The organism is Salibacterium lacus, from assembly GCF_042684865.1.
GTDB lineage: Bacteria > Bacillota > Bacilli > Bacillales > Marinococcaceae > Salibacterium > Salibacterium lacus.
In genome coordinates, this window is sequence record NZ_JBHUML010000002.1 from 1276010 (window position 1) to 1333680 (window position 57671).

Sequence of the window (57671 nt, forward strand, 5' to 3'; positions counted from 1 at the left end):
TGTTCAATTTCCGGAACATCCACCCCCGCGTTTTCGTCTGCTCCTTCTGCTGTTTCCGCAAGGACCGTGCCGTCATTTCTTATGATTGTAACCCTGACATCCAGACGGTCCTGTATGTTTTCTGAAAATTGCTGTGCATTCTTGGTTTCCATATTTTCCATTGCAAGAGCTGCTAAAGAGGCTTCTTTTCCAAGCCTCTCTTCCAGCTGGTCCACGTAAGATCCTTTTAAAAGCTGTCCTACCAGCACCCCTAAAGCTGCCAGAACAAATAAAATGACAATTAGAATACCGAATATCAACCTTGTCCGAAACTTCATCATAGGTGGGCAGGCTCCTCGAACTTATAGCCGAGACCCCTCACTGTTTTGATATAAACAGGTTTCTTCGTGTTCGGTTCTATTTTCTCCCTCAGGTGGCTGATATGAACATCCACGATTCTCGTATCCCCTACAAATTCATAATGCCAAACAGCATTCAGCAGCTGATCTCTTGTCATCACCCGGCCTTTGTTATTTGATAGATATAATAGCAGTTCAAATTCTTTCGGCGTCAGTTCAAGCTGGTCTTCATTAACAAACACTTCATAATTATCCGGATAAATCGTCAGGTGGCCGATTACCATTTTGGAGTCATCATGAGCATCGTTTTCTTCACCAGGTCCGTAATGAATCCTTCGTAAAATAGCTTTCACCCGGGCCACCAGTTCTCTTGGACTGAAAGGCTTGGTCATATAATCGTCTGCTCCAAGCTCCAGACCGAGCACTTTATCAAATTCTTCATCTTTTGCTGTGAGCATTAAAATGGGTACTTTTATTTTTTCCTGGCGTATCTCCCTGCAGACTTCCAGGCCATCCATCTCCGGAAGCATGAGGTCCAGGACAATCAAATCATAGGTGTTCGTTTTTATTTTCTCCATAGCCGACTGCCCATCCATAGCTGTATCCACTTCATATCCGGACTGTCCAAGATTGTAAGAAATCAATGTGATGATCGATTCTTCATCATCTACAACCAGCAGTTTATGAGACATATTCTCCCCCATCCGGCCGAATTCCCCCCTTATGAATACGGCCATAAAAATTAAGCTTTTTTTGGTCGTCTGTGCTTACAGCATGCCGCTGCAATATGTTCTTATTTTTTCTAAAAAAGTCAGCTGTTTCCAGAAACAGCTGACTTTTCATTTATTCTTCTGGAAGAGCTTCCATGACACTGCGGACCGAAGCCACAGATTTGGATAAAGAATCCTGCTCTTCTTCTGTCAAATCCAGTTCGATAATCCGTTCCATTCCATTACCGCCGATAATGGTCGGAACACCAAGGTAAAGATCTGATTCTCCGTACTCTCCTTCCAGGTAAGCAATGGAAGGGAGAACGCGTTTTTTATCTTTCACGATGGCTTCCACCATTTTCGTGAGAGATGCGGCAGGGGCGTAATACGCACTTCCGCTTCCGAGAAGGCCGACAATTTCGCCGCCTCCTTTGCGGGTCCGTTCAACTATGGCGTCAATACGTTCCTGCGAAAGAAGTTTGGTAAGCGGAACCCCGCCTGCATTGGAATAACGGATAAGAGGCACCATGTCATCACCGTGACCGCCCAGGACAAACCCTTGAATATCTTCAACGGAAATACCGAGTTCCTGAGACACAAAGGTCTGGAAACGGGCAGTGTCCAGTACCCCGGACTGGCCGATAACCCGGTTCTTTGGAAAACCGGATTCTTTATACACGGTATAAGTCATAGCATCGGCCGGATTTGTCAGAACGATAATGCAGCACTCCGGCGAATGGGCAGTAACCTCCCGGGTCACCGACTTCATGATATTGGCATTTGTATTCACGAGATCATCCCGGCTCATTCCAGGCTTCCGTGCTATACCCGCTGTAATAACCACCACATCGGAGCCTGCCGTGTCCTCGTAATTGGATGTACCGGTAACATTCACATCGGAGCCTTCCACCGGTGTCGCTTCAAGCATGTCCAATGCTTTCCCTCTTGTCGGATCTTCCATATCCGGAACATCCACTAAAACGACATCTCCAAGTTCTTTCTGGGCCGTCATCAATGCGGTTGTTGCACCGGTGAAACCGGCGCCGATCACGGAAATCTTTCTGCGGTTCATTCCCATATGCCGGACCTCCTATTACTGCATGTTTTTGATTAATTCGTCACCGAACTCGGAGCATTTCACTTCTTTTGCTCCGTCCATCAAACGTGCGAAGTCGTAAGTAACCACTTTGCTACCGATTGTCTTATCCATGGATGAAAGGACAAGATCAGCCGCTTCGTTCCATCCAAGATGACGCAGCATCAGTTCACCGGAAAGAATAAGGGAGGAAGGATTGACTTTGTCCATCCCTGCATACTTCGGCGCAGTACCGTGTGTCGCTTCAAAAATAGCATGACCGGTTTCGTAGTTAATATTCGCACCAGGTGCGATACCGATGCCGCCCACCTGTGCAGCGAGTGCGTCGGATACATAGTCACCGTTCAGGTTCATAGTCGCCACTACATCAAATTCTTTCGGACGGGTCAGAATCTGCTGGAGGAAGATGTCGGCAATAGCATCTTTGACAATGATTTTACCGTCTGCTTTTGCCTTGTCTTCTGCGGCGTTTGCAGCTTCTTTGCCTTCTTTTTCGACAATCTCATCGTATTCCTGCCAAGTGAAGACCTTATCGCCGTATTCGCGTTCAGCCAGCTCATATCCCCACGCTTTAAACGAACCTTCCGTGAACTTCATGATGTTACCTTTATGAACAAGTGTAACACTTTCAAGATTTTCTTCGAGCGCATAATCAATAGCGGCACGGATCAGGCGTTCACTGCCTTCTTTGGATACCGGCTTGATACCGATGCCGGAAGTTTCCGGAAAGCGGATATTTTCTGTACCCATTTCATCCTGAAGAAAATCAATGACTTTCTTTACTTCAGGGCTTCCTTCTTTATATTCAATGCCGGCATAAATGTCTTCTGTATTTTCACGGAAAATAGCCATGTTTACATCTTCCGGTTTTTTGACCGGGGAAGGTACACCGGTGAAATGACGGACCGGACGAAGGCATGTAAAGAGATCGAGCTTCTGACGGAGTGCTACGTTCAGAGAACGGATGCCGCCGCCGATTGGCGTACTGAGCGGTCCTTTGATGGCAATCAGGTATTCACGGATGGTTTCAAGTGACTCATCCGGAAGCCATTCGCCCGTATTGTTATAGGCTTTTTCACCGACGAGAGTCTCTTTCCAGTGAATCTTTTTCTTTCCGTTATAGGCTTTTTCCACTGCCGCATCAAGGACCCGGCTTGCTGCCGCCCAGATGTCGGGGCCGGTTCCGTCTCCTTCAATATAAGGAACAACCGGCTCATCCGGTACATTCAATACTCCATTTGTTGTTGTGATTTTTTCTCCTTCAGCCATAACAAAAACCTCCTGTATTTATAATTCAAAGGATTGGGAAGAGAATATTACTACCGTCTTTCCACTGGAATGTATTCCTGCTTTTGCGGTCCTGTATATTCTGCACGCGGGCGGATAAGCCGGTTATCGGCGTACTGTTCAAGGATATGTGCGAGCCACCCGGAAACCCGGCTTGTCGCAAAAATCGGGGTGAACAGATCATGGTCGATACCAAGGCTGTGATACACCGAAGCAGAATAGAAATCCACGTTCGGCAGCAGCCCCTTTTCTTTTGTAACAATATCTTCGATTTCAAGGGACATGTCATACCACTTGGATTCGCCTGTGATTTCTGTCAGCCGGCGCGACATGTCACGAAGGTGTTTGGCGCGCGGGTCCCCTTCCTTGTAGACACGGTGTCCAAAGCCCATGATTTTTTCTTTATTATCAAACATTTTCTGGATGTAGTCCTCTACATTGTCCGTGTCCCCAATGTCGGAAAGCATGGCCATTACTCTTTCATTGGCCCCGCCGTGAAGCGGCCCTTTCAAAGCACCAATAGCGGAGGTGACGCCGGAATAAATATCGGACAGTGTTGCCACGCAGACACGGGCGGTGAATGTGGAAGCATTCAACTCATGGTCGGCATGCAGCACCAGTGCTTTATTAAAGGCGGTTACCGAAGTTTCATCCGGTTCCTCTCCCTTCAGCATATAAAGAAAGTTTGCTGCGAAACTCAAGGAATCTTTTGGTGCGACCGGCTCTTTTCCGTCCCGGATCCTGCTGAATCCGGTAACAATAGCGGGTATCTTAGCCTGCAGACGCACAGCCTTCCGCTTGTTGGCTTCTTCTGTCATTTCATCGGCTTCGTCGTCATAAAGACCAAGCTGGGACACTGCTGTACGCAGTGCTGCCATTGGGTGAACCTCGGTTGTCTTATAGGCCTTCATGTACTGAAGCACCTCATCCGGGATCTCCATATTATCAGCCAGATCTTTTGTCAGTTCATCCAGTTCACTTTTCTTGGGAAGACGGCCGTTCCACAGCAGAAAAATAACTTCTTCAAAGGAAGCATTCTCAGCCAGGTCGTCGATATTGTAACCTTGATACGTTAACACATCATCAATAATGGAGCTCACGCTTGATGATGTTGCGACTATACCTTCAAGACCACGGGTTGCGCTCATACCTACCTCTCCTTTACTTGAAAATAAAAGACCAGCGTCTGTTGAAAAGAAAATGCTTACATTTCACACTTCCCACCCATCTGCAGGGCCCGGCGGATTCATTAGAATACTCAGTCTGTTTTGGATATAAACAGCTGCAGCAGTCTTCCGCCCGTACTGCATCAAGTGTTCCGGGCATTACCATCTATGTAAGAAGGACGGTGCATCCATTTCATTATAAACATTTTTGAAAAAGTTGTGAATGTAAACAGGCTTATTTTGTTCAACCGCCGGCTGATGAGAAAAATTCTACAGCTTTCATCGCCGCATAAGCTATGCCTGCACCGATTAACGGTCCGACTGCTACACCATTAAACAGAGCTACCGCCAGTATGGTTCCAATCACCAGTGCAGCGGTGATATGAGGGTCATTCTGCAGTAGTTCTACGCCGCCTTTTGCAATCAACGCTACAAATATACCGGAGGCCAGTGCTATCCAGGCATAATACGATTTCACTGCTTCACCAAGCTGTTTAAAACCAATTTCACCAGTTACAATCGGCACTAAAACAGAGACGGTAAGAATTGTAACAGCAATAGGAATTCCTTTTGCCTGTAAAAATGGGAACGCTTTGTCCCCCATACCGGTCCATTTCAAAAGAAGCAGAATACCGACTGCTGCTATCAGTGTCTGATTTTTCCCAAGTATTCCGACCGCAAGCAGAATAAGCATAAATATAGTTGCCTGCGATATCAACGCTTTGTACATCCTTCCACATAGACTTCGTAATTATCCTACCACATAACTATCATTTCTGTCATGCTTCAACAGACTGCCCGGTTTATTTTCTGTGCAGAAACACAACGCTTCCGCTGTTCATTATTTTTTTGAATAATTTCTGCAGCAAAGCTTTTACAACCCCTCTTGTGTAAGGGATGAGTAAAAAGAAACCTGCAGCATCCGTGATAAAACCAGGGGTAAGAAGCACTGCACCGCCTACAAGTATGCAGATACCGTCCAGCACAAGCGATCCGGGCACTTCATTGTTCTGCATCTGAAGACGGGCGGTGCGTATCGTTTCCATCCCTTCTTTTCTGGCGAGCCAGGCGCCCAGGAGGCCTGTCAGGATAATCAGCAAAATGGTCGGCCACACCCCTATAATGCTGCCGGACAGAATCAGTACCCCTACCTCAAAAGCCGGTACAATGATCAAAAGAAGCAGAAGCCATTTTCCCATCGTTTACAGACCTCCTCCTTATTAATTACGATTCTTTACAAACACCGGCTTTTTAGAGAACACTTGCATGGCCGCGGTAAAGATCTCCACGGGCGCTGTCCACCGTAATCTCTTCTCCGTCTTCAAAGAGATTCATGGCTCCTTCCACCCCTACAACGACCGGTGTTCCAAGGTTTAAGCCAACTACTGCAGCATGCGATGTCAGTCCACCTTCTTCTGTGACGACAGCTGCTGCTTTTTCAAATGCCGGTACCATATCCTTGTCCGTATTGTACGTAACAAGAATGCTTCCGGCCTGCACCTTTTCATTTGCTTCTTCGGCGCTGCGGGCGGTCACTACATGGCCTGAGGCTGTCCTGCGTCCGATTCCCTGTCCTTTGCCGATCACTTCACCGATCACATGAACTTTCATGATATTGGTGGTTCCTGTTTCACCAACCGGTACGCCGGCTGTTATGACGACTAAATCGCCGTGGCTGACAAGGCCTGCTCTAAGTGTCTCATATACAGTGCTGTCCAGCATTTCATCTGTTGTTTCAGCTTTTTGCCCGAGAAGCGGTGTGACTCCCCAGACAAGTGAAAGACGCCGGTATACTTTTTCATTGCTTGTTACCGCAACAATTGGAGATTCTGGTCTGTACTTGGAGACAATTTTAGCTGTATATCCGCTTTCTGTCGCCGTCAGAATGGCTGCTGCATCCAGATCATGCGCCGTATGGGATACCGATTGACTGATCGAATTGGTAATGGAGCGGTGGCTCTCTTTTTTACGCTGGTCCAAAATCGTCTCATACTTCAAAGCGGATTCGGCTTTCACAGCGATATTTCTCATCGTCTGCACCGCTTCCAACGGATAGTCCCCGGCAGCTGTCTCGCCGGAAAGCATAATCGCATCCGTGCCGTCAAAAATGGCATTGGCTACGTCACTTGCCTCCGCGCGTGTCGGGCGGGGATTCCACTGCATCGAATCAAGCATCTGCGTCGCAGTGATAACAGGTTTAGCCGCTGTATTGCAGTCTTTGATCAAGTCTTTTTGAACAAGCGGGACATCCTCGGCCGGAATTTCCACTCCGAGATCTCCGCGTGCAACCATTAAGCCGTCCGACACTTCCAGGATATCATCAATATTTTCGATGCCTTCCTGGTTTTCAATCTTTGGAATGATCTGGATGTCTTCTGCGCCTTTGTCTTCCAGTATTTCTCTGATATCAAGGACATCAGATGGACGGCGTACAAAGGATGCGGCGATAAAGTCGACACTCTGTTCCACGCCGAATTTGATATCTTCGGCATCCTTTTCGGTGATACCCGGAAGATTGACTTTTACGTTAGGAAGGTTAACGCCTTTTTTATTTTTCAGCTGGGCGTTATTCAATACTTTGGTTTTTACGTCACTGCCCATAATCTCTGTGACTTCCAGTTCAATCAAGCCGTCATCAAGAAGTATCTTTTTGCCCGGCTCGAGATCTTCTGCTATGCCGGGGTATGTAACAGATATTTTGTCATTTGTGCCTGTCACTTCTTCCGGCGTAACGATGAGGTCGTGACCTTCCTGAAGATCAATTGCTCCGTCTTCCATCGTATGCGTACGTACTTCAGGTCCTTTCGTATCAAGCAGGATGCCTACGTTTTTCCCGGTTTCAGCCGCAATTTCACGGATAGTATCAATGCGTGCTTTGTGCTCTTCAAAATCTCCGTGGGAGAAATTCAGCCGAGCCACATTCATTCCTGCTTCGATAAGCTTTCTTATCATCTCCGGCGATTCACTCGCCGGCCCTATGGTACATACAATTTTTGTTTTTCTCATCATTGTCCTCCTCTTCTCTCCAGGGCCGATTATATCACAATTCCCTTTTTCAGCGTTTGTTAGATGGATAGTTCCTGAGACAGCCGGTACATCTCTTTGTCAACCTGATGCTTTTCGCTGAGCACTTCGCTGATGCCGCGGTGGACTACTTTATTGTTAACGATACCAACCATGCAGCCTGCTACACCATCAAGCAGCAGTTCCACGGCGTTTGAACCCAGCCTGCTGGCGAGCACACGATCATAACCTGTCGGGGAGCCCCCGCGCTGAATATGACCGAGCACGGTTACACGGGTTTCAAGTTCCGTTGCATCTTTTATCTTCTGGCCGACATCCGGACCGCTTCCTACACCCTCGGCTACGATAATAATACTGTGTTTTTTACCTCGTTCGTGACCGCGGCGGAGTCTTTTTATAATATCGTCCATGCTGTATTCTTCTTCCGGGATCAGAATCGTTTCAGCTCCATCCGCCAGTCCGGACCATAACGCAAGATCCCCTGCGTTTCGTCCCATCACTTCAATGACATACGTTCTTTCATGGGAAGTGGCTGTGTCGCGGATCTTATCAATCGCATTAATGACGGTATTCAAAGCGGTATCAAATCCAATGGTGTAATCCGTTCCGGGGATGTCGTTATCGATCGTTCCAGGGACACCAATGGTTGGAAAACCAATTTCGGTTAACTTTTCTGCACCACGGAACGACCCGTCGCCACCGATGACAATTAAGCCTTCAATCCCTACAGCATTCAGGTTTTCCACTGCTGTTTGTCTTCCTTCCGGCGTCTTGAATTCTTCACAGCGGGCCGTATAAAGTTTCGTGCCGCCGCGGTGGATAATATCCCCGACATCGCCGATTTCCATCTTTTCAATATCATTGCTCAGAAGTCCGGCAAAACCGTACTGTACACCGTACACTTCCACTTCATGATAAATGGCTTTTCTCACGACGGCGCGGATTGCCGCATTCATTCCCGGAGAATCGCCTCCACTTGTCAGTACTGCGATTTTTTTCAAATTGCTCACACCCTTGCTTTAAAGTAGTTACTGTCCTTTTAGAAAATTATAACACGAGACGTTCTTATCAAGAAAAAATGCTTCCCGATGAATTCAGAAAGCATTGGTGTTAATCACCGGAAGATACAGCGCTTTCACCGGTCGTTTGTCCAATTTGTTTATATTTTTCCCAGCGCTGCTGGACAAGTTGTTCCGCCGTCTGATTCCGTAAAGTATGTAACGAACGTTCCAGTACTTCATCCATATAGACAACCTGCTGTTTCAGGTCTTTATGCGCCCCGCCTCTTACTTCCAGAACCATCTCGTCGATAACCCCCAGTTCTTTCAGGTCAGGAGCGGTAATACGCATGGTCTCTGATGCCTGCTGTGCAAACGATCCGTCTTTCCATAGTATGGATGACGCGCCTTCCGGGGATATCACGGAGTACGTGGAGTTTTCGAGCATATGAATGTAGTTTCCTACACCAAGACCAAGAGCTCCGCCGCTTCCTCCTTCCCCTATTACAAGACACACGACAGGTACTTTCAGTCCAGCCATTTCCGCTAGATTACGCGCTATCGCTTCGCTTTGTCCGCGTTCTTCAGCGGCTTTACCCGGAAACGCTCCTTTTGTATCAATAAAGGTGATCACCGGCCGGGAAAATTTCTCCGCCTGTTTCATCAGTCTGAGTGATTTGCGGTATCCTTCCGGATGCGGCATGCCGAAGTTGCGCCTGAGATTTTCTTTTGTATCTTTTCCACGTTGGTGGCCTATGACTGTCACCGGTATTCCTTTATATTTGGCAATACCCCCTACGACAGCTTCGTCATCCCCGTACAGCCGGTCTCCATGCATTTCCAGAAAATCTGTAAACAGTTCGCCGATATAATCAAGAGTTGTCGGACGTTCACTGTGTCTTGCAATCTGTACCCGCTGCCATGGCTGAAGATTACCGTAAATATCATTTTCAAGCTGCTCGAGACGTTCTTCCAGCTTGATGATTTCTGTCGACAGGTCGATGTCTTTTTCCTCGGTAAACGATTTAAGTTCTGTAATCTTTTCCTTCAGTTCAATAACCGGTTTCTCAAACGGAAGATAGCTGTGCACGTTTATTCTCCCCCCTCTGCTGTTTCTTTACAACGATGAAGATCAAGTATCGTCGACAGTTCCTGTTTTAACTGATCTCTCGGGATGACCCGGTCCAAATGACCGTGGTGCAGCAGAAATTCTGCTGTCTGAAAATCTTCCGGGAGTTCTTCTCGGATTGTTTCTTCTATAACACGGCGTCCGGCAAACCCTATCATCGCCTTGGGCTCAGCGAAATTATAATCACCGAGGGAGGCAAAACTGGCTGATACACCGCCGGTGGTAGGATCTGTCATCATCGAAATGTAGAGCAGACCGGCTTCATCCATCCGCTTCAACGCAGCACTTGTCTTCGCCATCTGCATAAGACTCAAGACGCCTTCCTGCATACGTGCTCCGCCTGAGGCCGAGAACATAATAAAGGGACGTTGTTTCTCCAGTGCACGTTCAATAGCACGGGTGATTTTTTCCCCCGCACCCGATCCCATACTCCCCATCCGGAATCTTTTATCCATGACAGCCAGGACCACAGGAAAACCACTCATATATCCTTCACCGGTCACAACGGCTTCATTCAATCCTGTTTTCTGCCGGTCCTTTTCCAGTTTTTCCTGGTACTCCGGAAAACCAAGCGGATCAGAGGAAGACAATTCCGGATCATATTCTTTGAATGTCTCTTCATCCAGCAGAAAATGAATACGGTCATGTGCATTCATTGGCAGGTGATGACCACAGCTGATACAGACCATATGGTGTTTTTTCAGTTCTTTTGTATAGATGATGGACCGGCACTGCGGACATTTGGTCATGACACCACTGTTCATCTGAGCGGGCTGTTCACGATCGGATGGAATCGTCGCGTATTTTCTTTTTTTATTGAAAAAGTCTTTTAATGACACGAGGACACCTTCTTTTATCGTCTATGTGTGAAAACACGGAAGCCGCCTTTTTTTCCCTGGCAGCTTCCCGGCTGTTCTCTCCTCCGGTTGTCTTTCCTGTTACTGTTTATCAATAATGGAAAGCCGGGTTGTTTTTTCTGCTACGTCGTCTGGATCCACCTCTTTACGTGCAACACCGGTCTCCATTGCTGTCCTGGCAACTGCCGAAGCTACAGCAGGGGCTACACGCGGATCAAAAGGGGCGGGAATAACATAGTCCGAATTCAGTTCGCTCTCTTCAAGCAGATCTGCAATCGCATAAACCGCTGCCTTTTTCATTTCTTCGTTGATATGTGTGGCATTGACATCCAGTGCACCGCGGAAAATGCCTGGAAACGCAAGGACATTGTTGATTTGGTTTGGAAAATCCGATCTGCCGGTTCCAATGACAGAAGCTCCGGCCTCTTTTGCTTCTTCCGGCATAATTTCCGGATCCGGGTTTGCCATGGCAAATACAACCGGGTCTTCATTCATGCTCTGCAGCATTTCTTTTGTAAGTGCTCCGGCAACAGATACACCGATAAACACATCCGTACCGGCAACCACATCGGACAGTTCCCCTGCAACTTTATCTTTATTGGTTACTTTGGCAATCTCTACCTTCTGATCATTCATTCCGGTTGTTCTGCCTTCGTAAATGGCACCTCTGGAATCGCACAGAATCACATCGCGGACTCCCATGCTCAGAAGAAGTTTAATAATGGCAATTCCGGCCGATCCGGCACCATTGACAATAATTTTAAGTTCGGACAGGGACTTCCCGCTCAGCTTCAACGCGTTGATCAGGCCGGCAGCCGTTACAATGGCGGTCCCGTGCTGATCGTCGTGAAAGACAGGAATGTTGACTTCTTTTTTCAACCGTTCTTCAATGATAAAGCAGTTCGGCGCCGCAATATCTTCGAGGTTCACACCGCCGAATGTCGGCTGAAGCAGCTTGACTGTTTCTACAATTCTGTCCACCTCTGATGTATCAAGACAGATCGGAAAGGCATCCACCCCGGCGAAAGATTTGAATAATACCGCTTTGCCTTCCATAACGGGAAGAGCAGCTTCAGGGCCGATGTTGCCCAGTCCCAGAACAGCTGATCCATCTGAGACAACAGCTACCATATTGCCTTTCATCGTGTAGTCGAATACCTTCTGCTTATCTTCAAAAATTGCTTTACAAGGTTCGGCCACTCCCGGGGAGTAAGCAAGACTTAAATCTCTTGTGTTACGAACAGGAACCTTCGATTTTGATTCGAGTTTCCCCTGGTTTTCCCGATGGATCTGCAATGCTTCTTCTCTCGTCGTTGGCAAATTCTCCACTCTCCTTCTTCCTGGTCCGCATACTGATGATTCCTCTGCAGGTTTTCAGCCACTGCAAAACTTATCTTATTATAACAGATGAGAATAACTTGTTCACCCTCTGTGTTTTTTCAACACTACAAATTCTTCAGGAAGAACAGTCTTCAAATCTTTCAGCAGAGCGTCTTTCTCAGAGACCCGGTATTTGTCCGAAAGCCGGACAGCTGTTTCCTCATTTTCATAATACAGGCAGACAATTGTCCCCCCGGGATGCCGTTTTACAATATCCTTGATTTTTTTTGCTTTCTGCACATCGCCCTCACGGCTTTTGAGTTTCAAATAAAGAACATCATCCGCTGTTTGATACAGTTCTTCAAGATCCAGCACTTCATCGACGAGAAGTTTGTTTTCCTCCGCTTTCTGATCCGGGCGGCCGCGGATTAAAATTGGCCGCTGTTCCTCCAGCAGGCTGCGTGAGTTCCGGTATACATCAGGGAAAAATACAGTTTCCATCGACCCTGTGCCATCGGTCAAACCGGCAAAGGCCATCGACTGCCCCTGTCTTGTACGGATGTTTTTGACTTCCTCCACGATTCCTGCTGCCCAGACGTCCCTTTTCTTTCCGGGAAGTCCTTTATGAAAAGGAACCGGTTCAAAGGGTGCAAGAACTTGTTCGTATTTATGAAGCGGATGGCCGGTCAGGTAAAAGCCGGCTGCTTCTTTTTCAGCTTCATAGTTCTCCAGTTCCGTGAAGGGCGGGATGTCTACAAATCGGAAATCCATTTCACCTTCCGGCAGAAGAGCCCCTATATCTTTTTGAAAGGCTGCATATTCCATTGCTCTGTCCAGCGAAGCAAGCAGCACGGCCCGGTCCATGCCAAAATCATCAAAAGCACCGGCTTTGATCAGCATTTCAAGCGGACGGCGCCTCAACACTTCCGGGTCCATTCTCATTAAAAAGTCGATAAAGCCTCTGTATTTTCCGTGTCTGCGCTCCTCTGTGAGCCTTCGTGCCATGTCTGCGTTCATATTCTTAACCGGCAGAAGTCCAAAGCGGATGGAACGGGAAAACGCCTGAAAGACAGCTGTGCTTTCATTGACAGATGGAGGGAGAACGGCTATATCTTTTTGCACAGCCTCCCTGATGTATTCCCCCATTTTGTCCGGATTTCCAGCGTGAAGAGTGAGAAGGGAAGCAAAAAAATGAGCGGGATAGTGAGCTTTCAGATACGCAAGCTGATAGGCAATGAAACTATAGGCCGCTGCGTGAGATCGGTTAAACCCGTAATCAGCGAACTTCACAATCAGATCGTATACCGCTGCTGCGATTTGTTCGTCATACCCGCAATTTTGTGCACCTGCGAGAAACCTTGTTCTTTCCTGTTCGAGTACACCGCGGTCTTTTTTGCTCACCGCCCTCCGCAGAAGATCCGATTCACCAAACGTATATCCTGCCATGGTGGAGGCAATCTGCATAATCTGCTCCTGATATACAATCACCCCGTACGTAGGCGCCAGAATATGTTTCAGATCTTCATGAGGGTAATCCGGCTCTGTCTGGTTATTTTTTCTTTCAGCATAGACCGGTATGCTTTCCATTGGTCCCGGACGGTACAGGGCATTGACTGCAGCGATGTCTTCAAACCGGTCCGGCCGGATCTGACGAAGAGCCCGGCGCATACCGACGGATTCAAGCTGGAAAATGCCGGTGGTATCCCCATCTGCCAGCATTGTATACACAGCTTTGTCATCCAGCGGAAGCCGGCGCAGGTCAATGATTTCGTTCTCTTTATAGCGGATGGAGGCTGTCATTCGTTCGAGCAGGCTTAAATTTTTCAAACCAAGAAAATCCATTTTCAAAAGGCCCAGTTCTTCGAGATTATCCATCGCATACTGAGTCAGGAGAATATTTCCGTCTTTTTTCATGAGCGGCACATGATCAAACAATCGGCTGCCGCTCATGACAACTCCCGCGGCATGAACAGAAGTATGCCTCGGCAGCCCCTCAAGCTGTACAGCAAGACGGAATATCGAATAAGCGGTCGATTCTTTTTCCAGCAGGTCGCGCATCATTTGATTTTCATTGTATGTTTTCCTTAGGGAGGTCCCGGGACCTTGCGGGATAAACGAAGCGAGTCTGTCCACAAGAGCCTGCGGTGCCTCGAGAATCCGGCCGGTATCGCGAAGAGCGGCACGTGCGCCGAATGTTCCAAACGTGACGATCTGCGCGACATGCTCCCGCCCGTACGTCCGGGCTGCATAATCTATGACTTCATCGCGGCGGTAATCAGGAAAATCAATATCAATATCCGGCATATTCAAGCGCTCCGGATTCAAAAAACGCTCAAACAGAAGGTTATGGCGGACCGGGTCGACATCGGTGATTTCGAGCACGTAGGAGACAAGACTCCCCGCCGCCGATCCTCTCCCGGGACCAACGAGCATACCCTGTCGTCTTGCAAAATCAACAAAGTCGGCCACAATCAGAAAATAATCCTCAAACCCCATATCATGAATAATCCCTAATTCATGTTCGAGGCGCTCCCGGACATCCTGCTCCGGTTCATTGTAGCGGAGGCGGATTCCTTCATAGCAATGTTCTCTCAACAGAGACTCCGCCGTGTAACCGTCAGGAAGCGGAAAAGAAGGGAGTAGAGACTGGTTAAATTCGATGGTGACGCTGCACCTCTGTGCAATCCGGCTCGTTTCCCGGATGACCTCCGGTTCCTTCTCCAAAAGGCGGCGGATCCCTTCTTCATCGTTCATCCATCCCTGGTGTTTTATCTGCTGTTCTGATACTTCCGGGAGCCTCCGCCCGGTTTCCACCGCCTTGAGAGCAAGAAGCGCTTCCTGTTCTTCAGGCGACGTCATATGTACGTTAAAACCGGCAGCAAGAAGAAGATCTTGTTCTCCGGCCAGCTCTTTCCAGGCCTGTTCCATATCATCTTCCCCCTGTACCGGCTGTCTCTCCATATACATAGGGAGAGTTCCGGCGCGGTCCTTCCATGCCTGGAGAACATCTGCTGCACACGGTTTATCTGCATCCCGGAGAAGAACGGCCGGCTCACTTTCAGCGTAAGGAAACACAACAACAGCGTTTTCGAGAACAGCGGTCATTCTATCGAGTGTGACCGTCTCCTCCGTCTGTTTTACGGTCGACAGGCGCATCAGCTCGCGGTACCCGCTGTTATTCTCTGCGAGGAGCAGCACCGGGTAACTTCCGCTGCGTTTTATCCCTTCCACCCACAGTTCCATTCCGATAATTGGTTTAATACCGGCTTTTACGCACTTTTTATAAAAAGGAACCACGCCATGCATCGCATTTTTGTCCGTTATGGCGAGTGCGTGCATCCCTGCTTCTGAAGCCTGCTCGATAAGCGTGTCCATCCGGGCTGTACTCTCCAGGAGACTGTATTCGGTATGAATATGTAAATGTACAAACTCCATATCCACCAGCTCCTTTTTATTCCTTCTCCTATTAAGTATGAACAGCTTTTCCAAGGAAAACAAGCATATCCTCTTCGTTCATTTCTTATATTTATACTATAGACGATGCGGCGCTTGTCAACAGAAAGGAGATGCACAGAAAATGGGCAGGGATTTTGCAGGGACACTTGTTATGGATTTTTTTGTCGCTTTCGGTGTTATTATCGGCGGTTCTCTGATAGGAGGGATGGGAGCGCTTCTTATAGGAAAACCACCGCTTTCCACGATTCATGATCTCGCTTCGGGACTGAAAATCTGGGCTCTGGTTGCGGCCATCGGCGGCACGTTTGATGCCATCACATCGCTTGAAAGAGGCCTTTTTGCCGGCACCCACGCCGACATGTATAAAACCATTGCCATGATATGCGCAGCACTGGGCGGTGCCAACACCGGCACCTTGATTATTCAATGGATTACCCAGGAACAGATCTCTTCATGAGGATTCCTCCCTATTACAGGAGACCGGGATGGCAGCGTTTTTTTGCCGGCGCCGTAATCGGCGGCCTCGGAGGATGGGCTTTTTTCCTATTTCAGTTCGGGGCCGTTCATGAAGAACTGGTCATTGAAATAAATAAGCAGCGGCTTCAAATCGAAGAGCAGGAGGAGCAGATTGAAGTCCTTCGAAGCGAGGAACGCCGCCGCAATCAGGAAAATGAACAGAAGCTTACCATTCAGGACATTGAGCTTCTTTTCACGAATGAAAAAAGCACGGAATTGAATGAACTGGCTCTCTATGAGTTAAAGCAGCAGGCGGAAAACGAAGTGAAATTTTTAGACGGAAAAAACATTGAAAGTGTTGTCGAAGGGAAAGAATTAATAAAAAAAGCGGTGGAAAACAAGCGGTACGAAACCGGGGACAACGAATTCCGGCTCACCATCCGTGAAATGCACATTTACACTACTCTGGAACTTCATTTAAAAATTCTTCCCCCGGAACAGGAAACGTCATCATTGCGCCTTGAAATGGAACATGGGCTGTCCCGGTCTTCAAGTGACTTTCCATCCGGAGGAATCTATACATGACATTAAGCCTCGTAATTCCGGCACGCCTCTTTCAGCTCCTGAATGACCGCCTGCACTTCCTGTTCATCCACAGCTTTTGCTCCGGAGGCCATTGGATGTCCTCCACCATCATGAGCTGCTGCGATATGGTGAATGGCAGGACCTTTGGAACGGAGCCGGACACGGTAATTCTCATCCTGTTCAACAAAAAAGACCCATGCTTTCAGTCCTTTTGTTTCCGAGAACGAATTGACAAGCGCGGAGGACTCATTAATCGATATATCATATCGTTCCAGCATTTCTTTTGTCAAGCGGGCGACACCGACCCCTTCCGGTGACAATTCAAACTGCTGAAGGACTTCTCCTTTCAGGCGGACCAGCTTTTCATCACTTTCATAGAAGCGGGTGAATAACTCTGTTGGATCAAAAGAAAAACGAAGCGCCTCTGCTGCCAGTTCAAGCGTTTGAGGAGTTGTATTGGAAAATTGAAAACGGCCGGTGTCTCCGACAATTCCCGCATACAAAAGGCGGGCCGCTTCTGTTGTCATGTCCCAGCCTTTTTCCTCCCGGGCGCTGAGAAACAGATCGATGATCATCTCGGAGGTGGAACTTGCATTGGTGTTCACCCAGCTGTCCTGTCCGTAGATTTCCACTTCAGGATGGTGGTCAATCTTCACGACGTGATCTGCATCCTTCCACCTTTGCCCATCAATGCGATCCGTGTTCGCCGTATCGCATATAACCGCGAGAAAGGAATCCGATGCGGTCAGCGTCTCTTCTTCTCCCTGCATCTCTGCAAGAAAGGAAAGAGAAGGTTCATCTTCACCGACGGTACATACTGTTTTTTCCGGACAGTTATGCTGAATTAATGCCGCCATCCCGCCCTGGGACCCCAGTGCGTCCGGATCCGGCTTTTCGTGCCGGTAAATGCCGATAACAGAATACCTCTCGATGGTTTGCAATATTGTCTGTTTCATGCTATCTTCCTTTCTGTCAGCTTTCATGTTAAATCGATGTTGTATTTCCTTATAAGAACAACTGACATCAGTCATAGGAGGGAAAAAAGTGACCCCGGTTTTTATCATTATTCTTACGGCAGCCATTGCCATGTATGTCTATTACAAAGTAAAAGCCGTCCGGACAAAAACCCACGCCTACAAAAGATGGGTGCAGGCCAAGGCTAACATCAGTCTCGGGCTCTTTATGGCCGCTTTTGGAGCAAACCTGCTGCAGCTGGTCCGCGGACCTGTGGATATTATTGTAGGTGTCGTTTTTCTTCTCGTCGGCGCCGCCAACATCGTGTTTGGCTGGAGAGCCTTTCGTATACACGGCCCTTATGCCGCAGAAGAGGCTCAAAACCAACGACCGGGCAACCAAAAACAGGGACGTTCTTAAAGGATGCGGGATACCGCACCCTTTTTTTTGCCACGTACGACCTTTACTTTACCGGTCCAGCATTTGTGCCATCATAAGGGCCTTACCGACGATGCCGCCTTCATGATACAATTCCACATCCACTTTACCATGTCTTCTCCCCACTTCAAGCAGTTTCCCTTTCATATCAACCGTGCTTTCAATCTGAACAGGTTTGATAAAATACAGGGTAATATTCTCCACGACAATATCCCCCCGCTTGTACTGACGGAGCAGACGGCTTCCGGTTTCTGTGACAAGTGTCGAAAGAACACCGTAGGATATCATACCGAGGTGATTGGTCATTTGAGGTGTGACGTCGCACTGATAGTGGTAATCGGAATCCGGCCCGGTTTCATGGAACCGGCCGGTGATTAAGTCATCAATAGTCTCCCCGACATGAGGCTGCCGCTGCGTCATCTGCAGTGCTTTGAGCACATCCTGACGGCTGATCACGCCCAGAAGCCGGTTCTGCTCATCTATTACCGGCAGCAGTTCAATACCTTCCCAGACCATCACATGCGCAACAGAGGCGACAGAGGTTCTCTCTTTGACAGTGATAGGATTTTTGGTCATAACCTGTTCAATCGGAACAGTCATATCTGCACCAAGAACGTCTTTGGCAGCTACCATTCCCCGTACTTTCATGTCCCCGTCAATAACAGGATAACGACTGTGGCTGGTACGGCTGTTTATTTCGTGCCACTTTTTCACATCGTTGTCGCTGGAAAGGAAAAGGGTGTCCTGCAGGGGAATCAATATATCGTCAACAAGTACAATTTCCTTCTTGATTAACTGATCATAGATAGCCCGGTTAATCATGGTTGCCACCGTAAATGTATCGTATGTAGTAGAAATCACAGGCATCCCAAGTTCATCGGCCAGCGCAATGACGTTCTCATTGGTATCAAATCCACCGGTTATCAACACTGCCGCCCCGGCTTCAAGCGCCAGCTTATGAACCTGATAGCGGTTGCCGACAATCAAAAGGTTTCCAGGCTCTACGTAACGCATCATAGCCTCAAGCTTCATAGCTCCTATCACAAAGCGGTTCAGCGTTTTATGAAGACCGTTCCTTCCTCCAAGCACCTGCCCGTCTACAATATTAACTACTTCCGCGTACGTCAGCTTTTCAATATTATCTTTTTGTTTCTTTTCAATACGGATGGTGCCGACCCGCTCGATCGTGCTGACAAGCCCCTGATTTTCCGCTTCTTTTATTGCCCGGTAGGCTGTCCCCTCACTGACATTCAGCGATTTGGCCACACGCCGCACCGATATTTTTTCTCCAACACCGAGCTCGGTAATATGCTGCAATATCTGTTCATGTTTTGTCGCCATTCTGTTGTTCACCTCTTCTCCGGCTGAAACTGTATCATTTTTCAGGTAACTCTGTATTACTTTTCATTATACGCAGGCCTTTCCGGGAAAGCAAGATGATTCAACAGCTGACGTTCACAACACAATAATGGAAGCGTTCTATTTATGTAAGAGAATATCTTTCAACATAAAAAAGCTGTTTCAATGGTAACTGCACTTACCTTGAAACAGCTCTTCATCCTTTCGTTACAAATCGATGGATCCGCCGGGCTTCAACGCCTGCCCTTTTACCGGTGAAATCGATTTAACAAAGGCGTCACCGTCCTGGTTTATCAATGGAAACGTGTTGTAATGAACCGGTACGACGTATTCTGGTTTTATCCATTCAACCGCCTTGGCTGCATCAACAGGTCCCATGGTGAAATTATCCCCGATCGGGATGAAAAGAAGATCGATATCATACCGTTCGCCGATCATCTTCATGTCCGAAAACAAACCGGTGTCTCCCATATGGTAGATGGTTTTTCCTTCCGCTTCAAAGATGATTCCGGTCGGCATGCCGGTATAGATCGTTTCTCCGCTTTCTCCCGTGAAGGAGGAACTGTGGAAAGCCTGTGTCATCGATACTCTGCCAAAGTCAAACGTACAGCCTCCGCCAATATTGAGAGGATGCGTCTCAAGACCTTTCGTCCCCAGGTAGGAAGCCAGCTCAACCGGCGCTACAACAAACGCATTGGTTCGTTTTGCTATATCTATTGTATCCCCGACATGATCATCGTGTCCGTGTGTCAGCAGAATAACATCCGGATTCACTTCATCTGCATTTAAATCCGTATTGCCATTACCGGTAATGAAAGGATCAATTAAAATACTTTTTCCATTTGCTTCAAGATGAACCACGGAGTGGCCGTGATATGTTACATTCATCATTCATGCCTCCTTTACTTGATACCGGTAATGGTGTTCCCCTTTTCTTTCGATACTTAAACATCTTTTCGGGAAAGTTTCCGCCCTATTCTTCTTTTTTCCAAAGCCAGGTGTGAAGCTCTCCTTCTTCATCCTGCCATCGCACATCCAGGCGTTCGAGTGGAGGAAGCTCCGTACCGCGGAGCGCTTCAGCCAGCTCTTCTTTCGTCGATTCCGGGGAGATGCCCGTCTGTTCGTACAGTTTCTCGACATGAGGCCGGGCCTTTCTTCCATGCCACGCTCTGCCCTGGGCATGGTATTCGTACGAATCAGGGCTGTTGTATTCCCAGTGAAAATAGGTTCCATCCTCTGTCTCGGCGGTGGCTTGAAAAAGAAACACTTCCTGGAGAGAAGCTGCAGCTGCACTGCTGCTTTCTGCTGCCAGTATGAGAAAGACGGCGGCAGCCGCCCGCAAGCTTTTCATATTCATCACCTCTGCCGGATAGGATGCACAGCAGCTTTCCCTTTTATACCCGGAACTCAACGCCATTTGTGCAGCACATCCACCCCGCCTGTTACTTCCAGTACCGTTCCGGTAATCATATCGGAGTGTTCCTCACATAAAAAAGTAATAGCACGGGCAATATCTCCGCCCGCTGCCGGTCTTCCCACCGGTGTTTTAGGATCCTGCACGCGGCGGGCTTCCGGAATGGAAGCTTCTTTGTAATCTGAGGTGACGACACCCGGACACACCATATTTACCGTGATTCCATTTTCCGCTTCTTCAATCGATACCGTTTTCGTAAGGGAGACAAGTCCGGATTTCGCCGCAGCATAAGCCGAACGATAAATCCACGCCGGGGCATCACCGGCTCCCTGAAATCCATACGTCACAATACGTCCGTACTGCTGATTTCTCATCGTGGGAATAACTTCCCGGAAAAGGTGGAACACCGCAGATAAATTCCCCTGAATCATTTCGTTCCACTCTTCTGTGGAGTAGTCCATTAATTTTTTTCGTTCAAATACATAAGGACCGGCGTTGCATACGAGTACGTCCAGTCTGCCGAACTGTTCAACAGCGGAAGCAGCGAGCTTTTTTATATCTGCCTCTGCTGTCATATCAGCCTGAACAACATGAAGGCGGTCCCGGCAGGACACCCACTCCTGCTGCATCATTTCGGCAGCTTCTACGTCCCGGAAATAACTGACTGTCACCGCGTACCCATCTTGAAGAAACTGCTCAGCTGCTTTCTTTCCAAGTCCTTTCGTTCCCGCTGTAATCAGTACGTGCCTCATCCTGTAAACCTCCTTCAACCTACAGAACTATTATACATGATTCAAAAACACGTGGAAAAAATATCGACGTTTATTTCCAGCAGAGAGAGGGAATGTTATTATAAAATTCAGAATTATCAAGAGTTCTGAATCACAGGAGGGATAGCATGACAACATACAAAAATATCCTCGTTGCTGTAGACGGTTCCAAAGAGTCGAATACTGCGCTGAATAAAGCAGTTAATATGGCTGTCGATCAGCAGGCCGCTCTCATCATTGTTCATATTATCGACACCCGTACCTTCGCGACGATTGAACAGTACGACAGAACAATCGTTTCCCGTGCGGAACAATACGGACAGGAGCTTGTGCAGCAGTACCAGGAAGAAGCAGAAAAAGCTGGAGTGGAAAAGGTGCATACTGTTGTCGATTTTGGCTCACCGCGGGTGAAAATTCCTAAAGATATTGCCAAACAATACGAGGTCGATTTGATTTTGACAGGAGCAACCGGCTTAAATACGGTGGAACGTATTCTAATAGGGAGTGTATCAGAAGCGGTTGCCAGACAGGCATCCTGTGATGTGCTGATTGTCCGCTCCTGATGATTTCTCCGTAACGAAAATCAGCCGCATGGATCTCCATGACGGCTGGTTTGAATGAAACGGAACATACTCCTTTATTTTTCCTGCACTTTGTCCTGCGCCTTTTCTATAGCATGGCGGACCTGGTCGAATCCGGTTCCGCCGGCGCTGTTTCGTCTTGCCACAACGGTGGAGGGCTTCAGCACTTCATAAATATCTTCTTCAAACAGTGTACTGGCTGTTTTGTATTCTTCCATGGAAAGGTCCAGCAGATACATTCCTTTTTCAATACACTTCAGTACAAGTTTCCCGACAACCTCGTGAGCTTCCCGGAATGGAAGACCTTTTGCTGCGAGGTAATCGGCAAGTTCGGTTGCATTGGAAAAGTCCGAGTGAGTCTCTTTTTCCATCACACCGGTATTTACGTTCATCGTTTCAATCATGCCGCTGAAAATCTTCAGTGATCCTTCAAGCGTCGTGACGGTATCAAACATGCCCTCTTTGTCTTCCTGCATATCCTTGTTATAGGCAAGAGGAAGTCCTTTTAAGAGCGTCAGAAGGGACACAAAATTACCGTACACCCGGCCGGTTTTGCCGCGCACGAGCTCTGCCATATCCGGATTTTTCTTCTGCGGCATAATGCTGCTTCCGGTAGCAAACGTATCATCGAGCTCCACAAAGTTGAATTCCTGGCTCGACCATAGAATCAATTCCTCGGAGAAACGGGATAAGTGCATCATAATCATGGACGCCGCGCTCATGAATTCCAGGATAAAATCCCGGTCGCTTACTGCATCCAGGCTGTTCTCGTATACCGCGTCAAAGCCGAGCAGTTCCGCTGCGTATTCCCGGTCAATGGGAAATGTCGTTCCGGCAAGCGCACCGGCTCCGAGCGGAGAAGTGTTCAATCGTTTCAGGCTGTCTTCCAGTCTGGTGTAATCCCGTTCCAGCATCCAGAAATAAGCCATGAGATGATGGGCAAACGATACCGGCTGCGCCCGCTGCAGATGAGTATAACCCGGAATAATTGTTTCGACATGCTGTCCGGCCTGTCCAAGAAGCGCCTGCTGCAGCTGTTTGATATTATCCATGATTTCCTTGGTATGTTTTTTTAAGTAAAGATGCATGTCTGTTGCAATCTGGTCATTACGGCTCCGACCGGTGTGAAGCTTTCCGCCGACCGGACCAATTTCATCAGTGAGCAGCTTCTCCAGATTCAAATGAATATCCTCATTCTGCACGGAGTATTCCAGCTCATCTTTTTCTGCTTTTTCCATCAGCGTGTGAAGCCCCGTTTTTATTGTGGAAGCTTCTTCTTCCGTAAGGATATTACAGTATTCGAGCATCTGGACATGGGCAAGACTGCCTTCGATATCCTCCTGCACCAATTCTTTATCAAAAGGAATGGATGCCCCGAAGGCATCCACCCATTCTTCCGCACTTTTTGTAAATCTTCCGCCCCACAGCTTCATCAGACGTTGACACCGTTTCTCTTAACCATACTATGCACTTTCGTCGGAAGTCCCCATAGATTAATAAATCCAACAGCTGAATGATGGTCGAATTCATCATCGGGGGTATATGTGGCAAGTTTTTCATTGTAAAGAGACAATTCGGATTTTCTTCCTTCCACTATGGCATGCCCTTTAAACAGTTTTACTCTGACAAGACCTGTTACGTTCTGCTGTGTTTCTTTGAGAAATGCTTCCAGACCATCTCTGATTTGTGAGAACCATAGTCCGTCGTAGATAACCTCCGAAAGTTTTTTCTCCATCACCGGTTTGAAGTGCGCCACTTCTTTTGGAAGTGTCAGATCTTCCAGTTCTTTATGTGCCTGAATCAGGGTCATGGCACCCGGGCACTCATAAACTTCCCGCGACTTAATCCCAACCATTCTATTTTCCACATGGTCAATTCTTCCGACACCATGTTTTCCGGCAGTACGGTTCAATTCCTGAATCAAATCGTCCAGTTCATACGTCGTACCGTTCAGGGCAACAGGTTTACCCTGCTGGAATTCTATTTCCACCATATCCGGTTCATCGGGTGTTTTCTCAAGCGGATTGGTCAATTCATACGCGCCTTCCGGCGGAGTAGTCCACGGATCTTCAAGAATTCCACATTCATTGCTTCTTCCCCATAGATTCTGGTCCACAGAATATGGATTATCGAGATCAATCGGAATCGGAATCTCATGCTGCTTTGCATATTCGATTTCTTCATCTCTGGACCAGCCCCAGCTTCTTACCGGAGCAAGAACTTCCAAATCCGGGTTGAGTGCCTGGATGGAAACTTCAAATCTCACCTGGTCGTTACCTTTACCGGTACAGCCGTGAGCTACCGCATCCGCGTTCGTCTGTTCTGCAATTTCGACCAGTTTCTTTGAAATCAGCGGTCTTGAAAGAGCGGAAACGAGTGGATATTTCTGTTCGTATAATGCATGAGCCTGCATAGCCGGCAGTACGAATTCTTCGGCAAATTCTTTTGTTGCATCCACGGTATAGGATTGCACCGCTCCTACCTGCAGCGCCTTATCTTTTACAAACTCAAGATTATTTCCTTCTCCTACATCAAGGCCTACCGCCACTACATCATACCCCTGATCAGTGAGCCACCGGATCGCCACAGATGTGTCAAGTCCTCCGGAATACGCCAAAACAACCTTCTTGTTCGCCATGTTTATGATTCCCTCCATCTTCAGGTGAATATTAATACTGAAGTTATTATTTTTATACATCAATGAGCAAAAATAGGAGAGGCTCCTGCCTCACGATTCATTTATCTGTCATTCTTGTTTAACTGTTATTGATAACTTTAACAAGAGTTTTATGATTTTGCAATACTTATTCATAAAAAAGCATAAAAATTTATCACCCCTCTCTATTGAAAAAATTTCATACTCTATAAAAAAAGACCTTCACACCAGTACTATCCAAATCTTATTCCGTGTTTTTATACGGAATCGGATAAGTGGTGTGCAGGTCTTCAACAATCAGAGTAATACATTTTTATTCAACATCGCATGGTTCAGTCAAAACCAAGTCTCATCGTGTCTCTTGCAATCATTACTTCTTCATTGGTAGGTATAATCAATACTTTTACCGGCGATCCATCCTGGTTAATAAAGGTTTCTTCTCCGCGTTTTTCGTTTTTCGACTCATCCAGATGAATCCCCATAAATTCCAGTCCGCGGATAACGTCCCTGCGGATGGTACTGCTGTTCTCGCCGACGCCTGCCGTGAAAATAACAGCATCCAGCCCATTCATACTTGCAGCATAAGTGCCGATATATTTATGAATACGAGTTGTATAAATGTCGAGTGCTGTGCGGGCTTTCTCATCTCCTGCATTTCTTTTCTGTTCGACATCGCGCAGGTCGCTTGACGCTCCGCTCACACCGAGAAGGCCGCTCTTTTTATTCAGCATCGTAATGATATCTCCGGCGGACTGTCCGGTTTTATCCATCATATATGGAATAAGGGCCGGGTCAATATTTCCGGAACGGGTGCCCATCGTCACGCCGGCAAGAGGAGTGAATCCCATGGACGTATCCACCGAGCGGCCGCCGTCAATGGCGGTGATACTTACACCGTTGCCGATATGGCAGGAAACCAGCTTGAGGTCTTCCTGCGGCTGATCCAGAAGATCTGCCGCCCGCTGTCCCACGTATTTGTGTGACGTCCCGTGAAACCCGTACTTGCGGATGCCGTACTGCTCGTAGTACTCATACGGAACACTGTACATGTATCTTGATTTTGGCATCGTCTGATGAAAGGCAGTATCAAACACTGCCACATCCGGCACATTCGGGAGCATTTCCCGGAAAGCCCGGATTCCGGTCAAATTGGCCGGATTATGAAGCGGAGCCAGTTCACTGACTTCTTCGATGGCTTCCACCACCTCGTCCGTAATTTTGACGGAGTCCGCAAACTTCTCCCCGCCATGTACCACGCGGTGGCCGACTCCTTCTATTTCATCCAGCGATTCTATAATATGGTGATAGGTCAGGCTGTTAAGCAGCTTCTTGACCGCTTCTTCGTGATCGGAAAGAGCAAGTTCTTCCTTGACTTCTTCTTCCCCCCACTCGATTTTCATTTCTGCTCCATCGAGTCCTATTCTTTCCACCTGGCCTTTAGCCGCCAGTTCTTCTTCCGGCATGCGGAGAAGCTGAAACTTCAGCGACGAACTCCCCGCATTTACAGCCATGATCATTGACATGGAAAACGCTCCTTTTACACTTCATTCTCATTTTCACTTTTTTCATTTAAACACCCGGATTTTCAAATTGCAAGGCAGCGGGCGGGTTTGCGCCCATATTCAATACTTTCATCCAATTCAGACTTGTATGCGTTACAAAAGCAGCCGGGTTTCTACCCGGCTGCTTTTGTAACAATATTACGATGTGAAGCCTTCTTCTTTAAACCAGTTTTCCATCTGCTTCATCATGTCCAGAAGGGCGTCCTGGTTGTTGAACGATGGCAGTTCAGCAAGCAGGGCCTGACCGGGCTGCACGACATCGGGACCTTTTTTCTGAAGGAGCCAGATGCTTTTTGCGGCCTGTGTATTTTTGAACATGGACGATGGAAGCTGGAGCAGACCAAGAATGACCGCTTCATCTTTAATGTACGCATGCAGCGCATCCGCCTGATCGCTTTCAAACATATAGTTTGGAATCAACAGAACAAAGAACCCGCCTGGCTTCACCTGCGTCATGCATTTTTCAATAAGCAGGTGGTGAACGTACGAATGTCCTTCCTGCGCCTGCAGCCGGAATGCTGCGGCAACGTCATCTTTCGGATAATAACCGACAGGGAGATCAGATACAACAACATCCGCTTCCGGCGGAGCAAGCTGCTCAATACTGTCCTGGTGAAACAGCTCAACGTCGTGTTCCTGCAGGTTCGACAGGACATAGGCCACTTTCAGCAGCGTCTCATCGACTTCTGCCCCGTATGCCGCCGTGTCTTTGGATACTTGGTTCAACACCGCGCTTAAGAGATTCGCTGTGCCGGCCGCCGGGTCAAGCAAAGCGAGAGTTTCCCGTTTGGAGGTAAGCTTTTCTACGATATAACCCATAAACATCGCCACCGCATCCGGGGTCATCGCATGGTGCGGCTGGACAGCTTCTTTCATTCCTTTAATAACCGCCAGCTGAAAAGCTTTCCGGATTTCTTCCCGCTTCAATTCTTCGGGAAGTTCCTGATCCAGTTTTTCGCGAAGACGTTCTGCCTCTTCCTCAGGGAGTGATTGTACAATGCTGTGCTGAAATACGTTTTCGCCGGCTTCGGCAAGTGCTTCAAGATACGTCACATCGGTGTGCTGCTGAATCGACACTGCCATTTCATCTATTAGAACGTGTAGTTTTTCTACTCCTGTAGCTGCTTCCACTCTCGTACCGCCCTTTCTCGTTTCGTGCATGTCTTTGGAAAGTATAGCAGAAAAGCCGCTGCGGTTAAAACGAGACGCTGAAAAAAGACCTTCTCCTGCAGCAGGAGAAGGTCTTTGGTTTGTTTATTCCACTGCCTTGGCCGCAGCAATCACTGCATCGTAATCGGGATGGTTGGTCGCTTCCGGTACGTATTCTGCATACGTTACTTCACCTTGGCTGTTTACGACGAATACAGAACGGGCGAGCAGACGGAGTTCTTCCATCGCTGTGCCGAAATTCCGTCCGAAAGAAAGATCGCGGTGGTCGGAGAGTACCTGAATGTTGTCGATACCTGCGGCTCCGCACCATCTTTTCTGGGCAAACGGGAGGTCGCAGCTGATAGTGAGGACTTCCACCCCGTCCAGATTTGCTGCTTCTTCATTAAAACGACGTGTCTGTTGATCGCATACGCCGGTGTCAAGCGATGGTACGACACTAATCAGCCGTACGTTTCCTTTGGAATCACTCAGTGACACTTCTGACAAGTCGTTTGCCAGCACTGTGAAATCCGGTGCCTGGTCTCCCGGTTTCACTTCTTCTCCCATCAGTGTCATCGGGGTCCCTTTAAATGTTACTTCCGCCATTGTATATTCCTCCTCTTCCAATTATATGTACCCTTTCATCGTACGCTTTCGCAGTGATTTTATCAATCATGACGGGACCGCGGTTCTCAGGAGGACCAGATACAAGCCAAACATTGTCATTTACCTGCCGAATGACGTCCATTACATGCCAAATGAATCCCCTTACCAGCCAAATCTTTTGTTACCAGCGAAGTGCACTCTTTTACCAGCGGAATAGAGAAAATTACATGCCAAATACACACCATTACATGCCAATAGATCAAAAGGGACCACGATTCCGGACTGCACTCAATAAAAAAAGACAGAGCGGGATCCTATTCCCAGCCTCTGTCTTTTCAAATATTGCGGGGTTTTCCTTTGTTAAATGGGTGGCTCTTGTTTGTTTTGATCCGATGATACGTGCGGCTCTGCATCCGTCCCTTTCAGCATATCCTGGATTTTTTCCACGACCTGGGGAGCGAATTCCAGCAGTTTTTCGTATAGATGTGTATTTTCATCCAGATGGACCATATTAACACCTTTGCTGCCTACAATCAGAAAAGCGATCGGTGTGATGGAGACACCGCCGCCGCTCCCTCCACCAAACGGATGTTCAAGAGCTGTTTCTGATGAATCTTTTCCATAAAATTCACTGCCGCCCGCGGCAAACCCGAAACCGACTTTTGTTACAGGTATAATGACACTTCCGTCCGGCGTTTCCACAGGGTCGCCGACGATTGTATTAACATCCACCATTTCTTTCAAATTTTCCATAGCTGTTCTCATTAATCCTTGGATGGGATGATCCGTCATCAGGATGCTTCCTCCCTTCTTCTTTCTTCTCGCGTTTTTTTCCAGAGGGCGAACACGTCCCCCCTGACATGTTTCACCACACGGATGCCGGTAATGATAGCATGTCCCGCGCGAACGGTGACCATACATAAAAACTCGCTTTCAAACATACGGCGCTGAAATTCCGGAGACACGGATACTTCCGGACTGCAATCCAGCTTCATTACCGCCGACAGCAGGCCGCCTGCGGTTTGTTTGACCGACCATGCCATTCCGGAAATGAGCCCTGTCCAAGCCGCGTCTCCCGTTCCAAACCGGGTCATCCAGCGGAACTTATTGATTTTCCATGTATGCAGAAACCGGAAGAGAAGCGGGCGGATGTCGTTCATGTGACGCAGCCACAGCTGTATGGATTCCCACTGGCTTCTCATTTCCTCCGGTGTTTCTCTCACCTTTTTTTCCTGTTCCGTTCCCATGCTCGATTCTGTCTTTTCCCGGGCAATAATGGATCCGGTTTCTTCGTCCAGCGCAAGAAGCGGCAGGTGAATGGTTTTATAAAAAAGGTGCCAGAGTGCTATGGTGACCTGAATATCCTGTTTTTGCTGTTTGTACTTAACATGGAGCGTGAGCGTCACTGGTGTCGCTGCAGTGATCAGACACAAAACAAGCAGCACCGCAGCCGCTCCAATAGCCCAATTCATATCTCCCGCCGCCTTTATCATTTTCTTCCTATTATGACCAACTATTCCCTGTTTTAATCCTAAAGAAAGTTAGCTTCTGAAAACGCAGGCAGGAAAAATTCAGTTTTAAAAAAACGCTCCCGGTTATCGTTTTTGATAACCGGGAGCGTTTTTACTCTTCAGAGACGTTATTCTACATGAATCACGCGGGTGTCCGCGATAGAATCGTGAACCCCTTCTTTCTGCTCGGTAAAACCGATAATGATATACAATACATTCGTTATCCAGAGGCTTCGATGGATAAAGCGGCCGATAATCTCCCGGAATACAAGATCCATCCAGCGCAGTGGAAGATGGTCTCTGCGGATGACGCGCAGACCGAATACCATTTTACCAAGCGTCTGGGTACGCCATTTTGTCATCAGCAGGAAATAAAGATACGCGGTGGCAGCACTCAATATTCCCTGCAGCGTGAACCATCCAAACACCGACATCGTTTCCGCTCCGGAGAACCAAAGCGGGCTGATTAAGAGTCCGTTCACACTGAACACGATAAGAAGATCCAGAAGATACGCCCAAAATCTCATCCAGAAGCCGGCATACCTGACAGGCGTCGGTTCTTCCCGGCTTTCAGTCCGGGAAACATCCCCTTCTTCCACCTCGGACTGTTCCCATTTTTCCTCATGTTGATCGGAATAATTGTCCATTGGACTCCCTCCTATTCCGTATAGAGATACATCGCTCTTGGAGCATTAGTATCCATCAGCAGATCCTTAATGCCAAGCAGATCCGTATCTTCAAGAATGAAACTTCTCGCTGACGATCCGAGAAATTGGTTAAAACTGAATGCATTGGATTGGTACCGTACAACCGTTGGATTGTTCATTTCTTCTTCTTCTTTCATTAATGAAATGGTATCATCCAGACTTCCAAGTTCATCCACCAGATTAAGCTCCTTTGCCTGTTCGCCTGAATAGACACGGCCGTCTCCAATCTCACGCACTTCTTCTTCCGACATGCCGCGGCCGTTTGCGATGACAGAAACAAAGTCCTGATAGAAGTCATCTACAAGACGCTGCAGAATCTGCTCTTCATTTTCAGTCATATCTCTGCTTCCGGACATGATGTCTTTATACTGACCGCTCTTGATGGTTTGAAAGTCAATCCCGAGATCTTCTGCGAGACCAGAGTAATTAACACTCTGCATAATGACACCAATGGAGCCGGTGACGGTAGCAGGATGAGCGATAATGTTATCAGCAGGAGCAGCGATGTAATAACCGCCGGATGCTGCAGTATTGCCCATCGACACATAAACAGGTTTTCCTGTCTCTTCCTGAATGTCTACAATTTTATCATGAATCTCATCACTTTCCACCACACCGCCGCCCGGTGTATTTACTTCGAGGATAATCCCTTCTATCGAGGAATTTTCTCCGGCACTTTCCAACGTGCGGAGAAACTGGCGGTGATTATAGGTTCCTGCACTCATGAGGCCAGAGGTCTGACCTGTATCCTGAATGGTTCCCTGCAGTTCGATAACAGCGATTTTCCCGCTTCCTCCCTGCTCCATCACTTTTTGCTGTGCATTGTTTTCACTACCTGACACCACGTTGTCCATGTTCGTCGTTGCGAGCGATTCGGCAAACTGAAAGCTTATGGAAACAATAAACAATAGAGCTGCAATCCCTAAAGCGACCCAGCGTTTGGCTTTCAATATGATAACCTCCCTTTATGTAGTTAACGTCCCGTATTGTAACGTATCATCAACAACGACAGCTTTTACTGCCGTGGTGACGATCTCATCCAGCGGTACCTGGAAAATATCGTTCTCAAGTATCGTAAAATCCGCCCGGAATCCAGGAGCGATAATCCCGTACTCTTCTTCGGCCGATACAGCTTGGGCGCTTCCTCTTGTATACAACTGCACCGCTCCAAAACGGCTTAATTTCTCGTCCGGCAGCCAGCCATCATGGGAGGATCCGGCCTTGCGGCGCGCCACCGCTGCATGAATCCCTTCAAGCGGAGAAACAGGTTCGATTGGTGCATCGGAACTGCCCGCACAATGCAGTCCGGCGCCCAGAAGAGTCTTCCACGCAAAGGAACAGCGCAGGCGTTCCTCTCCAAGCCTTTCCTGCACCCACGGAAAATCAGACACGACAAAGCGGGGCTGCAGGTCAAGCACGACACTCATCTGCTGCAGACGCGCGATAAGATCCGGCGGTGTTACCTGTGCATGGATCAAGCGGTCTCTTGTGCCTTCGGGCGGCGGATTTTTCTCCAGTACTTCCACCGTATACTCCAGAGCAGCGTCACCGATGACATGGACAGCCGCCGGCATGCCTTTTTCCCGTGCCCGTTTCACAATGCTTTTCATATCTTCTTTTGACGTAACAGCTACGCCGCGGGTTTCCGGGGCATCGTTATACGGTCTTTGCAAAAGAGCTGTTCTTGCCCCAAGTGCCCCGTCCGCAAAAATTTTCACCGCACCAAAAGAGAGAGAGTCATTCACCGGCCCGAAACGAAAGCCATGATGATGCATGTCTTCCAGCACTTCGTGGTGTACGAGCAGATTGGTCCGGAACTTCAGACTTCTATGATTGATCAAATCTTTAAAGACCTGAAACGTTCTTTTGAATCCGCCGTAATAGTTTAGATCTTCGGTGTGTCCGCCTGTCAGGCCTTTTCTCAGCATCTCCTGTACGGCCGCCTGCAGTGCCTCCCGGAGCTCTTCATCACGCACCTCCGGCATCACCTGTTTTACGATGTCCACAGCGGTATCAAGAAGATATCCCGTCGGCCGGCCCTGTTCATCCCGCACAATGATACCGCCCGGCGGATCAGGGGTCTCCTCTGTAATCCCGGCTAGATTCAGCGCTTTTGAATTGGCCAGCGCTGCGTGCCGGCATATTCTGGTCAGCAGTACCGGTGAACCGTCAGCGATCTCATCGAGTTCCCATCGATGAAAAATTTTACGATCTGTAAAATTGTTTTCATTCCATCCTTCTCCTGTCAACCACTGCCCCGGGGCAAGCCGGCTCTTTTTCTCCTGAAGCGCCTGTTTCATTTCCGCTGCCGACTCCATTCCGGAAAAATCAAGACTCAGCAATGTTTCACCCAGCCCGAGCATATGTAAATGACTGTCCTGGAAACCCGGGTACATAGAAGCCCCCTGGAGGTCCATCTCTTCAACCGGTGCATGTTCACTGCGGAGTTTCTGAACAGAACCGGCATCAACTACTCTCCCATTTTCTGTATAAACCGCTTCAACTGTTCTGTTTTCTGCTTCCATGGTGTAGATGGCCCCGTTAAACCACAATTTTCCCATCAAGTGCCCGCCGCCTTTCTTTCCATTATACGTGTGAATCAACGAAATGTTTCAGAATTCCCTGTAAAAAATGTTCAAATGTCCCTCCTGCTGAATAAAGAGGGACATCTACGCTAGAGAAGCGAATCCATGTCTTTTTCTGTTTCTCCGGATTCCCCGCCGAATGTCATTACTTCCGTGTTTTCGACCGCTGCGTCAATATACGACTGAAAATCCATGGTATTTTCAAAGCGGGCTGCTTTTTCGCGCTTTGGTTTCGTAACAGATTCCGATGGGAGAAATATCGTACAGCAGTCTTCATAGGGGCGGATCGAAATAGAGTAGGTTCCTATTTTCTCTGATATATCCACCACTTCCTGTTTATCCATTGTAACAAGCGGCCGCAGAATAGGCATGTTGGTGACTTCATTAATGGTATACATGCTTTCGAGTGTCTGCGAGGCGACCTGCCCCATACTTTCTCCGTTGGCCAGTGCCAGTACGCCGCGGTCCGCCGCAATTCTTTCCGTGATACGGAGCATCATCCGGCGCATAATCGTCATGGAATAATTGGAAGGAATGGAGGAATGAATGGCTTTTTGAAGCTCCGTAAACGGAACAACATGAAGCTTTACCGGACCTCCGAACGTGGTAAGCACCTTTGTCAGGTCCTCCACCTTTTTTCTCGCCCGTTCGTTTGTGTACGGCGGACTGTGAAAATGGACCGCCTCCAGTTCCGCTCCCCTTTTCATGGAAAGGTAGCCGGCCACCGGGCTGTCTATGCCCCCTGAGAGCATAAGCATCACACTGCCGGCGGTCCCAACCGGAAGTCCGCCGGCACCTTCGATTCGTCCACATGTAATATACGTGCCCTGTTCCCGGATTTCGACGTTAATTTCCACATCTGGATGGTGAACATCCACCGAGGTGTCTTCTGTATTTTTAAGAATATGGCTTCCAATCATTGGATTGACATCCTGAGAAGAAATCGGAAACGGCTTATAGGATCTCCGGGCATTGACTTTAAAAGTCTTTGTATCCCCTTTGTGCCGGAGAAGAGCCTGCAGTGCTGTTTCCTTTATTGCTTCAATCTCGTTGGGCGCCTGCATAGCCGGGCTGAACGAAGAAATACCGAAAACATGACGGAGCGGTTCCATCACCTCGTCAAGCGGTTCACCGTTCAGCTCAATGATAGTACGTCCAAACGTGCGTTTTACTTTTGCACCTGGATTCCCCTGCAGAGCAAAGCGGATGTTGCGGACAAGCGTCTGTTCAAACTTTGTTCTGTTTTTTCCTTTAAGTGCCAATTCACCGTATCTTACTAAAATATGATCATATTGCATTACCTTTTCTCTCCCATCACCATCATCATTTCCGACACAGCTTTGTGCAGAATACGAACAAATTCATCGACTTCCCATTCTTTCGTGTTATAGGAAAAACTTGCCCGGAGTGCGCTTGACGCCCGTTCCACACCAAGTCCCGCTGCCAGCAGAACAGCACTGGGTTCCTGGATCTTGGAAGAGCAGGCGGATTTGGTCGATACGTGGATGTGATTTCTCGTCAGTTCCTGAACAAGCACTTCCGGTTTCATACCGGGAAAAGACACATTCACAATATGCGGGGCGGACCCTGTACCCGGCGTGTTGACCACTGCCCCATCAAGGTTTTGAAGGCGGTGGATAAGGTTCTGTTTAAGATGTTCAAGGCGCCCGTTCTGCTGCTGCCGTTCATTTTCGGACAGCCGCAGTGCTTTTGCCATTGCTGTAACGCCGGGAACATTTTCCGTTCCTGCTCTGTACTGCTGCTCCTGGCTCCCCCCGTGAAATAACGGGGATAATGTGGTGCCCCGGCGCACAAACAGCACGCCTGTCCCCTTCAAACCATGAATCTTATGAGCCGATATTGTACACAAATCAACATCCTGCAGGTTCAACGGAACATGCCCCGCTCCCTGCACATGATCCGTGTGGAAAAACAATTTGGGAAACGCCGTTAAAGCCTGTGCTATATCTTCCACCGGATTGATGGTTCCCAATTCGCTGTTCACATGGATGATCGAGACGAGAATCGTATCCTCACGCACAGCTTGCAGTACGTCTTTCACCGAAACCCGGCCTTCCTGGTCCACATCCACATACGTGACATCGAACCCAAACGATTCCAGAGCCTGAAAAGCCTGCATAACCGAGGGGTGTTCCACTGACGATGTTATCAGGTGTTTTCCCCTTTCCCGGTGCTCCATGGCAATCCCTTTGACTGCCGTGTTATTGCTTTCCGTTCCTCCCGAAGTAAAAACAATCTCCTCCGTATTAACATGTAGAAGCTGCGCCACGGCCGCCCGTCCTTTGCTCAGGAGGGTTTCTGCCTCTACCCCCGGGTGATGAAGCGAAGAGGGATTGCCGAAATAATCCGAGGCTGCTTTATAATAGGCATCCAGCACTTGCGGCCACGGTTCTGTTGTTGCGCTGTTATCCAGATAAACCATTCGACCCTATCCTTTTTTCTATATTCTAAACTTATTTTTTTAACAGAAATACAACACCTTATCTTATCACATATTTTTATCCAAGAAAAACTCGTGATTACGTTCACAGCTTCCTTGATGATAGAAAAGCTGCCCCCGTCCGAAGGGGCAGCTTTCTGTGTTTATTCTTCCATCCTCTGCAGCAGTTCATCCACGGAGATGCTTTCTTCTTCCGGTCCGAGAGAAATGGCATCCGATTTTTTAGTTCTTTCTTCCTGTTCTGTCTCTGCTGACGAAACACTCGTACGTTCTGTCGATGGCTCGTTTTCTTTATCCGTGTCCGGGGTTTGACGTGCTGTCCTGTTGTCTTCCGGTGTCTCCGGGCCGGCATCGGTACTGTTGTCATCCAGTATTTCTTCTTCAGCGGGCGGATTCACACCTAAAGCCTTATCGAGTTCGGCTGCCAGTTCTTCGGTGCTGCGTTCTTTTTGCGGACCTGCTTCTTCCTCTGAATCATAAAGAAAAATGGCTCCAGCCGCCCCGATTATCGCAAAACATATCATTACAACAGTCCCTAACATGTAAATGGGTTTCAATATCCGCCCTCCTTCTAAACAAGACGATTGTATCATATATGCCTTGTTTTAAAAAGGACTTTTGTTCCTTAAACCATAATATTACAGCTATTACCTGGTTACTTGTACCTATTCAGCGCATTTCAAGTTTCTGCACAGCATTTGGTTCTTTTCGCTCTACCGCCTGTACAGCTGCGTTGACCGCTTCATCATAATACCCTTTTTTAAACAGGGATTCTGCCTCCAGTAATGCATCATGAATGACTTTTGAATCACTTCTGTGCCGGTTCCCAAGCTGAATAACCCGCTCTGCCAATTGTGCCTGTTCAATCGTAGCATGCAGCTGCTGATGTACTTTCTGAACGTAGTGCTCGGCATCTTCCACCGCAGCGTTGACTTTTCCCATTTCCACCGGGGTTTCTTCCAGACTGGACGCTGCCGCATTCAAGCGTTCCTCGGCCGCATCCATCTCATTCAACAGGCTGGATGGAACTTTCGGAAGGTAAGAGCGCTGCAGCGTCATCCGGTCCCGAAGCAGCTGCCTGCGCAGCGACCTCAGCGTTTCCAGAGCCTTCAATTCATCTTTGCGGAGGGTGTGCAGCTTTTCCTTCGAACGGCGGATGCTCTGGTCAATACCTGCTATATCCTTTTTCAGCTGTTCCAGTGTCTTTTTCAGTCCGGTAAAAGGCTGTTTCTGATTATCCTGAACATCCTGAAAAACCCGCCATTCCTTCAAAGCATCCTGAAGAGACGTATCCACTTTTTCCTGCTTTCTCTGTTCATCCTCAGGAATACGGTAGCTTCGTTCCACTTTCCGGCGTTCCTCGCCGAGAGAGGCCGCCTGTTCTTCCAGACGTGTCAGCTCTTCACGTGTCTCTGCGGCATTCTCTTCCACAAAACGCCTTGCTTCGACCTCTTTTTCCAGAGTATCATACGTTTCTTCAATAAAGGTTCTGATTTCGTGCAGCCGTTCCTGCACCCATTCCAGCTCAAGGTTTTCCACTGCCTTCTTCAGTTCCGAAAGCTCGTCCCGGATGTTTTTGACTTTATCCCGGAATTCATAGTGGCTGATAATGTAGCCTTCCTGCTCCATTTCCTGCAGTCCGTTTTCAAGTTCTACACACTCTGAGGGGATATCTGTTTCAATATCTACAAGCAGTCCCGGAACGGTGTTCATGTTATGTTCTTCCTGCTTCAGTTCCGTATGAACCCGGCTTAAAATCTGGTTGGCTTTTGTATAGTTCCCGGCGTCTCTTTCTTCCTGAAACTCCGTAAAAGCAGCCTCCATCTCCTTAAGTTTACGCTCAAAGACAGGTGCTGTGCTGCCGAGAGAAAGCCGGTTTTCAGCAAGGCTGCGCTGCAGCTTCTCAAGTATTTCACGGTTTTCTGTAACACCACTCCGGTTTTCTTCTTCGCTATGTATGAGTTGTTCCACCTCACGGAAGATTTTCTGAATATGAGCGTCCATATCCTGAAGCTGCTTGTCGACGCCTTCTATCAGCGCACGAGCTTTACCGAAGCGGTATTTATTTGCCAGTTCTTCGATATCAAACAGGGCTTCTTCAATGTCCGGAAGGTGTTTTCCCAGAATGTCGTCCCATTCTTTACGCCATTCTTCGAATTTTTCTTCCGTTTCCCCGGACATTGTCAGGTCTTTTACTTTTGCTATTTCATCAGCCACCGGTTTGTTCGCGATTTCTGATTTCCACTTTTCCAGCCGGTCCACACTTTTATAAATGCCGCGGCGGGAAACCGCTCCATAAATAATAACGGCGGCTGTAACTAAAACTACCGCTATGATGACGTAATATACCATGAGTCTTCACTCCAGTTTGCGCACACTTTAATATGTATTTTTCGTCAGAACCCGCGCATTTTCCTGCTGTATGAATCAAAATATTTATTCCGAGCAGAAGATCACCGTGCCACGTTCTGTCCTTTTCGTTTTCAGGGAGAGATTCTTAAAATTCCTCTTACATTCTCGTGTTTTTTATGTGATAGTTACCTTTATGATAACATGGAAATACTTATCATGTGGGAGAAGTTTAAATAAAATTAAAAATCAATGGGAAATAGATGGAGGAGAGGACATGCACATTACACGCGACGGTCATATTCATACGCCTTTCTGCCCGCACGGTTCGACAGACTCTTTTCATGCTTATATTGAACGTGCGCTGCACGAAGGCCTCGATACCATCACTTTCACTGAGCATGCACCGCTTCCGGAAGGGTTTACGGACCCTGTCCCGGAGAAAGACAGTGCCATGGCACAAAGTGATCTCGAACAATACATCGAAACACTTCAGGGGCTGAAAAAAGAATACCACAGTGATATTACGATACTGACCGGTCTTGAAATAGATTATATTGAAGGATTTGAAGCACGTACGAAGACCAGGCTCAACGAGATCGGTCCGTACCTGGATGACAGTATTTTATCTGTTCATTTTCTGCGCGCGGCTGATACCTATTTCTGTCTTGATTACAGCCTGGACAGTTTTGGAGATTTTGTTCAAGCAGCAGGAGCAATGGAGAATGCTGTGAACATCTATTTTGACACCCTTCTCCACTCGATAAAGAGCGATCTAGGCCCTTATAAACCAAGACGTCTGGGGCACATGACGCTTATTAAAAAATTCCAGAAAAAATTCCCTCCGCTCGATATAACTCCTTATACCCGGTCCGTTCTCGATGCCGTCAGCCTGCAGAACATGACCATTGACTTTAACGGGGCGGGGCTTGCAAAAAAATGGTGCGGCGAACCTTATCCGGATCTTGATACCGCCCGGGAAGCCTTAAAAAGGGACATCCCGCTCATATACGGGTCTGATGCCCATCAGGCTGAAGATATGATGCAGGGGGCAGAAAGTGTGACCGGTCTCTGACTATTAAAAATGTACCGGATGTGTTCCTCTACGCTCTGTATGCGCCGGTGTTACAAGAGTACTGTACATCCATCTCCTGATTTCTTTAAGGTACAGCGTAACAAAAGGCGCCTGGTGGGGCTGCATGTGAAACACTTCCCGTACATACTGATGATGCAGAAATGGCATCAATACCATACTTCGAAAATGCATGATGGTCCAGTGGGACACGGCGGGATGAAATACCCCTTCTTCCACCCCGTCCTGCAGTACAAGGGAATACAGATGTTTTTCTTTCATCAAATAGGTGGAGGTAAGTTCGCGGACAAACATTGAATCAAGTGTCATTTCCCGCAGGACAAACCGTGCCCGCTGATGACGCTGCTGCATGTAGAGCAGCATATGCTCCGCCATCTCCATCAATGTGTCAAACGCATTTCTTCCTTCACGCACCGATATGGCTTCCAGACCGTCTATATATCCTTCCAGAAAATCAACGACGAGTGCTTCAAGAAGCCCCTGCTTTCCTCCAAAGTAGTAAGATATAAGAGAAAGATTCACACCTGTCTGCCCTGCAATGTCCCGTACCGATGTTCCGTCAAATCCTTTATTGGTAAACAATACAGCCGCTTCCTGAATGATTCTGCCACGGGTGTTTTCCATTTCCGGCATCTTGTACCTCCTTTTGCCCTCTTCTGTATAGAAGACGTTATATCATATCTTCCGTATGCCAGCCTTTTTTCCTTTAAAAAACTCTCGACATTTCCCTTTATAATTTGCAGATATTATGAAAAGACGAGGGGAAGGAGTTTGTGCTATACTCCTTTTTGAAAAGTGTATCGAAGGAGGTTGACGTATGTTTGAACCCGTTTCCTATCAAGGAACTCTGAAAAATCATTATGACATGTTGAATAAACAGCTCATTTCCCTGATTGAAGGGGAAACAGACCGCACAGCAAACCTGGCCAATGCCTCTGCATTACTTCACCAGTTTCTGGAGAATGTGAACTGGACAGGGATTTACCTTTACCATGAAGAAGAAGGAGAGCTTGTACTAGGACCGTTCCAGGGACTTCCAGCCTGCATACGGATCCCTTTTGAAAAAGGAGTGTGCGGAACGAGTGCCGCAGAAAAACGCACGGTCCGGGTGAATGATGTGAACACTTTTCCCGGGCATATTGCCTGCGATGCCGCTTCCCGCTCCGAGATTGTCGTCCCTCTTCTGAAAGAAGGACACCTCATCGGCGTTCTTGACATTGACAGCCCTGTGTACCACCGCTTCAGTGAAGAAGAGGAACAATACCTGGAACAATTCGCAGCAACACTATCAGCGCATCTTTAGCCGGAAACAGCATACAGAATGTTAAAAAACGAGGCTAGGATAAAACCTCTATAAGCTAGAAAAATACCGAACGATTTTTTGAAATCGTTCGGTATTTTTCGTTGCTGAGACAAACCGCTGCGCCAAAATGCTTCGCTGTTATGCGGTTCTTGAACCATGACACAGAACATTCGTGTTATCTGCCGCATCATGTTCTTTTGTCCCATACTTGTTTTTTATGCTTCATATACAACCTGATTTTTCCCTTTTCGTTTCGCGCGGTACAAGGCCTGGTCGGCGCTGAAAAACAGGTTGTCGAGTGTGGTATACTCTCCGTTCATCCATGAGGAGGCTCCGCAAGATATTGTCACAGACGGGGACGAAGCGTTTTCTACATGTCTGACGATGCGGTCTGCTGCTTTCCGCCCTGCTTCCAAAGACGTATCCGGCAGATAAACAGCCAGTTCTTCGCCGCCCCACCTGGCCGCAATATCCTCTGAACGTATATTCTGCTCCAGGATTTCCCCCACCTGGACAATGATGCTGTCACCGATCTGATGACCGAAATTATCATTAATTTCCTTGAAGTTATCAATGTCAAAAAGAAGAAAGGTTCCCCGGCTTTCCTTATTGATAGATTCATTCATTTTCTGTTCCAGGTGACTCCTGGAATGAAGTTTGGTCAGATGGTCGGTAATAATGAGTCTCTCAAGTTTCTCATGGAGTACTGCATTCATAAAGGCGAGAGTGGAGTGATGGACGAGAGACTGCAGCAGTTTGAACTGATGAAAGGAAAAGGTTTTTGCTTCCCTCCCAAGAACAATGACAGCTCCCTTCAGTTCATCACTTTGTTTCATCGGAACAGCCATCATGGAACGGAAACCATCAAAATCGTATGATGATTCATTCGAAAGGTCTCCGATGAAAACCGCTTCGTGATTGCGTTCAAAGTGGTCCATGACACGAAAAATCGTCTCCATCCGCTCCGGTGCCTGGAAATACTCATCGTTGAGCATCCGCAGATTACGGACATCATCCATCAGAATGTATCCCTGCCTGCTTTCAGGTATAAACTTTTCAATCTGCATCTGCATGCTGTCCACCGTCTCCTCAAACTTTCTTGTAGAATTGAGAAGGTGGGATGTTTCGTTAATGAGTTGTAAATCTTTTATCAATGTCCGAGACTGCTGATACAGCTCCGCATTTTCCAGCGCACTGCCGCCGGTGTCGGCCAGCGTTTTGATATAATCCCTTTCCATCTCGTCTTCCACCAGCTGCCGGTCGGCTTCCATCGCGAGCACTCCGTAAACCCCCTGCTTGCCAAGCAGCGGAATGTACAGAGCAGGCATGTCCTCTTTCTCTGTCTCTGCTGTCTGAATCTGGCCGAGAAGGTACGTCTGTTTCATTTTTTCATTGATGTTCTGAAAACCGAAAGAACAGTCAATATGTCCCAGATCTGAGTGTACTTCCCAGTCCTGGGCAAGATGAAGAGCGATACGGCTTCCCGGATAAATGAATTCAAGAGCCTGCACAATTTCTTTCAATACAGCCGCCGCCTTCATCGAGGAATGAAATTTCTTTGTCACCTGCACCATCAGAGCATACCGTTTATCTCTGCCGGGGCCGTTTCGGAACTGTTCCTGCAGCCAGCGTTTCAAAAAAGGAATGAGTCCACTCAGAAAAAAAACGAGTCCTGTGCTGTTTGAATGACTTTGATTGACAACCGCACCGGCAGTCCAGAAACGTCCCTCCAGTTGAAACAGTTTTTCCTCCTGACATATTCCCGTTTCTTCCGGAAGATCTGCACCGGTGTAAGTAGATACTGTTTCGCCATCGTCGTTTTTCAAAAAAAAGATGAAAGGACCAAATAAATCCCTGACCTCTTTCGTGTCCAGAATATCTTCCCACATCCACCTGTATTGTTCTGTGTCGTCCGATGAGAACTGTACATTCTTCATATTTTCACACCACCGCTTGCGTTTTTTCCCTTGGATATTTCCGGTCCCCTGGTTTATAAGGCAATCGTCCACGAATGTGATTCTTTGTACCTGTGACTTATTTCTATATTGTATTATAACTTATTTTTATTAAAATTTCTGTGATTTTTTTCAATTTATAAAAATTATATTCTTCCTTCTCATTTCCCCGTGTTATATTGACTTTGCGTACGGAAAAATATATAATAGCCTTTGTGTTAAAAGACAGCCCGGACATACTTGATGTGTGCACCCTTGTCATTTTGTTCCTTGTCTCCGCGGCTGAAGAGACGTTGCAAGGTGTATTGTGTACCCCCTAGCTGTCGGGGCGAAGATACATGAAAACAAAATGAGCATATCAGGAGAATGTCATAGGTCTTCTTTTTCCAATACTTTTAAAAATAAAAGGAGGCGCTCTTGTATGGCACGTTATACAGGACCTACTTGGAAAAAATCCCGTCGTTTCGGCGTCTCGCTGAGCGGCACAGGTAAAGAACTTGAAAAACGCCCGTATCCTCCGGGTGAACACGGACCGACCCAGCGTCGGAAGCTTTCCGAATACGGCGAGCAGCTTCAGGAAAAACAGAAGCTCCGTTACATGTACGGACTGAATGAAAAGCAGTTTCTCCGTACGTTTAAACAGGCAGGCAATCTGCCGGGCGTACACGGTGAAAACTTCCTCATTCTTCTCGAATCCCGTCTTGATAATATCGTGTACCGTCTCGGTCTTTCCCGCACCCGTAAAGGTGCCCGTCAGCTCGTGACACACGGTCATATTAAAGTAGACGGCGGCCGGGTCGACGTTCCTTCCTACCGTCTGAAACCGGGGCAGGCTGTCAGCTTGCGCGAAAAGTCCCAGAATCTCTCGGTTATCAATGACGCACTGGAAGCAAGCAGCTTTGTGCCGGAATTTCTTAACTTCGATGAAGATAAAAAAGAAGGCACATACGCCCGCTACCCGGAACGTTCCGAGCTTCCTTCTGAAATCACCGAAGCGCTTATTGTGGAGTTCTATTCCCGTTAATCGCTGCGGCTTGCATGACATTAGTCAAAAAACCCCCGGAATGTTGGGCATATCAACATTCCGGGGGTTTTTTCATGTCAGACTGCACCGCAGGATAACATAGACACCTTTGTGTAACCTTTCGTTTCGTTGTGAGTGAAATACTTTGACTTTTAATACGAAGCTTGATACGTTTAATTCCGACTAAATAGATAAGTTTAAAAGGGAGGTATTCAAATGTCAAAACACCCGGAGGAGATTTCTGCTCCCCGAAAGATTTTATTCCGTATACTGGATGGGATTGAGTGGCTCGGAAACAAACTTCCTTCCCCTCTATTACTATTTGCTGTATTAGCACTCATAGTTGTTGTCATTTCCGGAATTTTTTCAGGGGTCTCCGTTACGAATCCTACAACATCCGAGGTTGTAGAAGTGAAAAACCTCTTCAGCGCCAGCGGGCTGGAGTACATATTCAGCAGTGCTGTCGATAATTTCATTGGTTTCGCTCCACTCGGGGCTGTCCTGGTTACGATGCTTGGTATCGGCCTGGCTGAACAAACCGGACTGGTTCATTCTTCATTAAGAGGCATTGTTTTCAGCGTCCCGAACCGTCTGTTAACAGCAGCTCTTGTATTTGCAGGTGTCATGTCCAGTCTTGCTGTCAATGCTGGATATGTTGTACTTCCCCCTTTAGGAGCTGTATTGTTCTTAGGTTTGGGGCGGCATCCTCTGGCCGGCCTGGCCGCAGCATTTGCCGGCGTATCGGGCGGATTCGGCGCGAATTTAGCACTCACATCTACAGATGCCATTCTTCAGGAACTTACAGCTGAAGCAGCTCGTACGATTGACCCCGCGTATGCTGAGACGATAACAGTGACGATGAACTACTTCTTCGCTGCGGCATCGGTGTTATTAATTACATTTATCGGTACGATTGTCACAGACAAAATCGTGGAACCCCGTCTTGGAAAATACAGCGGCGGGGAGCAGGAGGATCTGGAAAAGCTGACATCCCGCGAGAAACGCGGCATGCGTTTTGCCGGTATCGGCTTCATCGTGACATTTGCCATTATGCTTTACCTGTCACTTGGACCCCTTCGAGGAGACGGGGCGTACATAGACTCTCCGTTTTTCAACGCTCTCGTGTTTGTGATTTTTATCTTATTCTTTGTCCCGGGGCTTATATACGGCATTGTATCTAAAGAAATACAAAATGATAAGGACCTGACAACGTTACTCGGGAAAACGATGGCGAGCATGAGCGGCTACATTGCATTAGCCTTCACAGCCGGACAGTTCATCGCTTACTTTCGTGAAACGAATCTGGGGACTGTTATTGCGTTCAACGGAGCCGAATTTTTACAGAACACCGGATTCGATGGCATCGACTTGATCCTCACCTTCATGGGGATTACGATGCTCGTCAACTTCTTCATCGGAAGCTCCTCAGCAAAATGGACGATTCTGGCGCCGGTCTTTGTTCCGATTATGATGCAGCTTAACTATTCACCGGAATTCACGACATTGTTGTACAGGATCTCTGATTCCGTCACAAATATGATTACGCCATTGCTTTTGTACTTCCCTGTTATTATTGCATTTGCACAGCGTTACGATAAAAAAGTCGGCATCGGTACATTGATTGCGATGATGATCCCTTATTCTATTGCCTTTCTTTTAGGATGGCTTGTCCTTCTTTTAATCTGGGTACTGCTGGGAATCCCGGTTGGACCCGGCGCACCTATTTACTTTTAGTAGTCACACCTCAGGGATTATTCCGGTCCCTTTTATTTCAGCGGAACCGTTCCGGAACCTGAAAACGAAGCTGCCCCCATTCGAGGAGGCAGCTTCGTTTATTTATGCAAATTGAATAAGGAAGTACTTTTTCTTACCACGGCGGATAACGGTGAAGGCCTTGTCAATTTTATCCTGTTCTCCAACCACCTTGTCCAGATCCTGGCAGCGGTCGCCATTAATGTATACCGCTCCGTTTGAGATGTCTTCCCGCGCCTGTCTTTTCGAGGAAGCAATACCTGCTTCAATAAGCAGATCGATTAGTCCGATTTCGTCTTTTTCGACGACATGGCCCGGCACATCCTTGAAGCCCTCCTCTACTTCCCGGGCGCTCAATTGCTTCACGTCCCCGTTTCTGCCAAACAATGCCTCTGTGATGTTCTGTGCCTGCCGCAGCGCTTTTTCCCCGTGTACAAACGTTGTTACTTCTTCGGCAAGACGGCGCTGGGCGGCCCGCTCTCCCGGCCGGTTCTCAAGTTCCTGCTCATAAAACGCAATCTCCTGTTCAGAAAGAAACGTGAAGTAGTGGAGAAACTTCACCACATCCCGGTCGTCGGTATTAATCAGGAATTGGTAGAACTCGTACGGCGATGTTTTTTCCGGATCCAGCCAGATAGCCCCGCCTTCTGATTTGCCGAATTTCTCGCCATCGGCTTTCGTGACGAGAGGGATGGTAAAGCCATATGCCTCCGGCTGTTCACCGTCCTCGCCGCCTTTTATCCGGCGGATGAGCTCAAGCCCGGCCGTGATGTTGCCCCATTGATCACTGCCGCCGATCTGCAGCTGACAGTGTTTTTCTTCGTGCAGATGATAAAAATCAAGCGACTGGAGAATCTGATAACTGAATTCTGTGAACGAAATCCCCGACTGAATCCTCGAATCCACTGATTCTTTCGACAGCATATAATTCAGGCTGAAATGCTTGCCGACATCCCGTAAAAAAGAAGTAACCGACATCTGCCCGATCCAGTCATAGTTATTCACGACTTCCGCTTTTCTGCCGCCTTCAAAATCCAGGTATTTCTGGAGCTGACTTTTAATCCGGTCGGTGTACATGTTCACGACTTCTTCTTCGTTCAACGTCCGTTCTGCTTTCTTGCCGCTTGGATCACCAATCAGGCCTGTGGCTCCCCCAACAAGCGCAAGCGGTTGATGACCGGCAAGCTGGAACCGGCGCAGCGTAATAATCGTCAGCAGGTGGCCGACGTGAAGGCTGTCCCCGGTCGGATCAAACCCGCAGTAAAGGGTCACCTGTTTATCGCACAGCAGCTTCTGCAGCCCCTGTTCATCCGTGACCTGATTAACTAATCCTCTGTTTTGTAAGTCCTGAAAAATATCCATCTCTCTTTTCTCCTTCACTTCAGATTTTAAAAAAAACGCCCCTCCCGTACTGTACGGAAGGGACGATTGTTATCGCGGTACCACCCTTGTTGAAAGCAGATGCTTTCCACTCGGATCCTATAACGGGAATTCCCCGTTCCATTCAACATGGAATCAGCTCCAGCACGTAATTCACTCGATTCTGTGTCCCGGCTTTCAGCAGCCGCCGGCTCTCTGTATACAGGGAGAATAAAGTTACTTCATACCTTCAACGCCTGTCATATAATATATTGACTATTCTTCTTTTACCATATCTTTTTTCCTATTGTCAACGCGAATTGATAAAAATCGCCATAATCCATAGGAAGCAATCCAAGCTTATGCTATAATATCGTTGATGTTTAGGAGGAATCATAACATGAAAAATTTTCTTGAAAAACTGAACGCACGCTTTGATTCCTGGAAAAACAAACCGTTGATCAAAGGGTTAAATATTACTTCCTACGTGTTCTGGAACTTATTACTTATCGCATTTGTAGTATTTATTGCCCTCGGTCTTTTTGCCGGTGGAGCGGGAGCCGGATATTTCATGTCTCTCGTGGAGGATCAGGAGGCGTACAGCAAAGCAGAATTTGAAAACCAGGTCTACAACTACGAAGAAATCAGCGGCATTTATTTTGATGAAGGGAACTTCCTGGGGGAAATTCCTGCAAGGCTGGAACGTAAAGAACGTCCTTTGGAAGAAATGTCCGATCATTTAGTTAATGCCGTTATATCAACAGAGGACGAATATTTCTACGAGCATGAAGGAATTGTTCCGAAAGCACTGCTGCGTGCGGTCTATCAGGAAGTTTCCAATTCCAGTACCCAGACAGGCGGGAGTACGCTGACTCAGCAGGTAGTAAAAAATCAACTTCTAACCAATGAAGTCTCCTTTGAGAGAAAGGCAAAAGAAATTGCGCTCGCGCTCCGAATGGAAAATTATTTTGAGAAAGATTCTATTCTGGAAGCCTACTTAAATATTGTACCGTTTGGCCGCAATGCGGATGGAAGAAACATTGCCGGAGCGCAGTCCGCGGCTGAAGGTATCTTCGGGGTGGATGTGTCAGAACTGAATCCGGCCCAGGCTGCTTTTATTGCCGGTCTTCCCCAGAACCCGTACATTTATACACCGTTTGCCCAGGGCGGTGAGGTAAAAAGTGATATGGAAGAGGGGCTGGCACGGATGGAACGTGTGCTCGGGAACATGCGGGATAATGAATTTATTACCGAAGAAGAATACCAGGCCGCGCTCGATTATGACATAAAGGCAAACCTGGCAGAACCGCAGGGGAGTATTGTGGAAAATTATCCCTATTTGACATACGAAACCCAGCGCAGAGCTTCGCGAATCATCCGCGAAGACTTGATAAATAAAGCCGGCGAGGACCTTGATTCCATGAGCAGCGAAGAACGCCGGGAAACCATCAACCAATACCAGGGCCAGGCGGAAAATGAACTTGCGCTCGGCGGTTACAACGTGCATATTACCGTCAAAAAGAATATTTATGACGCTATGCAGGACGCAGCTGCCAATTCCCAGTGGTACGGTCCGGACCGGCAGGTAGAGGGCAGTGTTGAACAGGAACAGGTCGGCGCCATGATGATCGATAACCAAAACGGCGCGATTCTAAGTTTTGTCGGGGGCCGTAATTTTGATCAGAATAATTTAAATCACGCCACTCAGTCCTACCGGCAGAACGGTTCGACGATTAAGCCGCTTCTTGACTACGCGCCGGCGATGGAGCAGGGCGTCGTCCAGCCGGGTACCATTCTGCCTGACGTTCCCGGTGATTACGAAAATGGGGACGGCAGCTACAAAAACTACGGAGACAGTTATCAGGGATTTGTAAGCGTCCGTGAAGGACTGGTGGAATCACGAAACTCTCCGGCTGTCCGCACATTTGAGAGAATGGAGAAAGAAACAGCCAGACAGGCGCTGCTGGACTTAGGTTTTGACAATATCGGACCGAATGAACCCTATCCTTCCGCAGCAATAGGCGGGCTGACGAACGGAACAACGGTGGAAACAAACACGAATGCATTCGCCGCTTTCGGCAATAACGGGGAATATAACGATTCCTACATGATACAGCGGATCGAAACGAAAGATGGAGAAACCATTTATGAACATCAAACAGAAAGCAGCGACGTATTCTCCCCGCAGACAACATTTTTAACCATTGATATTCTGCGCGATGTACTCGAATCCGGAGGAACAGCATCCAGCCTCCCGGGCATGATGAATTTCGGCGGAGACTGGGCCGGAAAAACCGGCACAACCGATGATACCCACGATTCCTGGTTTGTCGGGTTCAATCCAAATGTTACGTTCGGAATCTGGATCGGCTATGACACCCCGCAGGAAGTCTCCAACTACTATAAAGGCTTGGGTTACGGGGCGCGTACCCAGCAAATCTGGTCCGATTATATGAACGCAGCCTATGAAGCGGAGCAGGAAAGCGAAGAGTCCGTCTTTGGACTGGATGACCGCTTTCAGCAGCCGGACGGTATCGTCAGACAGACCATCTGCGGCATCTCCGGAAAACTTCCAAGTTCAGAATGTGCAGATGCCGGATTTACAACGACCGATTATTTCAATGAACAGTATGTACCGACGGAAACGGATGACAGTCTGGAAAGAGAATCGTTTGTGACCATTAACGGTGCCCGGTATCAGGCCTATGACTCCACCCCTTCCGAATTTACGAGAAGTGGTGTATCCGTCAATGAGGACTTATTTGACGTAGAGAATGTGTCGGAGTATCTGCCTGATGAATGGCAGAATGTCGCTCCCGACCGGCAGGCCCCGGATAACGGGAGAACTCCTTCCCCTGTTGCCAATGTATCGTTCAGCGGAAGCAGTGTGACGTGGTCCTCTCACCGTGACGGTGACATTGTCGGTTACCGGGTGTACCGCACAAATGGAGCACGTGTGGCAAGCATACGTGCCGACGGAACCACATCATTCAATGCCGGTTCAGGATCATACTTTGTCACTGCCGTTGATTCACAGGGACGCGAATCAGGCCAGTCGGCAACGGCCCGCCGCTACATCAGTACGAATGATGGCGGTGAAGAGAATGAGGATGATGGCACTGCAACAGAGGACAGCAGCGGCACAAATGAAGAAGACAATACGGATAATGATTCTTCCGGCAGCAGCTCCCAGGATCAAAATGAGAGTGATGAAACAGAGAATAGTTCGGATAACAATAATGGACAGAATGAGAACAATGGGGAAAATAACAATAACAGTTCCCCGGAAAGCTCAGACCAGGAAAATGGAAATGACACTTCTTCAGGATCAGCAGATAATGATGCATCCGGAAACGACACAGAAGATGATATGTAACGGTCTTTTGAAAGCTTAAAGAGTCTGGGACTAACCTTTTAAAAGATAGAAAAATACCGAACGATTTAAAAAAATCGTTCGGTATTTTTCGTTGCTGATACGAGCCGCTGCGCGGTCCGGTACCTGATCTGAATATACAAAAACCCGAACGATGATGACAATCGTCCGGGTATTTTAAACTCTCTATCTGATTGTTTCAGCTGCTTTTACGTCCTTGATTTGAGTTAATCATCCATCGTGGATAAGTCGCCTGTCGGCAGATTAAGCTCCCAGGCTTTCAGGACACGGCGCATGATTTTGCCGCTTCGTGTCTTCGGCAGTTTATCACGGAATTCCAGCTCACGCGGTGCTGCATGGGCGGAAAGTTCTTTTTTGACAAACTGCTGAATCTCTTCTTTTAACTTATCTGATGCTTTTTCACCCTCAAGCAGTGCTACAAAAGCTTTGATGATTTCTCCGCGGACCGGATCTGGTTTTCCAATAACACCTGCTTCTGCTACAGATGGATGTTCGAGCAGTTTGCTTTCCACTTCAAACGGACCGACTCTTTCTCCCGCTGTCAAAATGACGTCGTCCACTCTGCCCTGGAACCAGAAATATCCGTCTTCATCCATATAGGCGGAATCACCGGAAACATACCAGTCGTTCAGTTCAAAATAGCTGTTATATTTCTCCGGACGATTCCATATCGATCTCATCATGGAAGGCCAGCCCTTTGCAATCGCTAAGTTCCCCATCCGGTTCGGAGGAAGTTCGTTACCTTGATCATCCACAATCGCCGCTTTTATGCCGGGAAGCGGACGACCCATCGATCCTGCTTTAATCGTCATGGACGGAAGGTTGGTGACCATAATCGCCCCGGTCTCGGTCATCCACCACGTATCATGGATACGCAGGTTAAAGACTTTTTCTCCCCACATAACCACTTCCGGATTTAACGGCTCGCCCACACTCAGAATGTGACGCAGGCTGGAAAGGTCATAATTTTTGACGATTTCATCGCCCGCGCTCATCAGCATCCTAAAGGCCGTCGGCGCGCTGTACCAAACCGTGACATTGTAGCGTTCCAGTGTTCCATACCACTCTTCCGGACTGAAACGCCCGCCCCGCACAACGTTGGTCGTTCCGGTGAGCCACGGGGCAAAAATACCGTAAGATGTGCCGGTGACCCAGCCTGGGTCTGCTGTACACCAGTATACGTCTCCTTCCTGGAGGTCAAGAACCCATTTTGCTGTCTGGTAATGCTGAATCATTGCGTTATGAACGTGCAGCACACCTTTGGGCTTGCCGGTGGAACCTGAAGTATAATGAAGAATCAGGCCGTCTTCCCGGTCGACCCACTCTACATCAAATGCATCAGACGCATTTTCAAGGCGTGTCTTGAAGTTATAATACGGGCCTTCTTCTTTCACATCCTCTCCCTGGATGAATACCGTATCAAGATTCGGAAGATCATCCACCGGAACACGTTCAAAAAGCCGCGGCGTCGTAACAATGCACTTCGCTTCACTGTCTTCCAGGCGGTCCCGGACCGCTCCTTCCATAAATGCTTCAAACAGCGGACCAACAATCGCTCCGATTTTAATGGCACCAAAAACGGCAAAATACAATTCCGGGGAACGGGGCATAAAAATAAATACTCTGTCCCCTTTTTGTATTCCTGCGTCCCGCAGCACATTGGCGGCTTTGTTTGTCCAGTGTTTCATCTCTTCAAAGGTGTATTGTTCATCCCTGCCTGCATCGCTGTAATACAGAGCTATCTGATCTTTCTTTTCAGAGGAATCTGCAAAGCGGTCAATGGCTTCATGAGCAAGGTTTACTTTCCCGGTTTCATACCAGCTGAATTCTTTTTCAACCTCACTCCAGTCAAATGTTTCAACGGTTTTATCATAATCTTTCAGGTTATAGTTACCGTCAACAGCTGGAAGCGTTTGCACTTTCATTCAAATCTTCCCCTCTCTTTTTATGTATTTGTGTTCTAAAACACATTATAATATATTGAAACTGTTCCTTCAATTTTTATTACAAACCATCACCCTCCCAATATGCTACTGGATTCTGTTGATGTTATTCCACTTCGTGATTTATTTAAACTTCAAAATTTGTACATTTGGATTTTTATTTTGAGTATTCAAATTCTTTGTGCCTTCATCACTTTTCATCATGTATAATAGGTGGTAACAATTATTGTCTTTATAAAGGTGGTACTCGGATGACCCATAAGAAGACGTATTTTTCTCAGGAACTGGAAGTGGACGGGCGTACGCTCCTTATGGAAGGGCCCCTTTCCGGCACCAGTATTCATAATTATGATTTCCACGAAGGGCTTACGTCTTTTCGAAAACCTGAAGAACAGAAGAAAGCTTTAATAGGAATCGCCGACCTTCCGGAAGGACGTATTAACGCCGTAATAGACGAAGACACGATTATAGGGTATGTTACGTTTGTATACCCTGATCCGCTGGAACGCTGGGCGGAAGCAGAAATGGATAACCTTTTGGAACTGGGGGCCATTGAAATTGCGGAAGAATACCGGGGAGCGAAAGTAGGAACCCGGCTTCTGGAGTTTTCCATGCTGGATGATGCCATGGAAGATTATATTATTATTTCAACAGAATATTACTGGCATTGGGACCTTAAAAACAGCGGTCTCTCCATTTGGGATTACAGAAAAGTAATGGAGCGGATGATGAATGCCGGAGGGTTAAAATGGATGGCAACGGATGATCCGGAGATATCCACCCACCCTGCCAATTGTCTGATGGTCCGAATTGGAAGCAGAGTAGGATATGGTGATATGGAAACATTCGACAATACCCGTTTTACCAACCGGTTCATGTTCTAGTCCGGACGGTCTCCCATTGTTTGATGTCCGGTGAAACACACCATCCGGACACCATTTTTCCATGCTGTGACTATTTAAGAAGATGAGGTGACCTGTATGCTGGTCGAAGAAATAATGAATACCGAGCTGCTGTACCTTTATCCCGGTGATTCCATCGGGAAAGCCCTGGAATACATTGATAAACATAAAATCAGACATGTTCCTGTCGTGGATGAACACCTTGTTCTCACCGGTATCGTATCGGACCGGGATATCAGGGATGCTTCACCGTCGATCTTTCATACACGCTCCCAGGAGGAACATCTGAAAAAACCGGTATCCCGGATTATGACCTTTCCCGTTATAACAGCCAATCCCCTTGATGTAGTGGAGGAGACAGCAGTTGTTTTATACAAAAACCATATCAGCGCTCTGCCTGTTACCGGGGCTCAAGATAAACTTCTAGGTATCTTAACGGAGTCAACCGTTCTTCATACCCTTGTCGAGTTAACCGGGGCCCATCAGCCGTCTTCCCGGATTGAAGTGAAAGCCTTTGACCAACCAGGTGAATTAGCGGCGCTCACATCGATTTTTCACCGGATGCAGATAAATCTCATCAGTGTTCTCGTGTATCCGGGAAAGGATAACGTTTCAAAATATCTGGCGTTCCGTGTGCAGACTATGGATCCGCGCGAAGTTATTAATGAATTGAAAGAAGCCGGTTATGAAGTAAGCTGGCCGCGGATACCGGGGATGAATGAATGATGCAGGAAGCAGCCTTCGTTTATTCAGAAAAGCAGCTCGCCTACAAGTTCAGTGAGGATCACCCTTTCAATCATCTGCGCCTCGCTCTCACCTATGACCTCCTCCGTCATATCGGGGCCGTGAATGACAAAAGTGTAATCAAACCAAGAGTGGCGTCTGATGAAGAAATAGCACTCGTTCACGACTCCTCTTATATCGAAGCAGTGAAAGCAGGCGGACACGGAACATTAAGCAGAGGAATCGCCAATAATTACGGACTGGGCACCGAAGATACACCGGTATTTAAAAACATGCACGAAGCAGCAGCTCTGTTGGTCGGCGGGACTTTGACAGCAGTCGACCTTGTCATGGAAGGAAAGGCCGGGCATGCTCTGAACCTTGGAGGAGGGCTTCACCATGGATTCCGCGGGAAAGCGTCCGGCTTTTGTATTTACAATGACAGTGCTATTGCAATCGAATACATGAAAAGACATTACGGCGCGCGTGTCCTCTATGTAGATACAGACGCCCATCACGGAGATGGTGTTCAGTTTACTTTTTATGATGATCCGGATGTCTGTACTCTTTCGGTCCACGAAACCGGACGTTACCTTTTTCCAGGCACCGGAGATGTCTATGAAAAAGGAAGCGGAGAAGGATTCGGATTTGCTGTCAACGTTCCAATTGATGCGTTTACTGAGGATGCCTCTTTTCTCGAGAACTATGAAAAAGCACTGGAGGAAACCGCTGCATTTTTCAAACCGGATGTTATTCTGACACAAAACGGCGCAGATGCCCATTACTATGACCCTCTCACCCATCTGTCGATAACGATGGAAGCCTACCGGGAAATCCCCCGGGCTGCCCACCGCGTCGCTCACAAGTACTGCGGCGGCAAATGGATAGGTGTCGGAGGGGGCGGCTATGATATGTGGCGGGTTGTCCCCAGGGCGTGGGCCATGATCTGGCTTGAAATGACGAATCAGACGGAACTGCTCCAAAAGCCGCTGCCCAAGTCCTGGGTCAATATGTGGGAGTCCGGATCCCCTGTCCCACTGCCGCATACGTGGAGCGATCCGGAAAATATGTACCCCTATATTCCAAGACGCGCCGAAATCACAGAAAAAAACAGCAAAGTTCTTGATAAAGCGTTATACCACATCCGGAATGAACAGAAAAATAAGCCTTCATAAGGCCGGGAAACGCCGCTCATTCCACCTTCTGACAATAAAAAATCCGAACGTTATCCTTACTTTCGTGTAGAGTGAAAGATAACCGTTCGGATTTTTATATGGGCCTGCTTCTATTGTTTCAATTTTTTTATGCTCCGCCGGCGGATTGTTCCAGCTCTTCTTCAAATTCCGGATCTGAAATTACAACCACGACCCGCCGGTTTTCACGCAGGTTGTCTGTTGAATCATTAGGTACAATCGGGCGAGTGGCCCCGTAACCGACAGCCAGAAATTGATCAAGAGGCAGCGGATGATTATCCGTCAAATAACGGATAACGCTGCTCGCCCTGGCTGATGATAACTCCCAGTTAGAAGGATAACGGAACGTGGAAATCGGCCGTTCATCCGTATGGCCTTCCACTTTCACTAGGTTCGGAAGCGAATCCAGCAGCGTGCCGACTTTATTTAGAAAGGGTTCGGCATCTGTCAAGATCTCTGCTTCCCCCGACTCAAACAGAAGCTGTTCCTGAAGAACAAGGACTACCCCGCGGTCATCTCGTGTAGCTGAAATCTGATCGTTCAGATTATGCTCTTCAAGGTATTCCCGCACTTCCTGCAGCAATCTGTCCAGTTCCCTGTCCTCTTCTGTCTGCTCTGTTGATTCATCAGCTGCTGTTTCACTTTCTTCTTCACTTTCGGAATCACTTTGATCCGGTTGTTCCATTTCCACCATAGACGGGAGATTTTCAAGAATGGCCCTGTTCTGAAAGGACTCGGAAATAGCTTCGAATTTTTTCGCATCAACCACAGACATGGAAAACAGCATAACAAAAAAGACGAGAACAAGCAGAATGATATCAGAAAACGTAGTCATCCATCTCGGAGAACCCTTTTCAGGTTCTTTGCTTCTACGCTTCATTTGCTATTTCCTCCTGTTCCTCCAATTCATTCTCTTTGCCGCTTTCTTTCACAAACGCGCTTAATTTTTCTTCGAGGATTTTTGGATTCTGCCCTGACTGAACACCAATTACACCTTCAATGATGATCTGTTTGGTAAACACCTCATCTTCGGTTTTCTGCTCCAGTTTGGCTGCCATCGGCAGAAATATCATATTGGCAAGAATCGTACCGTAAAGCGTGGTAATCAGAGCAAGCGCCATATTCGGACCGAGTGTGGCCGGATCCTCCAGATCCTGAAGCATGAGTACCAGGCCGATTAATGTACCTACCATCCCCCAGGCAGGAGCATATTCCCCCGCTTTTTCAAAAAGGCGCCGGCCTTTTTTATGCCGTTCCTCCATCGCGGTGGCTTCGGCCATCATAATATCCTTGATTATGTCTGGTTCAATACCATCCACTGCGAGAAGAACGCCTTTTTTAATAAAAGGATCCTCGACCTCATCCAGCCCCGCTTCCAAAGCAAGCAGCCCTTCTCTCCGGGCTTTGGTGGAGAGATCGGAAAATGTATCAATCAGTTCTTTTAGATTGTTTTCTTTATGTTGAAAAGCTTCTTTTGTCACGGAAGGAATAAGTTTTAAATCCTGTGATGAAAAACCGATCAGCAGGGCGGCAACAATTCCGCCCAGCACAATCGATAAAGATGCCACCTGAATAAAAAACACAACAGAACTCAGACCCGCATTCGTATAAACTGCAAAAAGCAGTGTTGTAACCCCTACTACTATTCCTATAGGTGTCATTAAATCCATTTTTTTCATAAAATAATCCCTGACTCCCTGTAAATATTTTCAGCGGCTGCGATGCGGGCATAGATCAGCAGTTAAAACGAGGTGGAGTTCCGATTTTCAAGAAGGTGCGGAAGGACAACAACTTCATCCTCTACATCTTCCTTGTTCATATACTTGGTCAGTAAACGCATCGAAACAGCGCCGATATCATACATTGGCTGTACCACCGTCGTAAGTGTCGGTCTTACCATCTGAGCAAGGCGTGTGTTGTCAAAACCGACAACCTGCACATCCTCCGGCACATTCCAGCCACTGTCCTGCAGACCGTGAATCACTCCAAGAGCAACCTCATCCGTTGCAGCAAAAATGGCCGAAGGCGCCTTGTCCAGTTCCATTAACTGCTGTGCTGCCTCAAGCCCGGAATCATATGAATAGTCACCGACAGCCACCAGATTTTCGTCAAACCCATTGCCAATTTCTTCGCATGCCTTTTTATACCCGCTGAATTTCTGATAACCGTTGACAGGATCTTCAAGTGGTCCGCTTACCATAGCGACATTCTCCGACCCTGAGCGGATCAGCTCTGCTACCGCATCAAATGCAGCCTGGTGATAATCTATATTGACCGACGGCATTTCTTTGTTCTCATCCAGTGTCGCCGCTAACACGACTGGAACGGAAGAACGTTTGAAGGTTTCGGCATGATCTTCTGTGATTTCGCCTCCCATAAACAGAATACCGTCCACTTGTTTTTCAAGCATTGTATTGATTAAGTGAAGCTCTTTTTCTTTGTTCTGATCGGAATTGCACAAAATAATATTATACTTGTACATCGTCGCAATATCTTCAATCCCACGTGCCAGTTCAGCAAAAAATATGCTGGAGATATCGGGGATGATGACACCAACGGTTGTTGTTTTTTTGCTGGCCAGACCCCTCGCCACTGCGTTGGGGCGGTATCCGAGCCCTTCAATAGCGTCCAGCACTTTTTTCCGGGTGGCCGGCTTCACGTTTGGATTGCCGTTTACCACGCGGGAAACTGTCGCCATCGAAACTCCTGCTTCTCGTGCCACATCGTAAATTGTTGTATTCAATGGAAAGCCTCCTCTAGTTTCCTTTCATTTTTTTTCATACGTACTGTAATCATATTATAACTGAAGGAGGTTCCGCAATTCCTCTCCCTGGTTATATCGGTCAAAGCGTCGAAAATTACACCTTGATATACAAATTTGCCATATTTCCTGCCTGAAAAATGATGACAGCCACCATCTCATTTGATCACAGTTTCCCCATTTTTACAAAAAAAAGGCGCCCTCCATATTCCGGAGGGCGCTGAATTCATTTACTTATACAGGCCTGCATCGCGTAGGTTCTGAACAAACGAATGGAACTGATTAATATCCATCTGCTGCGCAGAGTCGGACAAGGCCACCGCAGGATCCGGGTGAACTTCTGCCATGACACCGTCGGCACCGATGGCCAGAGCTGCTTTAGCAGTAGGTTCAAGAAGGTCACGGCGGCCGGTGGAATGCGTCACGTCAACAAATACAGGCAGGTGTGTTTCCTTTTTCAAAATCGGAACGGATGAAATGTCCAGTGTATTTCTTGTTGCTTTTTCATACGTCCGGATTCCACGCTCACAAAGCATGAGGTTATTATTGCCGTTGGCAAGAATGTATTCGGCGGCTTTCATGAATTCATCAATCGTGGCAGACATCCCCCGCTTCAAGAGAACAGGAGTCTGGTGCGATCCCGCTTCTTTCAGAAGATCAAAATTCTGCATATTCCGTGTGCCGATCTGGATAACATCTACATAATCAGCAGCCATTTCAATATCTTTAGGATTCATGATTTCAC

Annotated in this window: 52 protein-coding genes and 1 other annotated feature (2 of these 53 running past the window's edge); of the genes, 12 read left to right on the forward strand and 40 right to left on the reverse strand. The window is 47.7% G+C overall.

Annotation, left to right across the window (positions count from 1 at the left end; genetic code table 11):
- From pnpS to dnaE, 13 genes are all read right to left on the reverse strand, one after another.
- A protein-coding gene (gene pnpS / locus ACFSUB_RS07315) for a two-component system histidine kinase PnpS (RefSeq protein ID WP_380712532.1) crosses the window boundary here: on the reverse strand, nucleotides 1–320 show its beginning. The gene continues 1435 nt to the left of window position 1, outside the view; 320 of the gene's 1755 nt are visible here — the first part of the coding sequence; its start codon is at nucleotides 318–320; the stop codon falls past the left edge of the window.
- Nucleotides 317–1030: a response regulator transcription factor gene (locus ACFSUB_RS07320; protein WP_380712533.1), complete on the reverse strand. Its 714-nt coding sequence runs from the start codon at nucleotides 1028–1030 to the stop codon at nucleotides 317–319. Before ACFSUB_RS07320 ends, pnpS begins: the two co-directional genes overlap by 4 nt.
- A gap of 151 nt (nucleotides 1031–1181) precedes the next feature.
- Nucleotides 1182–2126 carry a malate dehydrogenase gene (gene mdh / locus ACFSUB_RS07325; RefSeq protein WP_380712534.1) on the reverse strand — a complete coding sequence of 315 codons (945 nt, stop codon included), beginning with the start codon at nucleotides 2124–2126 and terminating at the stop codon, nucleotides 1182–1184.
- Nucleotides 2127–2141: 15 nt separating this feature from the next.
- Entirely contained in the window at nucleotides 2142–3431 is a 1290-nt protein-coding gene (icd, locus tag ACFSUB_RS07330) for an NADP-dependent isocitrate dehydrogenase (RefSeq protein ID WP_380713204.1), read from the reverse strand.
- 32 nt (nucleotides 3432–3463) lie between these two features.
- Nucleotides 3464–4579 (reverse strand): citrate synthase, encoded by a 1116-nt coding sequence (citZ, locus tag ACFSUB_RS07335; RefSeq protein WP_380712535.1) that lies wholly within the window; start codon nucleotides 4577–4579, stop codon nucleotides 3464–3466.
- 262 nt (nucleotides 4580–4841) lie between these two features.
- On the reverse strand, nucleotides 4842–5315 hold the full coding sequence (locus ACFSUB_RS07340) for a DUF441 domain-containing protein (RefSeq protein WP_380712536.1): 474 nt from the start codon (nucleotides 5313–5315) through the stop codon (nucleotides 4842–4844).
- Nucleotides 5316–5400: 85 nt separating this feature from the next.
- Nucleotides 5401–5796 carry an FxsA family protein gene (locus ACFSUB_RS07345; RefSeq protein WP_380712537.1) on the reverse strand — a complete coding sequence of 132 codons (396 nt, stop codon included), beginning with the start codon at nucleotides 5794–5796 and terminating at the stop codon, nucleotides 5401–5403.
- A 52-nt stretch (nucleotides 5797–5848) separates the two neighbouring features.
- Nucleotides 5849–7603, reverse strand: coding sequence for a pyruvate kinase (gene pyk / locus ACFSUB_RS07350; protein ID WP_380712538.1), 1755 nt, complete (start codon nucleotides 7601–7603; stop codon nucleotides 5849–5851).
- A gap of 59 nt (nucleotides 7604–7662) precedes the next feature.
- Nucleotides 7663–8622, reverse strand: coding sequence for a 6-phosphofructokinase (gene pfkA, locus ACFSUB_RS07355; RefSeq protein WP_380712539.1), 960 nt, complete (start codon nucleotides 8620–8622; stop codon nucleotides 7663–7665).
- Between the two features lie 109 nt (nucleotides 8623–8731).
- Complete coding sequence (accA, locus tag ACFSUB_RS07360; protein ID WP_380712540.1) at nucleotides 8732–9709, reverse strand: acetyl-CoA carboxylase carboxyl transferase subunit alpha; 978 nt, start codon at nucleotides 9707–9709, stop codon at nucleotides 8732–8734.
- Nucleotides 9710–9711: 2 nt separating this feature from the next.
- The gene (gene accD, locus ACFSUB_RS07365; protein ID WP_380712541.1) at nucleotides 9712–10587 is read right to left on the reverse strand and encodes an acetyl-CoA carboxylase, carboxyltransferase subunit beta; all 876 of its coding nucleotides are present in this window, start codon (nucleotides 10585–10587) and stop codon (nucleotides 9712–9714) included.
- Between the two features lie 99 nt (nucleotides 10588–10686).
- Entirely contained in the window at nucleotides 10687–11925 is a 1239-nt protein-coding gene (locus tag ACFSUB_RS07370) for an NAD(P)-dependent malic enzyme (RefSeq protein ID WP_380713205.1), read from the reverse strand.
- 102 nt (nucleotides 11926–12027) lie between these two features.
- Entirely contained in the window at nucleotides 12028–15360 is a 3333-nt protein-coding gene (gene dnaE / locus ACFSUB_RS07375) for a DNA polymerase III subunit alpha (protein WP_380712542.1), read from the reverse strand.
- A gap of 142 nt (nucleotides 15361–15502) precedes the next feature.
- Here dnaE and ACFSUB_RS07380 point away from each other — a divergent pair, with 142 nt between their 5' ends.
- Complete coding sequence (locus ACFSUB_RS07380; RefSeq protein ID WP_090927504.1) at nucleotides 15503–15838, forward strand: YtrH family sporulation protein; 336 nt, start codon at nucleotides 15503–15505, stop codon at nucleotides 15836–15838.
- The gene (gene ytrI / locus ACFSUB_RS07385; RefSeq protein ID WP_380712543.1) at nucleotides 15835–16422 is read left to right on the forward strand and encodes a sporulation membrane protein YtrI; all 588 of its coding nucleotides are present in this window, start codon (nucleotides 15835–15837) and stop codon (nucleotides 16420–16422) included. Before ACFSUB_RS07380 ends, ytrI begins: the two co-directional genes overlap by 4 nt.
- Before the next feature lie 2 nt (nucleotides 16423–16424).
- Here the strand turns inward: ytrI and ACFSUB_RS07390 are convergent, their stop codons facing one another.
- A complete protein-coding gene (locus tag ACFSUB_RS07390) occupies nucleotides 16425–17378 on the reverse strand; it encodes a DHH family phosphoesterase (RefSeq protein ID WP_380712544.1) in 954 nt (317 codons plus the stop codon).
- Nucleotides 17379–17466: 88 nt separating this feature from the next.
- Between ACFSUB_RS07390 and ACFSUB_RS07395 the strand changes: the two genes are divergently transcribed.
- Nucleotides 17467–17796, forward strand: coding sequence for a YtpI family protein (locus ACFSUB_RS07395; protein ID WP_380712545.1), 330 nt, complete (start codon nucleotides 17467–17469; stop codon nucleotides 17794–17796).
- Nucleotides 17797–17844: 48 nt separating this feature from the next.
- On the opposite strand, the gene ACFSUB_RS07400 is transcribed toward ACFSUB_RS07395, so the two are convergent.
- The 4 genes from ACFSUB_RS07400 to ACFSUB_RS07415 all read right to left on the reverse strand — a co-directional run bounded on the left by ACFSUB_RS07400 (nucleotide 17845) and on the right by ACFSUB_RS07415 (nucleotide 21339).
- A complete protein-coding gene (locus tag ACFSUB_RS07400) occupies nucleotides 17845–19155 on the reverse strand; it encodes a DRTGG domain-containing protein (RefSeq protein WP_380712546.1) in 1311 nt (436 codons plus the stop codon).
- Between the two features lie 225 nt (nucleotides 19156–19380).
- The gene (locus ACFSUB_RS07405) at nucleotides 19381–20061 is read right to left on the reverse strand and encodes a metal-dependent hydrolase (protein ID WP_380713206.1); all 681 of its coding nucleotides are present in this window, start codon (nucleotides 20059–20061) and stop codon (nucleotides 19381–19383) included.
- An 85-nt stretch (nucleotides 20062–20146) separates the two neighbouring features.
- Nucleotides 20147–20524, reverse strand: a complete 378-nt coding sequence (locus ACFSUB_RS07410) for a hypothetical protein (RefSeq protein WP_380712547.1) — start codon at nucleotides 20522–20524, stop codon at nucleotides 20147–20149.
- A 56-nt stretch (nucleotides 20525–20580) separates the two neighbouring features.
- Nucleotides 20581–21339 carry an SDR family oxidoreductase gene (locus tag ACFSUB_RS07415; protein WP_380712548.1) on the reverse strand — a complete coding sequence of 253 codons (759 nt, stop codon included), beginning with the start codon at nucleotides 21337–21339 and terminating at the stop codon, nucleotides 20581–20583.
- 146 nt (nucleotides 21340–21485) lie between these two features.
- Between ACFSUB_RS07415 and ACFSUB_RS07420 the strand changes: the two genes are divergently transcribed.
- Nucleotides 21486–21920: a universal stress protein gene (locus tag ACFSUB_RS07420; RefSeq protein WP_380712549.1), complete on the forward strand. Its 435-nt coding sequence runs from the start codon at nucleotides 21486–21488 to the stop codon at nucleotides 21918–21920.
- 74 nt (nucleotides 21921–21994) lie between these two features.
- On the opposite strand, the gene argH is transcribed toward ACFSUB_RS07420, so the two are convergent.
- The 14 genes from argH to ACFSUB_RS07490 form a co-directional block, all read right to left on the reverse strand.
- Nucleotides 21995–23374, reverse strand: a complete 1380-nt coding sequence (gene argH, locus ACFSUB_RS07425) for an argininosuccinate lyase (protein WP_380713207.1) — start codon at nucleotides 23372–23374, stop codon at nucleotides 21995–21997.
- Nucleotides 23371–24576 carry an argininosuccinate synthase gene (locus tag ACFSUB_RS07430; RefSeq protein ID WP_380712550.1) on the reverse strand — a complete coding sequence of 402 codons (1206 nt, stop codon included), beginning with the start codon at nucleotides 24574–24576 and terminating at the stop codon, nucleotides 23371–23373. The genes argH and ACFSUB_RS07430 overlap by 4 nt, the downstream gene beginning before the upstream one ends.
- A 350-nt stretch (nucleotides 24577–24926) precedes the next feature.
- Nucleotides 24927–26117 (reverse strand): acetate/propionate family kinase, encoded by a 1191-nt coding sequence (locus tag ACFSUB_RS07435; protein ID WP_380712551.1) that lies wholly within the window; start codon nucleotides 26115–26117, stop codon nucleotides 24927–24929.
- 177 nt (nucleotides 26118–26294) lie between these two features.
- Complete coding sequence (locus ACFSUB_RS07440) at nucleotides 26295–27317, reverse strand: class I SAM-dependent methyltransferase (RefSeq protein ID WP_380712553.1); 1023 nt, start codon at nucleotides 27315–27317, stop codon at nucleotides 26295–26297.
- A gap of 93 nt (nucleotides 27318–27410) precedes the next feature.
- Entirely contained in the window at nucleotides 27411–27911 is a 501-nt protein-coding gene (gene tpx / locus ACFSUB_RS07445; RefSeq protein ID WP_380712554.1) for a thiol peroxidase, read from the reverse strand.
- Between the two features lie 360 nt (nucleotides 27912–28271).
- The gene (ytfJ, locus tag ACFSUB_RS07450; RefSeq protein ID WP_380712555.1) at nucleotides 28272–28703 is read right to left on the reverse strand and encodes a GerW family sporulation protein; all 432 of its coding nucleotides are present in this window, start codon (nucleotides 28701–28703) and stop codon (nucleotides 28272–28274) included.
- A complete protein-coding gene (locus tag ACFSUB_RS07455; RefSeq protein WP_380712556.1) occupies nucleotides 28703–29383 on the reverse strand; it encodes a DUF2953 domain-containing protein in 681 nt (226 codons plus the stop codon). Before ACFSUB_RS07455 ends, ytfJ begins: the two co-directional genes overlap by 1 nt.
- A 167-nt stretch (nucleotides 29384–29550) precedes the next feature.
- On the reverse strand, nucleotides 29551–30069 hold the full coding sequence (locus ACFSUB_RS07460) for an RDD family protein (protein WP_380712557.1): 519 nt from the start codon (nucleotides 30067–30069) through the stop codon (nucleotides 29551–29553).
- Between the two features lie 11 nt (nucleotides 30070–30080).
- Nucleotides 30081–31079, reverse strand: coding sequence for a signal peptide peptidase SppA (gene sppA, locus ACFSUB_RS07465; protein WP_380712558.1), 999 nt, complete (start codon nucleotides 31077–31079; stop codon nucleotides 30081–30083).
- A 15-nt stretch (nucleotides 31080–31094) separates the two neighbouring features.
- The gene (locus ACFSUB_RS07470) at nucleotides 31095–32690 is read right to left on the reverse strand and encodes an amidohydrolase (protein ID WP_380713208.1); all 1596 of its coding nucleotides are present in this window, start codon (nucleotides 32688–32690) and stop codon (nucleotides 31095–31097) included.
- Nucleotides 32691–32803: 113 nt separating this feature from the next.
- On the reverse strand, nucleotides 32804–34012 hold the full coding sequence (gene thiI, locus ACFSUB_RS07475) for a tRNA uracil 4-sulfurtransferase ThiI (RefSeq protein WP_380712559.1): 1209 nt from the start codon (nucleotides 34010–34012) through the stop codon (nucleotides 32804–32806).
- On the reverse strand, nucleotides 34012–35157 hold the full coding sequence (locus ACFSUB_RS07480) for a cysteine desulfurase family protein (protein ID WP_380712560.1): 1146 nt from the start codon (nucleotides 35155–35157) through the stop codon (nucleotides 34012–34014). The genes thiI and ACFSUB_RS07480 overlap by 1 nt, the downstream gene beginning before the upstream one ends.
- A 161-nt stretch (nucleotides 35158–35318) precedes the next feature.
- Entirely contained in the window at nucleotides 35319–35732 is a 414-nt protein-coding gene (locus ACFSUB_RS07485) for a hypothetical protein (RefSeq protein WP_380712561.1), read from the reverse strand.
- A 112-nt stretch (nucleotides 35733–35844) separates the two neighbouring features.
- Nucleotides 35845–37527: a septation ring formation regulator EzrA gene (locus ACFSUB_RS07490; protein ID WP_380712562.1), complete on the reverse strand. Its 1683-nt coding sequence runs from the start codon at nucleotides 37525–37527 to the stop codon at nucleotides 35845–35847.
- Between the two features lie 274 nt (nucleotides 37528–37801).
- On the opposite strand from ACFSUB_RS07490, the gene hisJ reads away from it, so the two are divergent.
- Nucleotides 37802–38599 carry a histidinol-phosphatase HisJ gene (hisJ, locus tag ACFSUB_RS07495; RefSeq protein ID WP_380712563.1) on the forward strand — a complete coding sequence of 266 codons (798 nt, stop codon included), beginning with the start codon at nucleotides 37802–37804 and terminating at the stop codon, nucleotides 38597–38599.
- Between the two features lie 3 nt (nucleotides 38600–38602).
- On the opposite strand, the gene refZ is transcribed toward hisJ, so the two are convergent.
- Nucleotides 38603–39250: a forespore capture DNA-binding protein RefZ gene (refZ, locus tag ACFSUB_RS07500; RefSeq protein WP_380712564.1), complete on the reverse strand. Its 648-nt coding sequence runs from the start codon at nucleotides 39248–39250 to the stop codon at nucleotides 38603–38605.
- Between the two features lie 184 nt (nucleotides 39251–39434).
- On the opposite strand from refZ, the gene ACFSUB_RS07505 reads away from it, so the two are divergent.
- Nucleotides 39435–39920 (forward strand): GAF domain-containing protein, encoded by a 486-nt coding sequence (locus tag ACFSUB_RS07505; protein WP_380712565.1) that lies wholly within the window; start codon nucleotides 39435–39437, stop codon nucleotides 39918–39920.
- A gap of 215 nt (nucleotides 39921–40135) precedes the next feature.
- Here ACFSUB_RS07505 and ACFSUB_RS07510 read toward each other — a convergent pair whose 3' ends face one another.
- Nucleotides 40136–41857 (reverse strand): sensor domain-containing diguanylate cyclase, encoded by a 1722-nt coding sequence (locus ACFSUB_RS07510; protein WP_380712566.1) that lies wholly within the window; start codon nucleotides 41855–41857, stop codon nucleotides 40136–40138.
- 439 nt (nucleotides 41858–42296) lie between these two features.
- On the opposite strand from ACFSUB_RS07510, the gene rpsD reads away from it, so the two are divergent.
- On the forward strand, nucleotides 42297–42899 hold the full coding sequence (gene rpsD / locus ACFSUB_RS07515; protein WP_380712567.1) for a 30S ribosomal protein S4: 603 nt from the start codon (nucleotides 42297–42299) through the stop codon (nucleotides 42897–42899).
- Nucleotides 42900–43115: 216 nt separating this feature from the next.
- Nucleotides 43116–44633: an AbgT family transporter gene (locus tag ACFSUB_RS07520; protein ID WP_380712568.1), complete on the forward strand. Its 1518-nt coding sequence runs from the start codon at nucleotides 43116–43118 to the stop codon at nucleotides 44631–44633.
- Nucleotides 44634–44735: 102 nt separating this feature from the next.
- Here the strand turns inward: ACFSUB_RS07520 and tyrS are convergent, their stop codons facing one another.
- Nucleotides 44736–46013 (reverse strand): tyrosine--tRNA ligase, encoded by a 1278-nt coding sequence (gene tyrS, locus ACFSUB_RS07525; protein ID WP_380712569.1) that lies wholly within the window; start codon nucleotides 46011–46013, stop codon nucleotides 44736–44738.
- 55 nt (nucleotides 46014–46068) lie between these two features.
- Nucleotides 46069–46273 (reverse strand) — a binding site (T-box leader).
- A gap of 137 nt (nucleotides 46274–46410) precedes the next feature.
- Here tyrS and ACFSUB_RS07530 point away from each other — a divergent pair.
- A complete protein-coding gene (locus tag ACFSUB_RS07530) occupies nucleotides 46411–49386 on the forward strand; it encodes a transglycosylase domain-containing protein (RefSeq protein ID WP_380712570.1) in 2976 nt (991 codons plus the stop codon).
- Between the two features lie 224 nt (nucleotides 49387–49610).
- Here ACFSUB_RS07530 and acsA read toward each other — a convergent pair whose 3' ends face one another.
- Nucleotides 49611–51329: an acetate--CoA ligase gene (gene acsA, locus ACFSUB_RS07535; RefSeq protein ID WP_380712571.1), complete on the reverse strand. Its 1719-nt coding sequence runs from the start codon at nucleotides 51327–51329 to the stop codon at nucleotides 49611–49613.
- A 269-nt stretch (nucleotides 51330–51598) separates the two neighbouring features.
- On the opposite strand from acsA, the gene ACFSUB_RS07540 reads away from it, so the two are divergent.
- The 3 genes from ACFSUB_RS07540 to ACFSUB_RS07550 all read left to right on the forward strand — a co-directional run bounded on the left by ACFSUB_RS07540 (nucleotide 51599) and on the right by ACFSUB_RS07550 (nucleotide 54147).
- Nucleotides 51599–52231 (forward strand): GNAT family N-acetyltransferase, encoded by a 633-nt coding sequence (locus tag ACFSUB_RS07540; RefSeq protein WP_380712572.1) that lies wholly within the window; start codon nucleotides 51599–51601, stop codon nucleotides 52229–52231.
- A gap of 96 nt (nucleotides 52232–52327) precedes the next feature.
- The gene (locus ACFSUB_RS07545; protein ID WP_380712574.1) at nucleotides 52328–52975 is read left to right on the forward strand and encodes an acetoin utilization AcuB family protein; all 648 of its coding nucleotides are present in this window, start codon (nucleotides 52328–52330) and stop codon (nucleotides 52973–52975) included.
- A complete protein-coding gene (locus ACFSUB_RS07550; protein ID WP_380712575.1) occupies nucleotides 52972–54147 on the forward strand; it encodes an acetoin utilization protein AcuC in 1176 nt (391 codons plus the stop codon). The genes ACFSUB_RS07545 and ACFSUB_RS07550 overlap by 4 nt, the downstream gene beginning before the upstream one ends.
- 127 nt (nucleotides 54148–54274) lie before the next feature.
- On the opposite strand, the gene motS is transcribed toward ACFSUB_RS07550, so the two are convergent.
- The 4 genes from motS to ACFSUB_RS07570 all read right to left on the reverse strand — a co-directional run.
- On the reverse strand, nucleotides 54275–55045 hold the full coding sequence (gene motS, locus ACFSUB_RS07555; RefSeq protein WP_380712576.1) for a flagellar motor protein MotS: 771 nt from the start codon (nucleotides 55043–55045) through the stop codon (nucleotides 54275–54277).
- On the reverse strand, nucleotides 55035–55844 hold the full coding sequence (gene motP / locus ACFSUB_RS07560; RefSeq protein WP_380712577.1) for a flagellar motor protein MotP: 810 nt from the start codon (nucleotides 55842–55844) through the stop codon (nucleotides 55035–55037). The genes motS and motP overlap by 11 nt, the downstream gene beginning before the upstream one ends.
- A 62-nt stretch (nucleotides 55845–55906) precedes the next feature.
- Nucleotides 55907–56908, reverse strand: a complete 1002-nt coding sequence (gene ccpA / locus ACFSUB_RS07565; protein WP_380712578.1) for a catabolite control protein A — start codon at nucleotides 56906–56908, stop codon at nucleotides 55907–55909.
- Nucleotides 56909–57156: 248 nt separating this feature from the next.
- Nucleotides 57157–57671, reverse strand: the 3' end of a protein-coding gene (locus ACFSUB_RS07570; RefSeq protein ID WP_380712579.1) for a bifunctional 3-deoxy-7-phosphoheptulonate synthase/chorismate mutase. 559 nt of this gene lie beyond the right edge of the window; the window shows 515 of its 1074 coding nt (coding positions 560–1074); its start codon lies beyond the right edge, outside the window; it ends in the stop codon at nucleotides 57157–57159.

Bases quoted from the DNA above. Each gene is read 5' to 3' on its own strand.
- tyrS (WP_380712569.1), bottom strand. From the start codon at position 46,013: ATGGATATTTTTCAGGACTTACAAAACAGAGGATTAGTTAATCAGGTC.
- ACFSUB_RS07390 (WP_380712544.1), bottom strand. From the start codon at position 17,378: ATGAAACAGACAATATTGCAAACCATCGAGAGGTATTCTGTTATCGGC.
- ytrI (WP_380712543.1), top strand. From the start codon at position 15,835: ATGAGGATTCCTCCCTATTACAGGAGACCGGGATGGCAGCGTTTTTTT.
- ACFSUB_RS07540 (WP_380712572.1), top strand. From the start codon at position 51,599: ATGACCCATAAGAAGACGTATTTTTCTCAGGAACTGGAAGTGGACGGG.
- thiI (WP_380712559.1), bottom strand. From the start codon at position 34,012: ATGCAATATGATCATATTTTAGTAAGATACGGTGAATTGGCACTTAAA.
- mdh (WP_380712534.1), bottom strand. From the start codon at position 2,126: ATGGGAATGAACCGCAGAAAGATTTCCGTGATCGGCGCCGGTTTCACC.
- ACFSUB_RS07505 (WP_380712565.1), top strand. From the start codon at position 39,435: ATGTTTGAACCCGTTTCCTATCAAGGAACTCTGAAAAATCATTATGAC.
- ACFSUB_RS07400 (WP_380712546.1), bottom strand. From the start codon at position 19,155: ATGGCGACAAAACATGAACAGATATTGCAGCATATTACCGAGCTCGGT.
- ACFSUB_RS07420 (WP_380712549.1), top strand. From the start codon at position 21,486: ATGACAACATACAAAAATATCCTCGTTGCTGTAGACGGTTCCAAAGAG.
- acsA (WP_380712571.1), bottom strand. From the start codon at position 51,329: ATGAAAGTGCAAACGCTTCCAGCTGTTGACGGTAACTATAACCTGAAA.
- refZ (WP_380712564.1), bottom strand. From the start codon at position 39,250: ATGCCGGAAATGGAAAACACCCGTGGCAGAATCATTCAGGAAGCGGCT.
- ACFSUB_RS07435 (WP_380712551.1), bottom strand. From the start codon at position 26,117: ATGTCAATGATCATGGCTGTAAATGCGGGGAGTTCGTCGCTGAAGTTT.
- hisJ (WP_380712563.1), top strand. From the start codon at position 37,802: ATGCACATTACACGCGACGGTCATATTCATACGCCTTTCTGCCCGCAC.
- ACFSUB_RS07470 (WP_380713208.1), bottom strand. From the start codon at position 32,690: ATGGGAAAATTGTGGTTTAACGGGGCCATCTACACCATGGAAGCAGAA.
- ACFSUB_RS07415 (WP_380712548.1), bottom strand. From the start codon at position 21,339: ATGAGGCACGTACTGATTACAGCGGGAACGAAAGGACTTGGAAAGAAA.
- ACFSUB_RS07510 (WP_380712566.1), bottom strand. From the start codon at position 41,857: ATGAAGAATGTACAGTTCTCATCGGACGACACAGAACAATACAGGTGG.
- citZ (WP_380712535.1), bottom strand. From the start codon at position 4,579: ATGAGCGCAACCCGTGGTCTTGAAGGTATAGTCGCAACATCATCAAGC.
- ACFSUB_RS07345 (WP_380712537.1), bottom strand. From the start codon at position 5,796: ATGGGAAAATGGCTTCTGCTTCTTTTGATCATTGTACCGGCTTTTGAG.
- ACFSUB_RS07455 (WP_380712556.1), bottom strand. From the start codon at position 29,383: ATGAATTGGGCTATTGGAGCGGCTGCGGTGCTGCTTGTTTTGTGTCTG.
- pyk (WP_380712538.1), bottom strand. From the start codon at position 7,603: ATGAGAAAAACAAAAATTGTATGTACCATAGGGCCGGCGAGTGAATCG.
- ACFSUB_RS07460 (WP_380712557.1), bottom strand. From the start codon at position 30,069: ATGGACAATTATTCCGATCAACATGAGGAAAAATGGGAACAGTCCGAG.
- ACFSUB_RS07530 (WP_380712570.1), top strand. From the start codon at position 46,411: ATGAAAAATTTTCTTGAAAAACTGAACGCACGCTTTGATTCCTGGAAA.
- ACFSUB_RS07320 (WP_380712533.1), bottom strand. From the start codon at position 1,030: ATGTCTCATAAACTGCTGGTTGTAGATGATGAAGAATCGATCATCACA.
- motP (WP_380712577.1), bottom strand. From the start codon at position 55,844: ATGAAAAAAATGGATTTAATGACACCTATAGGAATAGTAGTAGGGGTT.
- ACFSUB_RS07430 (WP_380712550.1), bottom strand. From the start codon at position 24,576: ATGGCGAACAAGAAGGTTGTTTTGGCGTATTCCGGAGGACTTGACACA.
- ACFSUB_RS07490 (WP_380712562.1), bottom strand. From the start codon at position 37,527: ATGGTATATTACGTCATCATAGCGGTAGTTTTAGTTACAGCCGCCGTT.
- ACFSUB_RS07520 (WP_380712568.1), top strand. From the start codon at position 43,116: ATGTCAAAACACCCGGAGGAGATTTCTGCTCCCCGAAAGATTTTATTC.
- ACFSUB_RS07440 (WP_380712553.1), bottom strand. From the start codon at position 27,317: ATGCACGAAACGAGAAAGGGCGGTACGAGAGTGGAAGCAGCTACAGGA.
- tpx (WP_380712554.1), bottom strand. From the start codon at position 27,911: ATGGCGGAAGTAACATTTAAAGGGACCCCGATGACACTGATGGGAGAA.
- ACFSUB_RS07550 (WP_380712575.1), top strand. From the start codon at position 52,972: ATGATGCAGGAAGCAGCCTTCGTTTATTCAGAAAAGCAGCTCGCCTAC.
- ytfJ (WP_380712555.1), bottom strand. From the start codon at position 28,703: ATGACGGATCATCCCATCCAAGGATTAATGAGAACAGCTATGGAAAAT.
- ACFSUB_RS07545 (WP_380712574.1), top strand. From the start codon at position 52,328: ATGCTGGTCGAAGAAATAATGAATACCGAGCTGCTGTACCTTTATCCC.
- ACFSUB_RS07410 (WP_380712547.1), bottom strand. From the start codon at position 20,524: ATGAAAAGCTTGCGGGCGGCTGCCGCCGTCTTTCTCATACTGGCAGCA.
- dnaE (WP_380712542.1), bottom strand. From the start codon at position 15,360: ATGGAGTTTGTACATTTACATATTCATACCGAATACAGTCTCCTGGAG.
- rpsD (WP_380712567.1), top strand. From the start codon at position 42,297: ATGGCACGTTATACAGGACCTACTTGGAAAAAATCCCGTCGTTTCGGC.
- motS (WP_380712576.1), bottom strand. From the start codon at position 55,045: ATGAAGCGTAGAAGCAAAGAACCTGAAAAGGGTTCTCCGAGATGGATG.
- ACFSUB_RS07405 (WP_380713206.1), bottom strand. From the start codon at position 20,061: ATGAATGTAACATATCACGGCCACTCCGTGGTTCATCTTGAAGCAAAT.
- ACFSUB_RS07480 (WP_380712560.1), bottom strand. From the start codon at position 35,157: ATGGTTTATCTGGATAACAGCGCAACAACAGAACCGTGGCCGCAAGTG.
- ACFSUB_RS07380 (WP_090927504.1), top strand. From the start codon at position 15,503: ATGGGCAGGGATTTTGCAGGGACACTTGTTATGGATTTTTTTGTCGCT.